Genomic DNA, 50,938 nt, shown 5'->3' with positions numbered 1-50,938 from the left:
ATGCAGCCAGTTACCGTAGCCCATTTCGGCTTCGATAGCATGGCCATAGGTGTGCCCCAGATTCAGTAAAGCACGTAAGCCTGTTTCGCGCTCGTCTGCGGCAACCACTTCTGCTTTCAGCTCACAACAACGGCGAATACAGTACGCCATCGCCTGACCATCCAGGCGCAATAAGGCGTCCATATTCTCTTCAAGCCAGCTAAAGAACTCGCCATCCAGAATAATGCCGTACTTGATCACTTCCGCCAGGCCAGATGCCAGCTCGCGCTTCGGCAGCGTTTGCAGGCAGTCGAGATCTACCACCACCGACGCGGGTTGATAGAACGCGCCAATCATGTTTTTGCCAAGCGGATGGTTTACGGCGGTTTTGCCGCCAACAGAAGAGTCAACCTGCGACAACAGCGTGGTCGGGATCTGAATAAAACGAACGCCACGCTGATAGCTTGCTGCCGCAAACCCGGTCAGATCGCCAACAACACCGCCGCCTAATGCCAGCAGTGTTGTGTCGCGACCGTGCGGTTTTTGCAGTAATGCGGTGAAGACGGTATCAAGTACCGTCAGGCTTTTATACTGCTCGCCATCAGGCAGAATCACACTGTCGACCTTCACGCCAGCCTGTTCAAGCAGCTGACGTACGCGGTCGAGATAAAGCGGAGCCAGCGTCTCATTGGTGACCAGCATTGCCTGATCACCCGCTTTCAGTGGTAAGAAGGAAGCTGGGTCGTTAAACAAACCAGCCGCGATAGTGATAGGGTAACTCCGTTCACCGAGAGTGACTGTAATCCTCTCCATAGCGCGACATCCACCTTAAATACTTTTTACCCGCAGGCGAGTATATATAAAGCCAGAATCAGTTGCTTTCCAGCATATGAATAATCTGGTTTGCGACCACTTTAGCGCTCTGATCGTCTGTGCGAATGGTGACGTCAGCAATCTCTTCGTACAGGGGATTGCGTTCATCTGCCAGCGCTTCCAGAACTTCACGTGGAGGCGTCTCAACCTGCAGCAACGGGCGTTTTTTATCACGCTGCGTACGCGCCAGTTGTTTTTCGATGGTCGTTTCGAGATAGACCACGACACCGCGGGCGGAGAGACGGTTGCGAGTTTCGCGAGATTTTACAGAGCCGCCGCCAGTAGCCAGCACAATGCCCTGTTTTTCCGTAAGTTCATTGATGACTTTTTCTTCTCGGTCACGGAAACCCTCTTCGCCTTCTACATCGAAGACCCAGCCCACATCAGCTCCGGTTCGTTTCTCAATCTCTTGATCAGAATCGTAAAATTCCATATTGAGTTGTTGAGCTAACTGGCGCCCAATAGTGCTTTTGCCGGCACCCATAGGCCCAACCAGAAAGATATTGCGTTTCTCTGCCATTTTTTCGGTACTACTAAGACTATTCGTTAATGGTAAACCCGCTTCGCCGATACCTGGCGTAACAGGACATGAACTGAAACCTCATATGCGATAGAGCGAGAGTCAGACTAAAAATTATCTCAATACTCCAGCTTGTTTGGCAACAGAATAAATCACCCTGCCTGCCGCTTAAGTTGTTAAGGTGTGAGATTGAGTAGGCTGATTCTCAAATCGGTACTCCTTGTATGCTAATTAATGCCCCACGTCAAACATCTGCAACAAACAGAATGCAAAATCAGGTGGGGCGTTACCGCTTATCAGGGTGTCGCAACCAGACGAGGGGTAATAAAAACCACTAATTCCCGGCGCTCGTTGTCTTTACCCTGATGGCGAAAAAACTGCCCCAGGATGGGGATACGGCTCAAGCCTGGCACATTTTCACTCCCGCTTTTATGTCTCTGAGAAAAAATTCCGCCTAAGGCCAGCGTTTCACCACTTTTGACCTCTACCTGGGTTTCGATCTCCTGTTTGTCTATCGTCATGGTTTCACTGTCGGCCTGCTTTAGCACCTGGCCCGGGCTGTTCTCGCTGATGCGCAGCTTCAGGCGTACACGTCCATTGGCCAGCACCACCGGGGTCACCTCCATGCCCAGCACCGCCTCTTTAAATTCCACCGACGTCGCGCCGCTCTCTCCGCTGGAGACCTGATAGGGAATTTCACTGCCCTGTTTAATGCTGGCAGGCTGCATGTGCGACGCCAGCAGACGCGGGCTGGCGATAATATCCACCTGCTGTTTTTGTTCCAGGGCGGAAAGCTCAATGTCCAGCAACCGGCCATTAATCCGGCCGATAGTGAAACCCACCTGCGTAGTGGCGTTGGTCACCGCAAGATCGCTGTTGAGTATCGTCAGCTCTCCGGGCTTACCAGGCTGCTGCGCCTGCGCCAGGCTCCACTTCACGCCCAGCTCCCGCAGGCTTTTTTCACTCATGCTGACAATGTGTGCCGCCAACTCGACCTGGGCTACCGGCAGATCCATCTGCTCCACCCAGTGCTGTAACGCATCCAGCGCAGCCCGGCTGTCGCGCACCAGCAGACGGTTAGTGCGTTTGTCCACCGCAAGGCTGCCTTTTGGGCTGAGGAGCTTTTCGGCAGCCTGCCTGAGATCGCCCGCATCCGCATAGGAGAGAGAAAAACTGCGCGCCTCCAGCGGCACACTGAGCTGACGCTTAGCGCGCTCCGCCTCTTTTCTGGCCTGCTGTTGCTGTTGCCAGGCGGCGCTGTGGATATAAAAGATGCCCTCCTGCTGGCGCATCACCAGCCCGGCGCTGGTCACCACCGTCTGTATCGCCTGTAACCAGGGCACCTTTTGCAGACGCAAAGAGACATTGCCGCTCACGTCTGGTGCGATAATCATATTGCGGTTCTCCTGCTCCGCCAGGGCCTGCAGAAGCTGGGCGACCGGCACATCATCCACGACCAGATTCACGGCCAACGGTTCCGCTGCCAGCGTCTGGCCGCCGATCAGCAGTAATGCCACCATCCCTCTTTTCATCCTGTTTCGTTCCTTGTCGTTGCCATCGCCATAACGGCGGTTCACACGCCTCAGACGTGTCGATGACCAACTCCTTTTCATTCAGCACCCTTACCTGCCAGCCCTGGGGCAGCGTGTCGCCGCGACGCACCCGCAACCAGCGGGACTTTTCATCCCTGACGATGCCTACCGGCACCGCGCCGGATACTAGCCCGGCATAACGCCACTGGCTCAGGGCTGCGTTGGGGCAGCGTGACACCGGCGCCTGAAACGGATCGCGCATGCCGAGAAGAAGCGGCAGCAGAAGCAGTACGCCACGGCTAACCCGCATTCTGGCGCTCCAGTTGCAGGGTGAGGCGCAGCTTTTGCTGTTCTGGCTGGAGCGTAAAACGCGTCACCGCCACATCGCGTTGGGCGAGAGTGGCAAACAGCCCGGGTATCTGCCCCCATACCGCCTCGACCACCAGTTCGCCTCCCGCATTGACAGGCTGCCAGCGCACCATGCGTAGCTCACCGGTATCGAACTCCAGCGGTGAAAAGGGGCGCAGCGCCACGGACGATGGCGCATCCTCAACGGGCGAGAGCTTACGCACCGCGGTCCATAAGCGGCCGTTGATCGCCGCGTCACGCGCATGCTGAGCCTGGCGCGTGGCGAGCTGTTGCTGCTGCATGCGTAGCTGCCCCCCGAGCACACAGAGCAGCATCAGCCCTGAGCTGAGGCCCCAGCACAGCCAGCGCCAGCGCGGGGACAACGCGTACCAGATGTCAGGAGGGATCCGCATCAGCCTCCTCCTTGCTGGTCAGCGCCCAGCTAAATTGCCAGCGCCCCTGTGCGTCCTGGCGCATCTCGCCGGGCGTGGTAGGGGTAAACCCCGGCAGCTGGCGTAGCGCCGTCTCCAGCGCCGCAAGCGCCGGTAACGTGGCGGCGTATCCACTCAGGGAGAGCGTGGAGTGCTGGAAACGAAGCTGCGCCAGCCATGCCTGCTCCGGCAGGGCGCGGGCCAGGGCGATGAGGATCGTCTGCCAGGCCGCCGTCTGCGCTTTTTTTTGCGCCCAAATCTGCTGTTGCTGGCGCTGAACAATACGCGCCGTCCACTGCTTTTGCCGCTGCGCCAGCGCCTGCCTCAGCGCCCCATCGCTGGCCTGTCGCTGCGCGAAAACCTGCGCTTGCAGCGGGGCGTCGGCCCGCCGGGCGGTCCAGAGCCCCAGCGTTACCAGCAGCGATCCGGTGAACAGCAAGCACCAGAAGCGCAGGCAGTGGCGTTTTTGTTGCTGACGCCACGGCAGCAGATTGGCCGCGCTCATCGCGCATAGCCTCCCGTCGCCAGCGCCAACGCCAGTGCGACGCTAAAATCCGCGCCATTCTCAGGCAGCGGCGGTTGCCGGTGGGACAACACGTTCCAGGGGTCGAAACTGCGCATATCGCAGCAGGCGATCTCCTCCACTCTTAGCGCCAGGAGGGCTGCAAGGCTTTCAACATCGGGCGCCTCCGCCAGCCCACGCCTGCCCCACTGGTGACGCATCGCCCATAGCCATTGATCCCGATCGCGCCAGGCAACGCACTGGGCAGGCGCGTCTACAAAAGGCAGAAAATGGGCCAGCGCCCCGGCATCGGGTGTGATCGCGGTCAGCCGCAGACGCAACACCCGGGCCAGCTCCAGCAGCGTGGCGATCTCTTTATTTTGTGCCGCGGTAACCTGATACCCCTGGCTGAACGTATCTTCCGCATAATCAAAACGCAGGGCATCGGGTGCCATCTCCAGCTCGCGGCTCAAGGCCGCGCCAATCCAGGCCGTCTCTTCGCTGTCGCGCAGGGTTATCGCCGGGCGCGGAAAGGTGCGTTGCAGGGTGCGGGCGGCCGGAAAGGCGAGAAGTACCTGATGCTGGTAAGGCAGCCACTGTCGCCACTCGCGCAGCGCTGCAGCCAGTTGTTCGGGCTGAAGAATTTGCCCGTCGCGGATAACACCCTCCGCCAGGGGGAGCTGCCACCAGCGGCGCAGCCCCCAGCCCGACTTTCTGCGTACCAGCGCGACGGCCAGCACCTTATCCTGTTGAATATGAACGCCTGTTCGCCATGTTTTAAATACCATGTTTCACGATCTCCTTATCGTCCGGGGGGATAACGGCTATATCAATGCTACAGGCTTGCCTTTATACTACCGCGCGATTGTTTAGAAACTGCCCAGTTCAAACTAAATGGGAAATCTCCAGTGAAGTTCGTAAAGTATTTATTGATCCTTGCAGTCTGTTGCATTCTGCTTGGAGCAGGCTCGATTTTTGGTTTGTACAAATATATTGAGCCGCAACTGCCTGATGTCGCTACGCTTCGTGACGTACGCCTTCAGATCCCGATGCAGGTTTATAGCGCCGATGGCGAGCTGATTGCCCAGTACGGCGAAAAGCGGCGTATCCCGCTGACGCTGAATCAAATTCCGCCAGAAATGGTGAAAGCCTTTATTGCCACAGAAGATAGCCGCTTTTATGAGCACCACGGCGTCGACCCGGTGGGGATTTTCCGTGCCGCAAGCGTGGCGCTCTTCTCCGGCCATGCTTCGCAGGGGGCGAGTACCATCACCCAGCAGCTGGCGCGTAACTTCTTCCTGAGTCCTGAAAAAACGCTGATGCGTAAGATTAAGGAAGTCTTCCTGGCGATCCGCATTGAGCAGCTGCTGAATAAAGATGAGATCCTTGAGCTTTACCTCAACAAGATCTATCTCGGCTACCGTGCCTATGGCGTGGGCGCGGCGGCGCAGGTCTATTTCGGTAAATCCATCGAACAGCTGACCCTGAGTGAAATGGCGACCATCGCCGGTTTGCCGAAGGCGCCTTCTACCTTCAACCCGCTCTACTCGCTGGATCGCGCGACAGCACGTCGCAATGTGGTGCTGTCGCGTATGCTGAGCGAGGGCTATATCAGCCAGACGCAGTACGATCAGGCGCGCAGTGAGGTGATTGATGCCAACTATCACGCGCCGGAGATTGCCTTCTCCGCCCCCTATCTCAGCGAGATGGTTCGCCAGGAGATGGTCTCCCGCTACGGCGAACAGGCCTACGAGGATGGCTACCGCGTCTACACCACCATCAGCCGCAACATCCAGCAGGGCGCGCAGCAGGCGGTGCGTAACAACGTCATAGATTACGATATGCGCCACGGCTACCGCGGCCCGTCAAACGTGCTGTGGAAGGTGGGTGAATCTGCCTGGAGCAGTAAAAAAATTACCGACACCCTGAAGCCGCTGCCGGGCTATGGGCCCTTCGTGGCGGCGGTGGTGACCCAGGCCAATCCGCAGGAAGCCACGGCGATGCTCGCCGACGACACCTCCGTGTCGCTGCGGATGGAAGGAGTACGCTGGGCACGTCCGTATCGCTCTGATACACAGCAGGGCGCGACGCCACGCAAAGTGACCGACGTAGTACAGGTGGGCCAGCAAATCTGGGTGCGCCAGGTTAATGACGCCTGGTGGCTGGGACAGATCCCGGACGTTAACTCGGCGCTGGTCTCTATCGACCCGCATAACGGTGCGGTTCTGGCGCTGGTGGGCGGCTTCGACTTCAATCAGAGCAAGTTTAACCGTGCCACTCAGGCGCTGCGTCAGGTCGGTTCCAATATCAAACCGTTCCTCTACACCGCGGCAATGGACAAGGGGCTGACCCTCGCCAGTATTCTCAATGACGTGCCAATCTCCCGCTGGGATGCCGGGGCCGGTTCCGACTGGCGGCCAAAAAACTCACCGGCAGAGTACGCCGGTCCGATTCGTCTGCGTCAGGGACTGGGGCAGTCGAAGAACGTGGTGATGGTGCGTGCCATGCGTGCCATGGGCGTCGATTATGCGGCGGAGTATCTGCAGCGCTTCGGCTTCCCGGCGCAGAATATCGTGCATACCGAGTCGCTGGCGCTGGGCTCCGCGTCGTTTACCCCGCTACAGGTGGCCCGCGGTTATGCGGTGATGGCCAACGGCGGCTTCCTGGTCGATCCGTTCTTCATCAGCAAAATTGAGAACGATCAGGGCGGCGTACTGTTTGAGGCCAAGCCGAAGATCGCCTGCGCCGAGTGTGATATTCCCGTCATCTATGGCGATACGCCTAAGTCAGACGCGCTGAACAACCAGGACATGGAAGATGTCGCGATCTCGCAGGAGCGGCAAAATGCGGCGGTGCCAATGCCGCAGCTCCAGCAGGCGAACCAGGCGCTGGTCGCCCAGACCGGCGCTCAGGAGTACGCCCCGCACGTGATTAACACTCCGCTGGCGTTCCTGATCAAGAGCGCGCTGAACAGCAACATCTTTGGTGAACCGGGCTGGCAGGGTACAGGCTGGCGTGCCGGTCGTGATTTGCAGCGCAAGGATATTGGCGGCAAAACCGGCACCACCAACAGCTCCAAAGATGCCTGGTTCTCGGGTTATGGCCCGGGTGCGGTCACGTCGGTGTGGATCGGCTTTGACGATCACCGTCGTGATTTAGGGCGTACCACGGCCTCCGGGGCGATTAAAGATCAGATCTCCGGTTACGAGGGCGGAGCCAAAAGCGCGCAGCCCGCGTGGGATGCCTTTATGAAGATCGTTCTTGATGGCGTACCGGAAGAACCACTTACGCCACCGCCGGGCATCGTAACGGTCAATATCGATCGCTACAGCGGTCAGCTCGCTAACGGTGGTAACAGTCGTGAGGAGTATTTCATCGAAGGTACGCAGCCAACGCATCAGGTGGTGCATGAGGTGGGTACAACGTTGATAGATAACGGCGAAACGCAAGAGCTCTTCTGATATGTCTCCCCCCTTCCCGGTGGAGGGGGGAATTTTCCGCTATAGTCTTCCCTGCCCTTTCAGCCACTCCCGCACCAGAAACAGTGCGCTTACGTTCCGGGCTTCGTTAAAATCGGGCTCTTCCAGCAGATCCATCAGATGCGCCAGCGGCCAGCGTACCTGCGGCAGCGGCTCAGGTTCATCACCTTCCAGCGATTCAGGATAGAGATCTTCCGCCAGCACAATATTCATTTTGCTGGAGAAATAGGAGGGGGCCATGCTGAGTTTTTTCAGGAAGGTAAGCTCCTTCGCACCAAAGCCCACCTCTTCTTTCAGTTCACGGTTGGCGGCTTCATAAACCGACTCGCCGGGATCGATAAGTCCCTTGGAGAAGCCCAGCTCGTAAGATTCCGTTCCCACCGCGTATTCACGGATCAGGATCAGATGCTCGTCGACAATAGGCACAATCATGACGGCTTCGCGTGTGGAGGGACGCATACGCTCGTAGACGCGGCGCACGCCGTTACTGAACTCCAGATCCACGCTCTCAACGTTAAACAGCCGCGATTTGGCGACAGTCTCAACATTCAGGATGGTGGGCTTTTGTAAGGGTTTGCTCATTTTGACGGGTCTTTGCTGGGTGAACAGACCTCATTGTGCGATATGCCGCACGGTTTCGGCAATGTCCTTCGCGGTTTATTTACATTTATGCAACCTAATCAGATTCATTACGCATTTCAACACAAAAGTCAATAGGTTGAAATTATTCTAGGAATTTGCTGATATTCCGCCACGGTTGCCTTTGCTATCATCAGCGAACACTGGGATGCGCTTCAAATTGCTCAAGTTCAACGCCTTACATGCCGATAGCCAACCACAGACACGCATTCACTGTTAAAGGTGCTACTGACTACACCTGTAAGAAAAGTAAGATGGGGAAAGCATGAGCACCATTTTAATAATTATCGCTGCTATGCTGGCCTGCGCATTAATTGCAGGGTGGTGGTTCAGACGTCGATCGCAGCGTCGATATCGCCTGCCTTATCTCAACGCCTTTACCGGGGCGAGCACACGCAAACTCACCGCAGAAGAGCGTAGCGCGATTGAGCAATATCTCGAGTCGTTTAACCGCATCCAGCAAATGCCTGCAACAGGCGCCAGCGCGGCTCCGGTCTCGTTAAGCCTGAATGCCGAGAGCAATACCGTGCTTTGCCTGACGCGCTCCATTACCCGCTATGGCATTACCACAGACGATCCCAATAAATGGCGCTACTACCTCGACTCCGTCGAAGTGCATCTGCCGCCGTTCTGGGAGCAGTACATCAATGACGAAAACAGCGTTGAGCTGATCCACACCGACGCTATCCCGCTGGTGATTGCCCTGAACGGCCACTCCATCGCCGAGTATGTCCAGGAAGCGCCGCATCTGGCACTGGAACACGTCAGCTCAACCCAGGCGTCAATTCGTGGCGAAGAGACAGAGCAGATCGAACTGCTGAACATTCGTCAGGAGACCCACGAAGAGTATGCCCTCAGCCGCCCGGATGGCATTCGTGAAGCGCTGCTGATTGTCGCCGCCTTCCTGCTGTTCTTCTTCTGCCTGCTGAGTCCGGATGTGTTTGTCCCCTGGCTTGCTGGTGGCGGCGTGCTGCTGCTGGCGGCGGGTTTATGGGGATTATTTGCCCCGCCAGCGAAAAACGCGCTGCGTGAGATCCACTGCCTGCGCGGGACGCCAAAGCGCTGGGGTCTCTTTGGCGAGAACGATCAGGATCACGTCAACAACATCTCAATGGGCATTATTGACCTGATCTACCCGCGCCACTGGCAGCCGTGGCTGGCCCAGGATTTAGGGCAAAAGACCGACGTTGATATCTATCTGGACAGGCATGTGGTGCGCCAGGGACGTTATTTATCCCTGCATGACGAGGTGAAAAACTTCCCGCTGCAGCACTGGTTGCGCAGCACGGTGATTGCCGGTGGCGCCGGGCTGGTGCTGGCAATGCTGATTTTCCTCGTACCGCTGGATATGCCGATCAAATTTACCCTGTCGTGGATCAAAGGCGCCCAGACCATCGAGGCCACCAGCGTTGGGGAGCTTGAAAACGCCGGGGTGCGCGTCGGCGATACGCTGAATCTGAAGGGAACGGGGATGTGTAATATCCACGCGCCGGGCAACTGGAACGCCCGCCAGAGCTCGCCTTTTGCCCCCTTTGACTGCTCGCAGCTGATCTGGAATGACGCAGCCCCGCTGCCGCTGCCGGAATCAGACATTGTTAACAAAGCCACGGCGCTGACCCAGGCCCTGAGCCGCCAGCTCCATCCAAAACCGGAAGATATAACGCGAGTCAGCCCGGCGTTGCGCTCCGCCATTCAGAAATCGGGCATGATCCTGCTGGATGATTTTGGCGATATCGTACTGAAGACCCAGGATCTGTGCGCAGAGGCGGATGAGTGCATCCGGCTGAAGAACGCGCTGGTGAACCTCGGCAACAGCAAAGACTGGGAAGCGCTGGTGAAACGTGCCACGAATGGCCGTCTTGATGGTGTTAACGTCCTGCTGCGTCCGGTGAGCGCCGAGTCGCTGGAAAACCTGGTCGCCACCTCTACCGCGCCATTCGTTATGCGCGAAACTTCACGTGCCGCGCAGGCGCTTAACAGCCCGGCACCCGGCGGCTTTGTGATTGTCAGCGATGAAGGCAGCGATCTGGTCGATCAGCCCTACCCGCCGGTAGCGCTGTATGACTACCCTGCGCAGGAGCAGTGGGAAGAGTTTCAACGACTGGCGCAGATGCTGATGCGTACGCCGTTCAGCGCCGAAGGGATTGTCACCGGCATCTTTACTGATGCCAATGGCACCCGTCATATCGAGCTGCACCGGATACCGGATAGCGCCGTTTTATGGCGCTACATTGCCACTTCGCTGCTGATGCTGGCGATGGTGGTCTGCATTATCTGGAACGGCGTGATGGCGTTACGCCGCTACCAGCGCTCGCGCACCCGCCTGGCGGAGATCCAGCAGTACTACGAAAATTGCCTCAATCCGAAGCTTGTTCCTACCCCTGAGAGCCTGATCGGATAACCTCTGTGCGCGAGCAGATATGCTACCCTGTCGCGCACGATTCTTCTGGCTGGAGTATTCCCTATGCATCTTGATATCGCCTGGCAGGACGTTGATACCGTTCTGCTGGATATGGACGGCACGCTGCTGGACCTCGCGTTTGATAACTACTTCTGGCAAAAACTGGTGCCGGAAACCTACGGCGAGCAGCAAGGGATCACCCCGCTGGAGGCGCAGGAATTCATACGCCAGCAATATACCGCCGTACAACATACGCTAAACTGGTACTGTCTGGACTACTGGAGCGAACGCCTTGGTCTGGATATTTGTGCCATGACCACTGCTCAGGGCCCGCGCGCCGTTTTGCGTGAAGATACCGTCCCCTTTCTGGAGGCACTCAAAGCCAGCGGCAAGCGGCGCATTTTGCTGACCAACGCGCACCCGCATAATCTGGCGGTGAAGCTGGAACATACCGGGCTGGGTTCACACCTTGATTTATTACTTTCCACCCACACATTTGGTTATCCGAAAGAGGATCAGCGATTGTGGCAGGCGGTGGCAGAAGAGACCGGCCTGCAGCCAGAAAGAACGTTGTTCATTGATGACAGCGAACCCATTCTGGATGCGGCGGCAAAATTTGGCATTCGTTATTGCCTTGGCGTGACCAATCCTGATTCTGGCCTGGCTGAAAAAAGCTATCTGCGACATCCGGGGATGAACGACTATCGCCGGATGATCCCCTCACTCACCGTGAAGGAGACGCCATGAAAGAGAAACCCTCTGAAGGGGTAAGACTGGATAAATGGTTATGGGCTGCCCGCTTTTACAAAACGCGCGCCCTCGCCCGCGAAATGATTGAAGGCGGCAAGGTGCATTACAACGGGCAGCGCAGCAAGCCGAGCAAGCTCGTAGAGCTGAACGCCACCCTGACCCTGCGTCAGGGCAACGACGAGCGGACGGTGATCGTGAAGAACGTGACCGAACAACGTCGCCCGGCAGTGGAAGCCAGCACCCTGTACGAAGAGACGGCAGAAAGCGTGGAGAAGCGCGAAAAGATGGCGCAGGCGCGAAAGCTGAATGCCCTGACCATGCCGCATCCCGACAGACGCCCTGACAAGAAAGAACGTCGCGATCTGATTAAATTTAAAAATGGCGAGAATGAGTGATTCTTGCTGAACGAGAGATGACTATGGCCCAACACGACCAATTACACCGCTATCTGTTTGAACAATTTGCCGTTCGCGGCGAGCTGGTTACCGTATCCGAAACCTGGAAACAGATCCTGGAAAACCACAACTACCCGCTGCCGGTGAAAACTGTGCTGGGCGAGCTGCTGGTCGCGACCAGCCTGCTGACTGCGACCCTGAAATTTGCCGGTGATATCACCGTGCAGCTGCAGGGTGATGGCCCGATGAGCCTGGCGGTGATCAACGGCAACAACCAGCAGCAGATGCGCGGCGTGGCGCGCGTACAGGGCGATATCCCTGAAAACGCAGAGCTGAAAACGCTGGTGGGCAATGGCTACCTGGTGATCACCATCTCCCCGGAAGAGGGCGAGCGCTATCAGGGGGTCGTCGGTCTGGAAGGCGATACGCTGGCAGCCTGCCTGGAAGACTACTTCCTGCGCTCCGAACAGCTGCCGACGCGCCTGTTTATCCGTACCGGCGAAGTCGACGGCCAGCCGTGTGCCGGCGGGATGCTGCTCCAGGTACTGCCAGCCCAGAACGCGCAGGCAGATGATTTCGATCACCTGGCCACCCTGACCGAAACCATCAAAGCCGAAGAGCTGTTCACCTTACCGGCGAACGAAGTACTGTGGCGCCTGTATCACGAAGAAGAGGTGACGCTCTACGATCCGCAGGATGTCGAGTTCAAGTGCACCTGTTCCCGTGAACGCTGCGCGGGTGCGCTGAAAACATTGCCGGATGAAGAGATTGACAGCATCCTGGCAGAAGATGGCGAAATCGACATGAACTGCGATTACTGCGGCTCTCACTACGTCTTTAACGCAATGGACATTGCCGAGATCCGCAACAACGCCTCCCCGGCCGATCCGCAGCTGCACTAAGTCCTGCCGTTAACTGCCCTCTTGAGGGGGCAGTTAACCTTTTCCCCTCCCCTACTCATTAATTTCATTCACTATTTACCCCAATCTGCTGAATCGTTATCAGTGATGTAAGACTTTCGTAATTTTCTTTCATGTATGCGCTTACATTCACATTCTCGCAGTTTAATTTATCGCTCATTAACCTTTTCGGAACATTTTCCCCAACCGAAAAGTGATTCCTGCCATAATCTGCACCGCAAAGTGACAGGAGTCACAGCGTTTTCCGTCATAAAGGGTTTTTGTCCAGATACGCAAATCTATGAGCCCGGTCGCGGTTAACATTCGAAGAAAACCCCTACAATTTCAGGCAGTATAAATTGGCTAAGGAGCAGTGATATGCGTGTTAATGGTTTAACCCCGCAAGATCTCAAGGCTTATGGTATCAACGACGCTCGCGATATCGTCTATAACCCTGATTACGATACGCTTTATCAGGAAGAGCTCAATCCAGCACTCGAAGGATACGAGCGCGGTATATTGACGACGACCGGCGCTATCGCTGTCGACACCGGTATCTTTACCGGCCGTTCGCCGAAAGATAAGTACATTGTTCGTGACGACACCACCCGCGACACCTTTTGGTGGGCGGATAAGGGCAAAGGGAAGAACGACAACAAAGCGATCTCCCCTGAAATCTGGCAGCATCTGAAATCCCTCGTCACCCAACAACTTTCCGGTAAACGTCTGTTCATTATCGACGCTTACTGCGGTGCCAACGCCGATACCCGCCTTTCCGTTCGTTTTATCACTGAAGTCGCCTGGCAGGCCCATTTCGTGAAGAACATGTTCATTCGCCCGACCGAGGAAGAGTTACAGAGCTTCGAGCCTGACTTTGTGGTGATGAACGGTGCGAAATGCACCAACCCACAGTGGAAAGAGCAGGGGCTGAACTCGGAAAACTTTGTCGCCTTTAACCTGACGGAGCGTATCCAGCTTATCGGCGGCACCTGGTACGGCGGCGAAATGAAGAAAGGGATGTTCTCGGTGATGAACTACCTGCTGCCGTTAAAAGGCATTGCCTCCATGCACTGCTCGGCGAACGTGGGCGAGAAAGGCGACGTGGCGGTCTTCTTTGGCCTCTCCGGCACCGGTAAAACTACCCTCTCCACCGATCCGAAACGCCGCCTGATTGGCGATGACGAGCACGGCTGGGATGACGACGGCGTGTTTAACTTCGAAGGCGGCTGTTACGCCAAGACCATTCGTCTGTCGGCTGAGGCGGAGCCGGATATCTTCCAGGCGATCCGCCGTGATGCGCTGCTGGAGAACGTGACGGTACGTGCTGACGGCACAGTCGATTTTGACGATGCGTCAAAAACGGAAAACACCCGCGTCAGCTACCCTATCTACCACATCGACAATATCGTTAAGCCGGTTTCAAAAGCGGGCCACGCGACCAAGGTGATCTTCCTCACCGCCGACGCGTTTGGTGTGCTGCCGCCGGTTTCACGCCTTACCGCCAGCCAGACGCAGTATCACTTCCTCTCCGGGTTTACCGCCAAGCTGGCCGGTACCGAACGGGGTGTGACTGAGCCGACGCCTACCTTCTCCGCCTGCTTTGGCGCAGCCTTCCTGTCGCTGCACCCGACGCAGTACGCCGAAGTGCTGGTAAAACGCATGCAGGCCTCGGGTGCCCAGGCGTATCTGGTCAACACCGGCTGGAACGGCACTGGCAAACGTATCTCCATCAAAGATACCCGCGCCATTATCGACGCCATTCTGAATGGTTCGCTGGATGATGCGGAAACCTTCACCCTGCCGATGTTCGATCTAGCAATCCCGACCGAACTGCCGGGCGTGGACAGCCATATCCTCGACCCACGCAACACCTACGCGTCGCCGGAGCAGTGGCAGGAAAAAGCCACCACGCTTGCGAAGCTGTTTGTGCAAAACTTTGAGAAGTACACCGATACGCCAGCGGGTGCGGCGTTGGTGAGTGCGGGACCGAAGCTGTAAAAATTGTGCCGGGTAGCGCTGCGCTTACCCGGCCTGCCCATAAAAAACGGTAACCTGCGGGTTACCGTTTTGCTGTTAACTCTCTTTCGCCTGCCCCGCGCGGAAACGGAACCGGCAGCCAGGCGCGGATACTCAACCCACCCCGTTCGCTGGTGCCAATCTCCAGCAGACCGTTATGGTTATCCACAATACGCTGCACAATCGCCAGACCTAAACCGGTGCCGCTGGTGCTGCGCGCGCTGTCGCCGCGCACAAACGGCTGGAACAGGTGTTTGCGCTGCTCCGGTTTGATCCCCGGACCGTCATCTTCCACCTGGAACCAGGCGCGGCTCAGCTCGGAGCCGCTGCTGACCTTGATCCAGCCGTTGCCGTACCGGGCGGCATTGACCACCATATTCGCCACGGCGCGCTTAATGGAGAGCGGGTGCATCCGCACGGTGATATCGCCCGGCTGCAGATCGGTTTCGATCTCACGCTCGTAGCCGCTTTCGGCCGCCACCACTTCACCCAGCACCGCGTTCAGATCCGCCATCTCCATCGGCATCTCCTGCCCGGTGCGCAGGTAGTCGATGAACTGCTCGATAATGGCGTTGCACTCTTCGATGTCCTTGTTGATGGACTCCGCCAGGTAGCCATCTTCCTCGCCCATCATTTCGGTCGCCAGACGGATACGCGTTAACGGGGTGCGCAGGTCATGGCTGACGCCAGCCATCAGCAGGGTACGGTCATCGGCCAGTTGTTTCACCCCCGCCGCCATATGGTTGAACGCGCGGGTAACGGAACGCACTTCCGACGCACCATATTCGCGCAGCGGAGGAGGAATAATCCCTTTACCGACCTGGAGCGCCGCATGCTCCAGGTCGACCAGAGGTCGGTTCTGGATGCGGATAAACAGCCACGCGCCGCCTATCGCCAGCAGCATGATCGCCAGGGTGTAGCGGAACAGCGGCGAGAAGTCGCCCTGATGGATTTCGGTGAGGGGCACGCGCACCCAGATGTTGGGTGAGAGCCAGGTTTTTAGCCAGACCACCGGCGAGCTTTTGTTGACCTCAACGCGTACTTCCGTTGGGCCGCCCAGCTGCTGCGCCATCTGCTGGCTTAAAAATTCATAATGTTGTGCCCAGCGCAGACCTGCGTCTTCCGCCGCTTCGTTAGAGTAGAGCGATATCCCCAGCTCACGGTAGATTTCACGGCGAAACGCAGGGGGAACCACCAGCTGCGTGCCATCTTCCAGCTGCAGTTTATCGGTCATCAGCATACGTACTTCGTAGGCCAGGACCTTATTAAACTGCTGAAGGCTCGGTAGGATCGCAAAGTTCAGCACCACCAGATAGGTCGTCACCAGGCTGACAAACAGCAGGGTGACGATCAGTAACAGGGTGCGGGCAAACGAGCTACGCGGCGAAAAACGCATTCGCCTCATGCTTTAGAGCCGTCCGGGACAAACACGTAGCCCAGACCCCAGACGGTCTGGATATAGCGCGGATGCGCCGGGTCCTCTTCCACCATGCGGCGCAGGCGGGAGATCTGTACGTCGATGGAACGCTCCATCGCGGAGTACTCACGGCCACGGGCCAGGTTCATCAGCTTATCGCGCGACAGCGGCTCGCGCGGGTGGCTGACCAGCGCTTTCAGCACCGCGAACTCACCGCTGGTGAGCGGCATCGGCTCATCTTCGCGGAACATCTCGCGGGTGCCCAGATTCAGCTTGAACTTACCGAAGGCGATTACCGCCTCTTCCTGCGACGGTGCGCCAGGCAGTTCGTTCGCCTGACGGCGCAGTACGGCACGGATACGCGCCAGCAGCTCACGCGGGTTAAACGGTTTTGGAATGTAGTCGTCGGCGCCAATTTCCAACCCCACGATACGGTCAACCTCTTCCCCTTTCGCCGTCACCATAATGATCGGCATTGGGTTGCTTTGGCTGCGCAGACGACGGCAGATAGAGAGGCCATCTTCGCCCGGCAGCATCAGATCCAGCACCATCAGGTGGAAGGATTCGCGGGTCAGCAGGCGATCCATCTGTTCGGCGTTAGCCACGCTACGAACCTGGAAGCCCTGCTCGGTCAGATAACGCTCAAGGAGCGCACGCAGGCGCATGTCGTCATCCACCACCAGAATCTTATAATTCTCTTGCATTGTCAGTACTCCCAAAGGTTCGGATAATCTTGCAGATGCGTATTCTAAAAAAGTGCGCGTCTACGACCAGCTAATTCTGGTATAAATTCTAGTCGAAATTGTTACAAAGCATATTTAACAGCAGCTTATATATACATTCCATCACATAACTCATTATTAATCCTGTCTGTTAAGATAAGTGATACGTAATGTGCGCAAGGTAAGCAACCTCGTCGTAAGGCAAAAGAATGAAAACGCCCCTGATCACCCGCGAAGGGTATGAAAACCTGAAAAAAGAGCTGGACACCCTGTGGCGGGAAGAGCGCCCGGAAGTGACGAAAAAAGTGACCTGGGCAGCAAGTCTCGGCGACCGCAGTGAGAATGCCGACTACCAGTACAACAAAAAGCGGCTGCGCGAAATCGACCGCCGGGTGCGTTATCTGACCAAATGCCTTGAGAACCTGAAAATCGTCGACTATTCCCCGCAGCAGGAGGGCAAAGTCTTCTTCGGCGCATGGGTCGAAATTGAAAACGACGATGGCGATCTCAAGCGCTTTCGTATCGTCGGTTACGATGAAATTTTTGGTCGTAAGGATTACATTTCTATCGATTCGCCAATGGCCCGCGCGCTGCTGAAAAAAGAGGTGGGCGATCTGGCTATCGTCCAGACCCCGGCGGGAGAAGCCAGCTGGTATGTAAATGAAATTGAGTACGTAAAATAGTCCTGGAGCGCCCCCCGCGACTGGCATTTTGCTGTGCCAGTCCGTATAACTATCCCCTGATTTTTTGACCCACAAGATGAAATAGCCATGATGAAAGATTCGCTCTGCCGCATTATTGCGGGTGAACTTCAGGCAAGGGCTGAACAGGTAGAAGCTGCCGTTCGCCTGCTTGATGAAGGGAACACCGTGCCGTTTATTGCACGTTATCGTAAGGAAGTCACCGGCGGTCTGGATGATACGCAGCTGCGTAACCTGGAGACCCGCCTTGGCTATCTCCGTGAGCTGGAAGAGAGGCGCCAGGCGATTCTGAAATCCATCGGCGAACAGGGCAAGCTGACCAGCGATCTGGAAAAAGCCATTAATGGCACCCTGAGCAAAACCGAGCTGGAAGACCTCTATCTTCCCTATAAACCCAAGCGCCGTACCCGCGGGCAGATTGCCATCGAAGCCGGCCTGGAGCCGCTGGCCGATCTGCTGTGGAACGAACCCGCACACGACCCGGAAACCGAAGCCGCGAAATTTATCGATGCCGATAAAGGCGTGGCCGATACCAAAGCCGCCCTTGATGGCGCTCGCTACATCCTGATGGAGCGCTTCGCCGAAGATGCAGCCCTGCTGGCAAAAGTGCGTGATTACCTGTGGAAGAATGCCCATATCGTCTCCACCGTGGTCAGCGGCAAAGAGGAAGAAGGGGCGAAGTTCCGCGACTACTTCGATCACCATGAACCGATTTCAACCGTGCCCTCTCACCGTGCGCTGGCGATGTTCCGCGGTCGCAACGAGGGCATTTTGCAGCTCTCCCTGAACGCCGACCCGCAGTTCGACGAGCCGCCGAAAGAGAGCCACGGCGAGCAGATCATCACCGATCATCTCGGTCTGCGCCTGAACAACGCCCCGGCAGACAGCTGGCGCAAAGGGGTGGTGAGCTGGACCTGGCGTATCAAGGTGCTGATGCATCTCGAAACCGAACTGATGGGCACCGTGCGCGAGCGCGCCGAGGACGAAGCGATCAACGTCTTTGCCCGTAACCTGCACGACCTGCTGATGGCGGCCCCTGCCGGCCTGCGCGCCACCATGGGCCTCGATCCGGGTCTGCGTACCGGCGTGAAGGTCGCCGTGGTGGATGGCACCGGCAAGCTGGTTGCCACTGATACCATTTATCCGCATACCGGCCAGGCGGCAAAAGCTGCGGTCGCGGTTGCGGCGCTGTGCGAAAAGCACAACGTCGAGCTGGTGGCGATCGGTAACGGCACCGCCTCCCGCGAAACCGAGCGTTTCTTCCTCGATCTGCAAAAGCAGTTCCCGAAAGTGACCGCCCAGAAGGTGATTGTCAGCGAAGCGGGGGCCTCGGTCTACTCGGCGTCCGAACTGGCTGCGCAGGAGTTCCCGGATCTCGATGTTTCCCTGCGCGGCGCGGTCTCTATCGCCCGCCGCCTGCAGGATCCGCTGGCGGAGCTGGTGAAGATCGACCCGAAATCCATCGGCGTGGGCCAGTACCAGCATGACGTCAGCCAGACCCAACTGGCGCGTAAGCTGGACGCGGTGGTGGAAGACTGCGTGAACGCCGTGGGCGTTGACCTGAATACCGCCTCCGTTCCCCTGCTGACCCGCGTGGCGGGCTTAACCCGCATGATGGCGCAGAACATCGTCGCCTGGCGTGATGAGAACGGTCAGTTCCAGAACCGCCAGCAGCTGCTGAAGGTAAGCCGTCTCGGGCCGAAAGCGTTTGAGCAGTGCGCGGGCTTCCTGCGCATCAACCACGGCGATAACCCGCTGGACGCCTCCACCGTTCACCCGGAAGCCTACCCGGTGGTCGAGCGCATTCTGGCCGCTACCCAGCAGGCGCTGAAGACGCTGATGGGCAACAGCAGCGAGCTGCGTAACCTGAAAGCCGTTGACTTCACCGACGAGAAATTCGGTGTGCCGACCGTGACCGACATCATCAAAGAGCTGGAAAAACCTGGCCGCGACCCGCGTCCGGAGTTCAAAACCGCGCAGTTTGCGGAAGGCGTCGAGACGATGAACGACCTGCTGCCGGGTATGGTGCTGGAAGGCGCGGTCACTAACGTCACCAACTTTGGCGCGTTTGTGGATATCGGCGTGCATCAGGATGGCCTGGTGCATATCTCCTCTCTGGCCGACAAGTTCGTGGAAGATCCGCATACCGTGGTGAAAGCTGGCGACATCGTAAAAGTGAAAGTGCTGGAGGTGGATCTGCAGCGCAAGCGTATCGCCCTCACCATGCGTCTGGACGAGCAGCCTGGCGAGACCAACGCCCGTCGTGGCGGTGGTAACAGCGAGGCACGTCAGCAGCGTCCGGCGGCGAAACCGCGCGGGCGTGAAGCACAACCCGCCGGCAACAGCGCGATGATGGATGCGCTGGCGGCGGCGATGGGTAAGAAACGCTAGCTTACGTAATGCCCGGTGGCGCTTCGCTTACCGGGCCTACGGTTTTGTCGCCCAACGCACGAATTACATTAAAATGTACTCACTCATTTCTTTATCAATATGTAACCTATTGCACATCCATATTTAAACCGATAATTATCACTCCGTTAACAATAAATCTTTTTATCTCTTCACTTCAGCGCCGTAAATATTGAGCAAGGTCAACCAGGCTGCAAATTAATAGCGCCATGCACATTCCGTCACATATTTAATATTGATGATAGAAACCATTCTCATTACCATTGTGTCTGTTGATTATTTAACCTTCCGTTAAGTAGGCACTATGCAATTTACTCCAGACAGCGCGTGGAAGATCACCGGCTTCACCCGCGAAATCAGCCCGGCCTATCGCCAGAAGCTGCTCTCTTTAGGGATGCTTCCCGGCTCCTCATTCCACGTTGTACGTGTGGCCCCGCTGGGCGATCCGGTCCATATCGAAACCCGACGTGTGAATCTGGTTCTGCGTAAGAAAGATCTCGCCTTAATAGAAGTTGAAGCTCTGTCACAATAAAACGCCAGCTCTCGTAGCGAGTCTGAAAAAATGAAAAAATTAACCATTGGCTTAATTGGCAACCCCAATTCCGGCAAGACAACGTTATTTAACCAGCTTACCGGCGCCCGTCAGCGCGTCGGTAACTGGGCGGGCGTCACGGTCGAGCGTAAAGAGGGCCAGTTTACGACCACCGACAATCAGGTCACCCTCGTCGATCTGCCCGGCACCTACTCGTTAACCACCATCTCCTCCCAGACCTCGCTCGATGAGCAGATCGCCTGCCACTATATTCTGAGCGGCGACGCCGACCTGCTGATCAATGTGGTGGACGCCTCAAACCTCGAGCGAAACCTCTACCTCACGTTGCAGCTTCTGGAGCTGGGTATCCCCTGCGTGGTGGCGCTGAACATGCTCGATATTGCGGAAAAACAGCAGATCCGCATCGATGTCGACGCGCTTTCCGCCCGTCTCGGTTGCCCGGTGGTGCCGCTGGTCTCAACCCGCGCCCGCGGTATCGACGCCCTGAAGCTTGCCATTGACCGCCACAGCCGCAATGCTGAGGTGGAGCTGGTGCACTATGCCCAGCCCCTGCTGCGTGAAGCCGGGATCCTCGCAAAGGCAATGGCGCACAGCATGCCGTTCAGACAGCGCCACTGGCTCGGCCTGCAAATGCTGGAAGGCGATATCTACAGTCGTGCCTATGCCGGTGATGCCGCCCACCAGCTGGATGCCTCCCTTGCGCGACTGAATGACGAGCTGGACGACCCTGCCCTGCACATTGCCGATGCCCGCTATCAAAGCATCGCTGCCATTTGCGACGTGGTCAGCAATGCCCTTACCGCCGAGCCGAGCCGTTTTACCCAGGCGATGGACACGGTGATCCTCAACCGTTTCCTCGGTCTGCCGGTCTTTCTGCTGGTGATGTACGTGATGTTCCTGCTGGCCATCAACATTGGCGGCGCGCTACAGCCGCTGTTTGACGTCGGCTCTGTCGCCCTCTTTATTCACGGCATTCAGTGGCTGGGTTATACGCTGCATCTGCCGGAATGGCTGACTATCTTCCTCGCCCAGGGGCTGGGCGGCGGGATCAACACCGTCCTGCCGCTGGTGCCGCAGATCGGCATGATGTATCTGTTCCTCTCTTTCCTGGAGGACTCCGGCTACATGGCCCGCGCCGCCTTCGTGATGGATCGTCTGATGCAGGCCCTCGGCCTGCCGGGCAAATCGTTCGTGCCGCTGATTGTCGGCTTCGGCTGCAACGTGCCGTCGGTGATGGGGGCGCGGACGCTGGATGCGCCCCGCGAGCGCCTGATGACCATCATGATGGCGCCGTTTATGTCCTGCGGCGCACGGCTGGCGATCTTCGCGGTGTTTGCCGCCGCCTTCTTTGGCCAGGAGGGGGCCCTGGCGGTCTTCTCGCTCTACGTGCTGGGGATCGTGATGGCGATCCTTACCGGTCTGATGCTCAAGCACACCATCATGCGTGGTGAGGCGACCCCGTTTGTGATGGAGCTGCCGGTCTACCACGTTCCACACCTGAAAAGCCTGCTGATCCAGACCTGGCAGCGGCTTAAAGGCTTTGTGCTGCGGGCGGGTAAAGTGATTGTGGTGGTCAGCATCTTCCTCAGCGCGCTCAACAGCTTCTCCCTGAACGGCAAGGCGGTAGACAACATTGACGACTCCGCCCTGGCCTCCGTCAGCCGCGTTATCACCCCGCTGTTCAAACCCATTGGCGTGCATGAAGACAACTGGCAGGCTACCGTCGGGCTGTTCACCGGCGCAATGGCGAAAGAGGTGGTGGTGGGTACGCTTAACACCCTCTATACCGCCGAGAATATTCAGGAAGCCGCGTTTAACCCGGCCGATTTCCACCTCGGCGACGAGCTGGTCAGCGCCGTGGATGAAACCTGGCAGAGCCTGAAAGCGACCTTCAGCCTGAGCGTTCTTGCAAACCCGATTGAAGCCAGCAAAGGCGACGGCGAGATGGCGACGGGCGCCATGGGCGTGATGAGCGAGAAGTTTGGCAGCGCCTCAGCGGCCTACAGCTACCTGATCTTCGTTCTGCTCTACATTCCCTGCATCTCGGTCATGGGAGCCATCGCCCGCGAATCGAGCCGCGGCTGGATGGGCTTTTCGGTGCTGTGGGGGCTGAACATCGCCTACTCGCTGGCGACGGTCTACTACCAGACGGTCAATTTTACTCAGCATCCGCAGTACAGCCTGGTCTGCATCCTGGCAGTGGTACTGTTTAACGTGGTGGTGATCGGGCTGTTACGCCGGGCCCGCAGCCGTGTGGACGTTAATCTGCTGGCGAAAGGCAGAACCGCGGCGGCCTGCTGTGAAAGTCCGGTAAGCGACTGTCATTAGGAGGCGGCATGGCATCGTTAATTGAAGTACGTGATTTACTGGCGCTACAGGGAAGAATGGAGGCCACCCAGCTTAGCCAGATGCTGCATACCCCGCAGGCGATGATCGAGGCCATGCTGCAACGTCTTGAGGCGATGGGCAAAGCGAAGCGAATTCAGGAAGATGCCGACGGCTGCTTAACCGGCAGCTGTAAAAGCTGCCCCGAAGGAAAAGCCTGCCTCAGGGAGTGGTGGGCGCTGCGTTAAGTGTGAATAAAGCCGGGCAACTCTGCCCGGCTTTGTGCAATTATTTGTAGACTTCTGCGGTCGCGCGGATGTCTTTCGAATCTTTGTTGGCGCTGGTGACGACAAAGTACTTACCGCCCATCTCATCAGCTTTCTGTGAAAGCTCTTTTCGCGCATCCATTGGCGCGGTGGTGTCAGACGTAGAGATATGGCCAACTTTCGTCAAATTCATCTCTTTCACTTTGTCTTTCTGGATCTCTTCCGCCGCCATAACACCGAAAGAGAGTGATCCAATAACCAGAGAAGCAACAATACCTGTGACAAGTTTCATAGTCATGACTCCCAAAGATGATTGTAATTTTGATTATCGAACGCGGGATAACCGCAACGATATATTGAGTATTGTTGCGGTACGTCACTTTTTCCAGCTGAAATGAAAAATAATCAGTTTAAACGACGACTTAAGGCGATCAACGCCGCGCAAAATTCGTCGGAGTGAGAGATAAAGGGCGCATGCGCCGCTTTAGCGATGATCAGGGCTTCGCTCTGCGGCCATTGCTCATCCAGCAGCGGCACGATTTTGCGCGGCACCAGCCCGTCGAGATAGCCATAAATTCGCAGGTGCGGCAGCGAAAGCGTCGCCAGCGGCGCGCGGAGATCGGCCGTTTTCAGGATCTCCAGCCCGCCATTCAGCACCGCCACCTCCGGCATCGGCAATGACAGCACCGTGGTTTTCAGCGTGCGGGCATCCTGGCGCGCCGTTTCTGTGCCCATGGTTTGCAGGGCGAGGAAGCGCTCCACCGTGCGCTGGAAGTCATTGCTCAGCTGCTGCTGGAAACCGGCCAGCACCTCAGGTTTGATCCCCGGCCACTCCTCCTGGGCGCTAAAACAGGGGGAAGAGGCGACGGTCACCAGAGCATGCACCCGCTCAGGGTGCGTCAGGGCAACCTGGCTCGCCACCAGCCCGCCCAGGCTCCAGCCCACCCAGATCGCCCGATCCGGAGCCTGAGCCAGCACCTGCTCCGCCATCTCCTCAAGCGTCATTGCGCCAAAATCCCGGCTGCGGCCAAAGCCCGGCAGATCCACCAGGTGCAGCGTAAAATGCGAGGCCAGTTCCTCACTGACGCAACGCCATACTTCGGCATTCAGCCCCCATCCGTGCAGCAGCACAAGATGACAATTTCCTGTCCCGACGGTCTGCCACCAAAGGTTGTTCATCGATTACTGTTCTCTTTTTTCACAAGGAGGTTGTCTATGCTAACAGTGCCCGGCTTGTGCTGGCTATGCCGGATGCCGCTGACCCTCGGCCATTGGGGAGTCTGTTCCGTATGTGAAAGGGGAATTGCCCCTCGGGGGAGCCATTGCCCCCGGTGCGGCTTGCCGGCCATTCACCCTCACCTGCCCTGTGGGCGCTGCCTCTGTAAACCGCCGCCGTGGCAGGCACTGGTGGCGGTGTGCGGTTACAGGCCGCCGGTGAGCCTGCTTGTCCATCAGCTAAAATTTTCCCGCCGCAGCCAGCTGGCCCAGCCGCTGGCGAGGCTGTTACTGTTGGCGCTGTTGCGGGCCAGGCGCAGCCACGGTTTACCGCGTGTCGATATGATGGTCAGCGTGCCGCTCTGGTCCCGGCGGCACTGGCGGCGCGGTTTTAACCAGAGTGACCTGCTCTGTCGCCCGCTGGCCCGCTGGTTAAACTGCCGCTATGTTCCCGACGCGCTTCGCCGCATCCGCGCGACCCCGGCCCAGCATCGGCTCAGCGCGCGACTGCGTAAACGCAACCTGCGGCACGCCTTTGCGCTTGAATTTCCGGTGGCAGGGCGCCATATCGCTCTGGTGGATGATGTCGTGACAACAGGTGCTACCGTTGCGGAGCTCTCCCGCCTGCTTTTGCGAAGCGGCGCGGCGTCGGTTCAGGTATGGTGTCTGTGTCGAACCTTGTAGCGCCCTCAGGTTGGGCGTATTATACCCAGGTAATTTAGTCAACTATTAGGCCAATTCTATGATCCGTATTTCCGATGCTGCACAAGCGCACTTTGCCAAACTGCTGGCAAATCAGGAAGAAGGGACCCAGATCCGCGTTTTCGTGATCAACCCTGGCACCCCGAATGCAGAATGCGGCGTCTCTTATTGCCCACCGGATGCTGTGGAAGCAACTGACACCGCCCTGAAATTTGAGCAGCTCACTGCCTATGTCGATGAGCTGAGCGCCCCGTATCTGGAAGATGCGGAAATCGATTTTGTCACCGACCAGCTGGGCTCGCAGTTAACGCTGAAAGCGCCAAACGCCAAAATGCGTAAAGTAGGCGATGACGCTCCGCTGATGGAGCGCGTGGAGTATCTGCTGCAGTCCCAGATCAACCCGCAGCTGGCGGGCCACGGCGGTCGTGTTTCCCTGATGGAGATCACCGACGAAGGCTTCGCCATTCTGCAGTTTGGCGGCGGCTGTAACGGCTGTTCAATGGTCGACGTCACCCTGAAAGAGGGGATCGAGAAGCAGCTGCTGAACGAGTTCCCGGAGCTGAAAGGCGTACGCGATCTTACCGAACACCAGCGCGGCGAACACTCTTACTACTGATTGCCCGTTTGCTTGCCCGGTGGCGCTACGCTTACCGGGCCTACAAACGCACATCCCCTCTTCCCTTGCCTCATAACATGACCTGCGTCTCAGAATTCACATTTTGACCGCGGGGGTCATTCTCAAGCCGCACATGTTACCCGTATCATTCTCACGGGCACTAAAACAGCTTTACGCCGACCGACTAAACTAAAGATTTAGAAGGCAGCCTCTCTGTGTGCCATCAGTTAGCCGTTCCCAGTTGGGGCAACATTAGTATGTCGTTGAAATAATGACGTTACCCATAACAATTTTTAAGGCCAGATAATCATGCCATTAGTCATTGTCGCTATCGGTGTAATCCTGTTACTGCTCTTGATGATCCGTTTCAAAATGAACGGTTTTATCGCCCTTGTTCTGGTGGCACTTGCTGTCGGCCTGATGCAGGGTATGCCGCTGGTAAAAGTTATCAGCTCCATTAAAGCTGGCGTGGGCGGTACGCTCGGTAGCCTGGCGCTGATCATGGGCTTCGGTGCCATGCTCGGTAAAATGCTGGCTGACTGCGGTGGCGCACAGCGCATCGCAACCACGCTGATTGCTAAATTCGGCAAAAACAACATTCAGTGGGCGGTGGTTTTAACCGGCTTCACCGTTGGTTTCGCGCTGTTCTACGAAGTGGGCTTCGTGCTGATGCTGCCGCTGGTGTTCACCATCGCCGCTTCTGCCAGCATCCCGCTGCTCTATGTCGGTGTGCCGATGGCTGCTGCACTGTCAGTGACACACGGCTTCCTGCCGCCGCACCCGGGCCCGACCGCTATCGCCACCATTTTCCATGCGGACATGGGTAAAACCCTGCTGTTCGGTACTATCCTTGCGATCCCGACCGTTATCCTGGCAGGCCCGGTATTTGCCCGCTGCCTGAAAGGAATCGACAAGCCGATCCCGGAAGGATTGTATAACGCCAAAACCTTTACTGAAGCCGAAATGCCAAGCTTTGCCGTCAGCGTCTGGACCTCTCTGGTACCGGTTGTGCTGATGGCCCTGCGCGCCGTCTGTGAAATGGTGCTGCCGAAAGGCCATCCGGTTCTGGGCGTGGCGGAGTTTCTGGGCGACCCGGTAATGGCGACGCTGATCGCGGTTCTGATTGCGCTCTTCACCTTTGGTCTGAACCGTGGCCGCTCCATGGATCAGATTAACGACACCCTGGGCTCCTCGATCAAAATCATCGCCATGATGCTGCTGATCATCGGTGGTGGCGGTGCGTTCAAACAGGTTCTGGTGGATAGCGGCGTGGACAAGTACATCGCCTCCATGATGCATGAAACCAACATCTCTCCTATCCTGATGGCCTGGTCTATCGCGGCGGTTCTGCGTATCGCGCTGGGTTCTGCCACCGTGGCCGCTATCACTGCGGGCGGTATCGTGGCGCCACTGATTGCGACTACGGGCGTCAGCCCTGAGCTGATGGTTATCGCGGTGGGTTCCGGTAGCGTGATCTTCTCTCACGTCAACGATCCGGGCTTCTGGCTGTTCAAGGAGTACTTCAACCTGACCATCGGTGAGACCATCAAGTCCTGGTCGATGCTGGAGACCATCATCTCCGTCTGCGGCCTGATTGGGTGTCTGCTGCTGGGTATGGTGGTGTGATGTGATAGTGCCGGGTGGCGGCTGCGCCTTACCCGGCCTACATAAACAGAACATGCACATTCCGTAGGCCCGGATCGCTACGCGTCACCGGGCAATAAAAAACCCGCCATCCGGCGGGTTTTTTTATCACTTCTTCGCAGCCGCTTTTCGCCGCTTATCCAAATCCTTAATCAGCTTGTTCACGCCGTCATCGGCAAACATCGCCTCAAGGGAGGTGGAGAGCTTGCGACGCCAGTTCTTGTACTGGTAGCTGGTGCCCGGGATGTTAACCGGCTCCGCCATACCCAGCCAGTCTTCCGGCTGCAATCCCAGCAGCGCACTGTTGCTGTCGGCAATGTAGCGCTGCAAACCGCGGTTGAGCGTGGCGGTCATCGACATCAACGACGCCTTATGCCCGGTGCGTTTTGGCAGGCAGCCGTGCTCATGCAACGCATCCAGCAGCCCCTGCTTCGACAGCTCACGATCCTGATAGAGCCCGCGGAGCATCACTTCGTCAGGGTAGAGACCCAGCGTCTTGCCCAGGGTAAGGTCGCCGCTGTCCCACCAGCCACGAAGCGTAGGAAGGTCATGCGTCGTCGCGACTGCCATTGATTGTTCTGGATACGCCTCCGGCGCGCGGAAGTTCTTTTCAAGGTCGTTTTCAAAATAGAGCACCTTGTAGGAGTACACGCCGCTGTCACGCAGCTTGCTGACAATTTCTACCGGTACGGTACCGAGATCTTCGCCGATCACCATACAGTTATGGCGCTTACTCTCCAGCGCAAGGATAGAGAGCAGATCGTCCACCGGATAGTGAACGTAGGCGCCGTGGTCGGCGGTTTCGCCGTAGGGGATCCACCACAGACGCAACACCGACATCACATGGTCGATACGCAGCGCACCGCAGTTCTGCATGTTGGCGCGCAATAGTTCGATAAAGGGCTCATAGGCGCGAGCCGCAATCACGTGCGGGTCCATCGGCGGCAGACCCCAGTTCTGACCGAGCGGGCCCAGAATATCCGGTGGCGCGCCGACAGAGGCTTTCAGGCAGTAGAGCTCGCGATCGCACCAGGTTTCCGCCCCGCCTTCAGCCACGCCAACCGCCAGGTCACGGTAGAGACCAATCGGCATGTCGTAACCCTGGCTCTCCTGCCAGCAGGCTGCGAACTGGCTGTAGGCCAGCCACTGCAGCCAGAGGTAAAAATCGACCTCGTCGGCATGGTCGTCGCAAAACGCTTTCACCGCCGGGGAGTCGACGGACTGATACTGCTCAGGCCAGACCGGCCAGCCCCAGCGCATTTCATCCTCTTGCACCTGATGCGCATGCAGGGCGTCGAACGCCGCCTGCCAGTAGAGGCTCTCCCCTTCGCGGGCAACAAACGCCCGGAAGGCCGCCATCTGGTCGTCGTCACGCTGCGCAAAGCCTTTCCACGCCATACGCAGCGCGGCCATCTTCAGCGCGGTGACGGAGGCATAATCGACCCACTCGGCATCGCGGGCGCGTTCCAGCGTCTGCCGGGTAGTCTCCATCTTCCACCACGCCTGCGCCTCGTCGCTGTTGCGAAAATCCTCCACGGCGTTCACGTCGATATAAATCACGTTCAGCCAGCGACGGGACGACGGGCTGTACGGGCTGGCGCTCTCCGGGTTGGCCGGATAGAGCGCATGGATCGGGTTAAGGCCGATAAAGGCCCCGCCGCGCTTGCCGACATCCGCCAGCATCTTTTTCAGATCGCCAAAATCGCCGATCCCCCAGTTAGTCTCCGAGCGCAGCGTGTAGAGCTGCACACAGGCGCCCCACAGCTTTTTGCCCTCTTTCAGCGCCTGCGGCTCGTAGCAGCGTTTTGGCGCCACAATCACCCGGCAGTGCCAGCGCTGGCCGTCCTGGGTGAGCGTCAGCGTGTGGTAGCCCTCCGGCAGTTTTGCCGGAAGGTTGAGGTTTTTGCCGCCCGTGGCGTGGCCCTTGTGCTGATGTCCCTCTTCGGTGGTCAGCAGCCAGCTAAAGTCGCCGCTGCCTTCGATCGTCAGCGGCATCTTTTTCCCGGCGGTGTAGACCATCACGTTCGGGACGGGGGTGACCGCCGCTTTCGCGACGGGTTTGGCTTTATGCATGGCATCCAGCAAACGCCTCTTGGTTTCAGCACCAATAGACTGCGGTTTACCATGAGCATTGATGTAGCTGGGGCTGATGCCCGCCGCCAGGGCGGCATTATCGAGACGTTTACTTTCCATCGCGCTTCCTTAGCGTTTTGCCTGCCAGATGCGGGCCTGGTAGTCGCGGATTGAACGGTCAGAGCTGAACATGCCACAGCGCGCGGTGTTCAGAATGCACGCCCGGGTCCAGGCTTCCTGGTCGCGGTACAGAACATCGACCTGTTTCTGCGCCTCAACGTAGCCGGCAAAGTCCGCCATCAGCAGGTACGGGTCGCCGCCCTCTTTGCCGATGCTGTGCAACATCTGGTCGAACGCATGCTTGTCGCCATCGCTGTATTTGCCGCTCTCCAGCTCTTTCAGTACCGCATCCAGCAGTTTGTCTTTTTTACGCCATTTCACCGGGTCGTAACCTTTGGCTTTAATGGCTTTCACCTCTTCCACAGTATGGCCGAAGATAAAGATGTTCTCGTCGCCCACCTGCTCGGCAATCTCAACGTTCGCCCCGTCCAGAGTACCCACCGTCAGCGCGCCGTTCAGGGCCAGCTTCATGTTGCCGGTGCCGGAGGCCTCTTTACCGGCGGTAGAAATCTGCTCAGAAACGTCCGCCGCCGGGATTAACAGCTCGGCCGCCGAGACGCAGTAATCCGGCAGGAAGACCACCTTCAGCTTGTCGCCCACTTTCGGATCGTTGTTCACCGCGTCGGCCACTTTATTGATAGCGAAGATGATGTTTTTTGCCAGGTAGTAGCCCGGCGCCGCTTTCGCGCCAAACAGGAACACGCGCGGCACGCGATCGGCCTGCGGGTTCTCGCGGATCTCTTTGTACAGCGCCAGAATGTGCAGCAGGTTCAGGTGCTGACGCTTGTACTCGTGCAGACGTTTAATCTGAATATCAAACAGCGCGTTCGGGTTGATCTCAATCCCGGTACGGGCTTTGACGTACGCCGCCAGGCGCACTTTGTTGTCCTGCTTGATGGTGCGGTAAGACTCGCGGAATGCCGCATCGTCGGCATATTTCTCTAGGTTGATCAGCTGATCGAGATCGTTGGCCCACTCTTTATCCAGCGAAGAATCCAGCAGCGCGGAGAGTGCCGGGTTGCACTGCTTGATCCAGCGACGCGGGGTGATGCCGTTGGTCACGTTGTGGAACTTGTTCGGCCACAGCTGGTGATATTCCGGGAACAGATCTTTCACCACCAGGTCGGAGTGCAGCGCAGCCACGCCGTTTACCGCAAAACCGCTTACCACGCAGAGGTTAGCCATGCGCACCTGTTTGTCGAACACCACTGCCAGCTTCGCCCATACCGCTTTATCGCCCGGCCAGGTTTTCTCGACCTGCTTTTTGAAGCGGTTGTTGATCTCGGTGATGATCTGCATATGACGAGGCAGCAGAGTTTTAATCAGCTTTTCGTCCCAGCACTCCAGCGCCTCTGGCATCAGGGTGTGGTTGGTGTAGGCGAAGGTCTTACTGGTGATCGCCCATGCGTCATCCCAGCTCAGCTGATGCTCGTCGATCAGCACGCGCAGCAGTTCCGGAATGGCAATGGTTGGGTGGGTGTCGTTCAGCTGGATCACTTCGTAATCCGCCAGCTCCGCCAGCTTGCGGCCCGCCAGGTGGTGGCGACGCAGAATGTCGGCCACGGAGCAGGCGCACTGGAAGTACTGCTGCATCAGGCGCAGCTTTTTGCCCGCCAGATGGTTGTCGTTCGGGTAAAGAACCTTGGTCAGCTTGTCGGCGTCGATCCCCTGCTGCTCAGCACGCAGGAAATCACCGTCGTTGAATTTGGTCAGGTTGAACGGATGGGCATGGGTCGCCTGCCACAGACGTAGCGGCTGCGCCACGCCGTTACGGTAGCCCAGCACCGGCAGATCCCAGGCCTGGCCGGTGATGGTGAAGCCTGGCTCCCACTGACCCGCTTTGGTCACTTTACCGCCAATGCCCACCTGCACATCCAGCGCTTCGTTGTGGCGGAACCACGGGTAGCTGCCACGATGCCAGTCATCCGGGGCTTCCATCTGCTGGCCGTCGGCAAAGGACTGACGGAACAGGCCGTACTGATAGTTCAGACCATAGCCGATCGCCGACTGGCCTACCGTCGCCATGGAGTCCAGGAAGCAGGCCGCCAGACGCCCCAGGCCGCCGTTGCCGAGCGCCGGGTCGATCTCCTCTTCCAGCAGGTCGGTCAGGTTAACGTTGTGCGCGTTCAGCACATCGCTCACCTCCTGATACCAGCCCAGGTTCAGCAGATTGTTGCCGGTCAGACGGCCAATCAGGAATTCCATTGAGATGTAGTTAACGTGGCGCTGATCTTTCGCCGGTTCTACTGCGGGTTGGGCGCTCAGTAACTCGGCGAGCGCTCCACTGACGGCCTGCCACCACTGGCGGGAGGTCATCTCTTCAGCGGCATGTAAACCAAAACGCTGCCACTGACGCGTCAGGGCAGCCTGGAATTGAGCTTTGTTGAAAGTAGGCTGTGACATAGGGAATCTGCATCCTGTAGAGAGAAAATAAAACGTTGGCGCTAGTGTGCCTGGCTACTTATGGCTCTTCCTCCTCCTGCCAGGGATTAGGCGGGGAGGAGTAGCAGGGATGAGCGATAAAGTGTGATCGCGGCCACTTTCCGCAGCCAAAGTGTGGGGCATTGCAGACGAGATTACCGGGAAGAGTGTCAAAAAATGAAACAGGTTTTCAGAAGGAATATATGAGCGCAGTAATAATTACTTACCTGAAATAATAACTGTAGGATTTTACTGCATCGCAGAGGGTTATTTTACCAGGGTAACCATCCCAGGACTTTATTAACTTTTCACAGCCTTTACGATTCTATATTCCTTTTTATGCTTAACGTTCCGCATACGCGCCAAACCAGTATCCATGCGCTTTCGAGGCCCATCGGAAAAGTTCCCGCACCCCAGCATATATTTTTGTGACCGAGTGCAAATTAAGGGATATAAAACCCGGACATAACTTGCAATAAAGAGGTTTCTGACCGACCTTATATGCATTAATTACGAAGCGCAAAAAAAATCAAAAATCTCGATTTCCACACAGTGAAGTGAAAACTATGTTGATTCCGTCAAAATTAAGTCGCCCGGTTCGTCTTGACCATACTGTGGTCCGCGAACGCTTGCTGGCGAAACTTTCCGGCGCGAACAATTTTCGACTGGCGCTGGTAACGAGCCCTGCCGGGTACGGCAAAACCACGCTCATTTCGCAGTGGGCATCCGGCAAGACCGATCTTGGCTGGTACTCCCTTGATGAGGGCGATAACCAGCAGGAGCGTTTCGCCAGTTATCTTATCGCCGCCATTCAGCAGGCGACCAACGGACACTGCGTAACCAGCGAAAGCATGGTGCAAAAGCGGCAGTACGCCAGCCTCTCTTCACTGTTTTCCCAACTCTTTATCGAGCTGGCCGAATGGCATCGCCCGCTCTATCTGGTCATTGACGATTATCATCTGATCACCAACCCGGTGATCCATGAGTCGATGCGCTTCTTCCTGCGTCATCAGCCGGAAAACCTGACCCTGGTGGTGCTGTCGCGCAACCTGCCGCAGCTGGGCATTGCCAACCTGCGCGTGCGCGATCAGCTGCTGGAAATCGGCAGCCAGCAGCTCTCCTTTACCCATCAGGAGGCGAAGCAGTTCTTTGACTGCCGCCTGAAATCCCCTATCGAGGTGGCGGAAAGCAGCCGCCTGTGCGACGACGTGGCAGGCTGGGCGACCGCCCTGCAGTTGATTGCCCTGTCGGCGCGGCATAACAACAGCCCGACGCAGCAGTCCGCCCGTCGTCTGTCGGGGATCAATGCCAGCCACCTCTCCGATTACCTGGTGGATGAGGTGCTCAACAGCGTCGATCAATCCACCCGTCAGTTCCTGCTGAAAAGCTCCCTGCTGCGCTCAATGAACGATGCGCTGATTGTGCGCGTCACCGGCGAAGACAACGGCCAGATGCGCCTGGAAGAGATTGAGCGTCAGGGGTTGTTCCTGCAGCGCATGGACGACTCCGGGGAGTGGTTCAGCTACCACCCGCTGTTTGGCAGCTTCCTGCGCCAGCGCTGTCAGTGGGAGCTGGCAACCGAATTACCGGAAATCCACCGCGCCGCGGCAGAAAGCTGGATGGCGCAGGGCTTCCCGAGCGAGGCGATTCATCACGCGCTGGCAGCGGGCGATGCCCATATGCTGCGCGATATCCTGCTCAACCACGCCTGGAGCCTGTTTAATCACAGCGAGCTGGCCCTGCTGGAAGAGTCGCTGCGCGCCCTGCCGTGGGAGAGCCTGCTGGAAAATCCACGCCTGGTGCTGCTCCAGGCCTGGCTGATGCAGAGTCAGCATCGCTACAGCGAAGTGAACACCCTGCTGGCCCGCGCCGAGCAGGAGATGAAGGGCGAGATGGATGCCGCCCTGCACGGCGAGTTTAACGCCCTGCGCGCGCAGGTGGCGATCAATGACGGCGACCAGGAAGAGGCCCAGCGCCTGTCGATGGTCGCGCTGGAAGAGCTGCCCCTGGCGAACTTCTACAGCCGTATCGTTGCCACCTCGGTGCATGGGGAAGTGCTGCACTGTAAAGGCGATCTCACCCGTTCCCTGTCGCTGATGCAGCAGACCGAACAGATGGCGCGCCGTCACGATGTCTGGCACTACGCGCTGTGGAGCCTGATCCAGCAGAGCGAAATTTTGTTTGCCCAGGGCTTCCTGCAGGCCGCCTGGGAGACGCAGGAAAAAGCGTTCAATCTGATCCGCGATCAGCATCTGGAACAGCTGCCAATGCACGAGTTCCTGCTGCGCATTCGCGCCCAGCTTCTGTGGGCGTGGGCACGTCTGGACGAAGCCGAAAGCACCGCCCGTCTTGGGGTCAATGTGCTCTCCACCTATCAGCCGCAGCAGCAGTTGCAGTGTCTGGGCCTGCTGGTGCAGTGCTCGCTGGCGCGCGGCGATTTGGATAACGCCCGTAACCATCTCAACCGCCTGGAAAACCTGCTCGGCAACGGTCAGTACCACAGCGACTGGGTATCGAACGCCGATAAGGTGCGGGTGATCTACTGGCAGATGACCGGCGACAAGAAATCGGCGGCCAACTGGCTGCGCCAGACGCCGAAGCCGGCGTTCGCCAATAACCACTTCCTGCAGAGCCAGTGGCGCAACATTGCCCGGGCGCAGATCCTGTTAGGCGAATTTGAACCGGCCGAGATGGTGCTGGAAGAGCTGAACGAAAATGCCCGCAGCCTGCGTCTGATGAGCGATCTCAACCGCAACCTGCTGCTGCAAAACCAGCTTTACTGGCAGTCAGGCCGTAAGAATGACGCCCAGCGCGTGCTGCTGGAAGCGTTGCAGCTGGCGAACCGCACCGGCTTTATCAGCCACTTTGTGATTGAAGGCGAGACTATGGCGCAGCAGCTGCGCCAGTTGATTCAGCTCAACACGCTGCCGGAGCTGGATCAGCACCGTGCCCAGCGCATTCTGCGTGAGATTAACCAGCATCATCGCCACAAGTTTGCCCACTTCGACGAGACCTTTGTGGAGCGTCTGCTGAATCACCCGGAAGTGCCGGAGCTGATCCGCACCAGTCCGCTGACCCAGCGCGAGTGGCAGGTTCTGGGGCTGATTTACTCAGGCTACAGCAACGAGCAGATTGCCGGTGAGCTGGCGGTGGCGGCCACCACCATTAAAACGCATATCCGTAACCTGTATCAGAAGCTGGGCGTCGCCCACCGTCAGGATGCGGTGCAGCATGCGCAGCAGCTGTTGAAGATGATGGGGTACGGCGTGTAGGGCATTGCCCGGCGGCGCTGCGCTTGCGCGGGCCTACGGTTTTGTTGCCATTTATTGCCCGGCGGCGCTACGCTTGCCGGGCCTACGGTTTTGTAGGCCGGGTAAGGCGAAGCCGCCACCCGGCACAAACTCAGCACAGTTCTAACTGCAACTTATGATCGCGAATCACTTTTAACACCCCTTCCGGCGGCATCACATCCGTATAGACCGCATTCACCATACTTATGCTGCCCATATTCACCATCGCGTTACGGCCAAACTTGGAGTGATCCACCACCAGCATGACATGGCGCGAGTTCTCAATAATCGCCCGCTTGGTGCGCACTTCGTGGTAGTCAAACTCCAGCAGCGAGCCGTCGGTATCAATGCCGCTGATGCCGAGAATGCCAAAGTCGAGGCGGAACTGGGAGATAAAGTCGAGGGTCGCCTCGCCAATAATGCCGCCGTCACGGCTGCGCAGCTCGCCGCCCGCCAGAATGATGCGAAAGTCCTCTTTCTGCATCAGGGTGGTGGCGACGTTGAGGTTGTTGGTCACGATACGCAAATTTTCATGGCCGAGCAGGGCATGCGCCACCGCCTCCGGCGTGGTGCCGATGTCGATAAACAGCGTCGCCCCGTTGGGGATCTGACTGGCGACCTTACGGGCGATACGCTCCTTTTCCGAGGTCTGCGTCGCTTTGCGGTCGTGCCAGGGGGTGTTGACCGAACTGGAGGGCAGCGCCGCGCCGCCGTGGTGGCGCAGGATACGGTTCTGATCGGCCAGGTCGTTGAGGTCGCGGCGGATGGTCTGCGGGCTGACGGCAAACTGCTCCACCAGCTCTTCGGTACTGACGTATCCCTGCTTTTTCACCAGGTCAATAATGGCATCATGACGTTGTGTTTGTTTCATCGGAGTTCCCTGCCAGATTTATGTTCGTTTTCGCGCATTGAGCGTATCGGCAAACGCCATCGCCAGCCCGACCGCCAGCCCGGCGACGTGAGCACCGTTGGCAATCGCCATACCAAACAGATCAAACCATCCGGCAATAATCCAGATTAACGCGAAAGTCATCAACCCGCGCTGCAGGTAGATACCGCTCTCTGGATCGCGCTCGCCACGCAGCCAGACATAGCCCATCAGCGCGTAGACCACGCCGGAAAGGCCGCCAAACCACGGGCCGCCGAACTTATGCTGGATAAAGCCGCTGAGCAGCGCGCTGATAAGGGTGAGCACGATGAGCTTGCCGCTGCCGAGCCGTTTCTCCACCGCCCCGCCGAGATACCACCACCACAGCAGGTTAAAGAGAATATGCAGGAACGAGAAGTGCATCAGCGCGTGGGTGAAGTAGCGCCAGAATTCGAACTCTAACGAGGCGTCATAGGGCCAGGCCAGCAGCAGCATGATCTGCTGATCGCCCACCACGCTCATCATAATGAAGACCAGAATGCAGGCCGCCATTAACCCCAGGGTAAACGGCCCCGCGCGTTCGCGCAGGGTCGCAAGGAAAGGAAAGCGCTGATAACGCAGGCCGCTACCGGTATGGCCGGACTGCCAGCTCGCCGCCAGATAGCGCGCATCGCCGGGATTTTCCAGAAAACGCGCCAGCTCCGCCTCAACCCGGACGGCCTGGCTCTCATCCGCCAGCCAGACGTCGGTTTGCGTATGTTGTTGAATGGTAAGAATGACACCCTGCGTCGCCATGTAGTCGACAAACGCCTGGGCGACGCGCGGGTTGTTAAAAGAGGTGATCAGTAGCATCGGCGGCAGTCGCTTATTCCACACAAAAGGGGACAGTATATACCCTAAATGCCCGCGTGCTCGACTTCTGCCGGGAAATGACGGTGCCAGGCATCGAAGCCGCCGTCCACGCTGTAAACCGAGTCATAGCCCTGTTGCAGCAGATATTGCGCCGCTCCCTTACTGCTGTTGCCGTGATAGCACATCACCATCACCGGGGTGTCGAAATCGTTGTCACGCATAAACTCGGCGAGCGAGGCATTGGTCAGATGGAATGCGCCCGGGGTGTGGCCCATCGCAAAACTCTGCGGATCGCGAATATCCACCAGCACTGCGGTGCCCTGGTGCATCTTCTGATGGGCTTCTTCTACGTTAATACATTCAAATTGTTCCATGGTGCTCTCTGTTGTCTGTTCACGTGCCGTGCGGCCTGGGACCGCACTATTTTAACGGTTAGTGTACGTCGTGGCGGCGGGTAAACGCCATTATGTTAGCTCTATCACTCAAAAATGTTTTTTTGATGTTACTAAAATCCATTTCCTTTGCTAATATGAGCGATATCGAACATTTTTGAGCTTTAACGAAAGTGCGTGAGGATGCAATGGAAACTAAAGATCTGATTGTAATAGGTGGCGGTATCAACGGTGCAGGTATTGCGGCTGATGCGGCCGGGCGCGGGTTATCTGTCCTGATGCTGGAAGCGCAGGATCTCGCCTGTGCCACCTCCTCCGCCAGCTCCAAACTGATCCACGGTGGCCTGCGTTACCTGGAACACTATGAGTTCCGCCTGGTGAGTGAAGCGCTGGCGGAACGTGAAGTGCTGCTGAAAATGGCGCCCCATATCGCCACGCCGATGCGTTTTCGTCTGCCGCACCGCCCGCATCTGCGCCCGGCATGGATGATCCGCATTGGTCTGTTTATGTACGACCACCTGGGTAAACGCACCAGCCTGCCCGCCTCTGCCGGTGTGCGTTTTGGCGCAGACTCGGTGCTGAAGCCTGAAATCGTGCGCGGATTCGAATATTCCGACTGCTGGGTGGACGATGCCCGTCTGGTGCTGGCCAACGCGCAAATGGTTGAACGCAAAGGCGGTGAGGTGAAAACCCGCACCCGCGCGGTCTCGGCGCGCCGGGAAAAGGGGCTGTGGATTGTCGAAGCGGAAGATATCGATACCGGCGAGCGTTTCAGCTGGCAGGCACGCGGGCTGGTGAACGCAACCGGCCCATGGGTGAAGCAGTTCTTTGACCAGGGGATGCAGCTGCCGTCGCCGTATGGCATCCGCCTGATCAAAGGCAGCCACATTGTGGTGCCGCGGGTGCATACCCAGAAGCAGGCCTATATTCTGCAAAACGAAGACAAGCGCATCGTGTTTGTGATCCCGTGGATGGATGAGTTCTCCATCATCGGCACCACCGACGTGGAGTACAAAGGCGATCCGAAAAACGTCGAGATCGACGAGAGCGAAGTCAGCTATCTGCTGAAGGTCTATAACGCGCACTTTAAGAAATCGCTGACGCGTGACGACGTGGTCTGGAGCTACTCCGGGGTGCGTCCGCTGTGCGACGACGAATCCGATTCACCGCAGGCCATCACCCGCGACTACACGCTTGATATTCACGACGATCACGGCAAAGCGCCGCTGCTGTCGGTGTTTGGCGGCAAGCTCACCACCTACCGTAAGCTGGCGGAACATGCGATGGAAAAACTGGCGCCCTACTACCAGGGTATTGGCCCGGCATGGACCAAAGGCGCGGTGCTGCCTGGCGGTGATATCGGCGGCAACCGCGATGACTACGCGGCAAAACTGCGCCGTCGCTATCCGTTTATCAGCGAATCCATGGCCCGCCACTTTGCCCGCACCTACGGCAGCAACAGCGAGCTGATCCTGAGCGGGGCGAAGGATCTGACCGATCTGGGCGAACATTTTGGCCACGAGTTCTACGAGGCGGAGTTACGTTATTTAGCCGACCACGAGTGGGTACGCCGCGCAGACGATGCGCTCTGGCGTCGCACTAAAGAGGGGATGTGGCTCAATGCGGAGCAACAGTCGCGCGTGGCGCTGTGGCTTGCGCAGCGTATGGGAAAGCGTGAGCTGTCGTTAGCATCATAAAAAATGCCCGGTGGCACTAACGCTTACCGGGCCTACAGGTTTCGTGCGGGCTTCGTGCCCGGTGGCGCTGGCGCTTACCGGGCCTACAAAAGACAAAAGTACGTAGGCCGGGTAAGGCGCAGCCGCCACCCGGCATTTTTTACAACCGCACCGGTTTGATATGCCAGATGTTCTCGGCATACTCCTGGATGGTGCGATCCGACGAGAAGTAGCCCATATTGGCGATGTTGTGCATCGCTTTGGTGGCCCACTCTTCCGGCTTGCGGTACAGTTCGTCGACCCGGTCCTGACAATCCACATAGCTGCGGTAGTCCGCCAGCACCTGGTAGTGGTCACCGAAGTTAATCAGCGAATCCACCAGGTCGCGGTAGCGGCCAGGCTCGTCCGGGTTAAATACCCCGGTGCCGATCTGGGTCAGCACCTGACGCAACTCTTCATCCTGCTCGTAATAATCACGCGGCGAGTAGCCCTTAGCACGCAGCGCCTCCACCTCTTCCGTGGTGTTACCGAAGATAAAGATGTTCTCTTCACCCACGTGCTCCAGCATCTCAACATTGGCGCCATCCAGCGTGCCGATGGTCAGCGCGCCGTTGAGGGCAAACTTCATGTTACTGGTGCCAGAGGCTTCGGTGCCTGCGGTCGAGATCTGCTCCGAGAGATCGGCGGCCGGAATGATCAGCTGGGCCAGACTCACGCTGTAGTTCGGGATAAAGACGACCTTCAGCTTGTCGCCAATCTGCGGATCGTTATTGATCACCTTCGCCACGTCGTTGATCAGATGAATAATGTGCTTCGCCATGTAATATGCCGAGGCGGCTTTACCGGCGAAGATGTTCACGCGTGGCACCCAGTCCGCATCCGGGTCGGCCTTGATGCGGTTGTAGCGGGTTATCACGTGCAGCACGTTCATCAGCTGACGCTTGTACTCGTGGATACGTTTGATCTGCACGTCGAACAGCGCTTTCGGGTTAGCCACCACGTTAAGATGCAGCGCCATCCACACCGCCAGCCGCTTTTTATTCAGCAGCTTGGCATCACGCACCGCTTTATTCACCGTCGGGAAGTCAGCATGCTGCTCGAGCTCGCTCAGCTGGCTTAAATCGGTCCGCCAGGTGCGGCCAATGTTCTCGTCGAGCACATCAGAGAGCGGCTGGTTCGCCAGCGCCAGCCAGCGGCGCGGCGTCACCCCGTTGGTGACGTTGCAGAAACGCATCGGGAAGATTTTCGCAAAGTCTGCGAACAGCGACTGCACCATCAGGTTCGAGTGCAGCTCAGACACGCCGTTGACCTTGTGGCTGATCACCACCGCCAGCCACGCCATGCGCACCCGGCGGCCATTGGATTCATCAATGATCGAGGTGCGGCTCAGCAGGCCGGTGTCGTGCGGATACTGCTCCTGCAACGTTTTCAGGAAGAAGTCGTTAATCTCGAAGATAATCTGCAGGTGGCGCGGCAGGATTTTGCCGAGCATGTCCACCGGCCAGGTTTCCAGCGCTTCGCTCATCAACGTATGGTTGGTGTAGGAGAAGACCTGGCAGGTCACCTCAAACGCCTCGTCCCAGCTGAACTTGTGCTCGTCAATCAGCAGGCGCATCAGCTCAGGGATCGACAGCACCGGATGGGTGTCATTCAGGTGAATTGCGATTTTATCGGCCAGATTGGCGTAGGTTTTGTGCAGCTGGTAATGACGGCTCAGGATATCCTGAATGGTCGCGGAGACCAGGAAGTACTCCTGACGCAGGCGCAGCTCGCGCCCGGAGTAGGTGGAATCATCCGGATAGAGCACACGGGAGACGTTCTCGGAGTGGTTTTTGTCTTCCACCGCCGCGAAGTAGTCGCCCTGGTTGAATTTACCGAGGTTAATCGCGCTACTGGCCTGGGCATTCCACAGGCGCAGCGTATTGGTCGCATCGGTGTCGTAGCCGGGAATGATCTGATCGTAAGCCACGGCCAGGATCTCTTCGGTTTCGACCCAGCGGCTCTTCTTGCCTTCCTGCTGAATACGGCCACCGAAGCGGACTTTATAGCGAGTATTGTGGCGCTTGAACTCCCACGGGTTGCCGTACTCCAGCCAGTAGTCCGGAGACTCTTTCTGCCGGCCATCGACAATGTTCTGTTTGAACATGCCGTAATCGTAGCGGATACCGTAGCCACGCCCTGGCAGGGCGAGGGTCGCCAGCGAATCGAGGAAGCAGGCCGCCAGACGGCCCAGACCACCGTTGCCGAGGCCAGGGTCGTTCTCTTCGTCAATCAGCTCTTCTAAATCTAACCCCATCTCTTCCAGCGCAGTTTTGACGTCGTCATAGATACCCAGCGACAACAGCGCGTTGGAAAGGGTGCGGCCAATCAAAAACTCCATCGACAGATAGTAAACCTGGCGAGTCTCCTGTGAGAGCTGGGCGCGGTTGGAGCGCAGCCAGCGCTCAACCAGCCGGTCACGCACCGCAAACAGGGTGGCGTTGAGCCATTCGTGTTTGTTGGCGATGACCGGGTCTTTGCCAATGGTGAACATCAGCTTGTAAGCAATGGAGTGCTTTAACGCCTCAATGCTTACCGTGGGAGACGCATAGGAAAAGGGTGCATTCATATCTCTGATTCCAGCATTGTTACATCAAGCGTTGATAAAGATCGCGGTAGGACTGCGCCGCAACTTGCCAGCTAAAATCCATGGCCATCGCCTGGCGTTGAACAAAACGCCATAAAGAAGGACGTGACCACAACACGAAAGCACGACGAATCGCGCGTAACAGCGACCAGGCATTACTGTCTTCAAAGACAAATCCGGTGGCGATCCCATCCGCCAGATTCTCCAGCGAGGTGTCGGATACGGTATCCGCCAGCCCGCCAGTACGCCGCACCAGTGGCAGCGTGCCGTACTTCAGACCATACAGCTGGGTTAAGCCGCAGGGCTCAAAACGGCTCGGCACCAGAATAACGTCTGCGCCCGCCATGATGCGGTGCGAAAACGCTTCGTGATAGCCAATCTGCACACCCACCTGTCCCGGATGTTCGGCGGCGGCAGCGAGGAAGCCCTCCTGCAGTACCGGATCGCCCGCACCCAGCAGCGCCAGTTGTCCGCCCTGCTCCAGCAGGCCCGGCAGCGCCTCGAGCACCAGATCGAGTCCTTTCTGGCTGGTCAGACGGCTTACCACCGCAAACAGCGGCACCTTGTCGTTGACCTTCAGTCCCATGGCAACTTGCAGCTGACGTTTGTTCTCGGCCTTATCTTCCACGGAGTCGCGGTTATAGCGCGCCCCCAGCAGCAGATCGGTTTCCGGACTCCAGATTTTTTCATCCACGCCGTTGAGAATGCCCGACAGCCGGCCTTCGCGATGGCGCTGGCTGAGCAGCCCCTCCATCCCATAACCAAACTGCGCTTCGGTGATCTCCCGCGCGTAGGTTGGACTGACGGCGGTGATGTGATCGGCGTAGTAAAGCCCGGCCTTGAGGAAGGAGATCTGCCCCTTGAACTCCAGCCCGTGCATATTAAAGAATGACCATGGCAAATCGATGTCATCCATATGTTTGGCGAGATACATGCCCTGGTACGCCAGGTTATGCACGGTAAAGACCGACTTCGCCGGATGGCCACGTGCCGCCAGATAGGCCGGCGCTAACCCGGCGTGCCAGTCGTGGGCATGCACCACGTCCGGACGCCAGAACGGATCCAGCCCACAGGCCATCTCCGCCCCTACCCAGCCGAGCAGCGCGAAACGCAGCACGTTATCGGTATAGGCAAACAGGTTAGTGTCGTGGTACGGACTCCCTGGGCGGTCATAAAGATGCGGCGCGTCAATCAGGTAGATACCCACGCCGTTGTAATGGCCAAACAGTAATGTGATGCGCCCGGCAAAGGTCTCGCGGCGGCTGACGATCTGCGCGTCAGGCACGCCGCGACGAATATCTGGAAAAGCGGGTAACAGCACGCGGGTATCAACCCCACCTGCAATTTGCGCCGCCGGTAACGCCCCTATCACATCCGCCAACCCGCCAGTTTTGAGCAACGGGAACATTTCAGAACAAACGTGTAAAACCTGCATCATCGCTCCTGTTTGATCTGCAGTTTACGCAGCATTTCCCGCGTAACCAGCACGATACCTTCTTCTGAGCGGTAGAAACGGCGCGCGTCCTCTTCCGCATTTTCTCCAATTACCATGCCTTCCGGAATGACGCAGGCACGGTCGATAACGCAACGACGCAGGCGGCACGAGCGGCCCACCCAGACGTCGGGTAACAGCACTGATGAATCAATATTGCAGAAGGAGTTCACCCGCACGCGCGGGAACAATACCGACTGCACCACCACCGAGCCGGAGATAATGCACCCGCCGGAAACCAGCGAGTTCAGCGTCATGCCGTGGCTGCCCGAACGGTCCTGGACAAATTTCGCCGGCGGCAGAGACTCCATATGGGTGCGGATCGGCCAGTTATGGTCGTACATATCCAGTTCCGGCGTAACAGAGGCCAGATCGAGGTTAGCCTTCCAGTACGCTTCCAGGGTTCCTACATCGCGCCAGTACGGTTCTGAATTCGGATCGGACTGCACGCAGGAGAGCGGGAAAGGATGTGCATAGGCCATGCCAGATTTGGTGATTTTCGGGATGATGTCTTTGCCGAAGTCGTGGCTGGATTGTTCATCCTTGTCGTCCTCTTCCAGCAGCTGGTAAAGGTAATCTGCATCAAAGACATAAATACCCATGCTGGCAAGCGCTTTAGTGTCATCGCCCGGCATTGAAGGTGGGTTCGCCGGTTTTTCCACGAAATCGATCACCTTGTCGTTTTCATCCACCGCCATGACGCCAAACGCCGTCGCCTCGGCAACGGGCACCGGCAAACAGGCTACGGTGCAGCGCGCCCCTTTTTCGACATGGTCGATAAGCATGCGCGAGTAGTCCTGCTTGTAGATATGGTCCCCGGCGAGGATCACCACGTACTCGGCGTTATAACGGCGAATGATATCGAGGTTCTGCGTAACCGCATCAGCGGTGCCGCGGTACCAGTTTTCGCCATGGACGCGCTGCTGGGCAGGCAACAGGTCGACAAACTCGTTCATCTCCTCACTGAAGAACGACCAGCCGCGCTGAATGTGCTGCACCAGAGTGTGTGACTGATACTGGGTAATGACGCCAATACGGCGAATGCCTGAGTTGAGGCAATTGGACAGAGCAAAATCGATAATACGGAATTTACCGCCGAAGTGGACGGCGGGTTTGGCGCGCTTGATCGTTAAATCTTTTAATCGGGTACCGCGGCCGCCAGCAAGAATCAGGGCAACAGACTTCAATGGCAGCTGACGCGCCAACATTAGAGGGTCGTTCTTATCTAACCTAACCATGATCAACTCCTTTTATTATCATCTCTGGAATACACATACACCGTGCGCAGGCCCATGCCAGACAGTCATAACGACCGGATTATCCTCTCCGGCAAATGGGGGGATAGCCCGCCACTCCCCTTCAGGTAAAATAATTTCTGCGACCTCATCTGTGGCATTGAGGGTGATGAGCCAGCAATCCGAAAGCAGGATTTGCAGGCGCGGCACCCCGTTCTGCCACTCGTGCGCACCTAACGGTTGCGCCATTTTATTTAACCAGCGAACGTTGCCGTCGCCCTCTTCCCACCACCGATCCTCGGTGAGCGCCGGGATCTGCTTACGCAGATGGACCAACGCGGCAGTAAAGGCGACGAGTCCCTCGTTTGCCTGCTGCCAGTCAAGCCAGGTTAACGCGTTATCCTGGCAATAAGCATTGTTGTTGCCGTGCTGACTGTGGCCATGTTCATCGCCTGCCAGCAGCATCGGCGTACCCTGTGACAGTAAAAGCGTCGTCAGCAGCGCATGCACGCTGGCGCGGCGCCGTTCGATCACATCCAGATTGCCACTTAACCCTTCAATACCATGATTAAAACTGTGGTTATTGGAGGTGCCGTCACGGTTTTCTTCGCCGTTTGCTTCATTGTGTTTCTGATTGAAACAAACGCAGTCACGCAGGGTGAAACCGTCGTGCGCCGTCAACAGGTTGATCGACGCGGAAGGCAAACGCCCGTTGCGTTTAAATACATCGCTGGAAGCGGCGAAACGTCCGGCAAATGTTCCTAAAGAGAGATCGCGCGTCAGCCAGAAGCGGCGCGCCGCATCACGATAGTGATCGTTCCATTCCGCGAACGGCGGCGGGAAATTTCCCACCTGGTAGCCGCCCGGGCCGATATCCCAGGGCTCTGCAATCAGCTTCACACCTGAGAGCAGCGGGCAGTTTTTTATCGCCTCAAACAGCGGCGACTGCTGGCTGAATTCCGGCGTGCGTCCAATCACCGACGCAAGATCAAAACGAAAACCGTCGATATGGAAGGTTTCAACCCAGTACTTCAGGCAGGCATACGCATAGTCTGTCACTGCCGGATGGCTGAGATTGAGAGTGTTACCGCAACCGGTCCAGTTGTGATAATCACCATCCTCTCTTAACCAATAATAGCTAGGGTTATCAATTCCGCGCAGGGAGAACGTCGGCCCCTCAAGATCCAGCTCGGCGCTGTGGTTGAGGACGATATCCAGAATGACCTCGATACCCGCTTCGTGCAGCGCCTTCACCGCGTCACGAAACTCATCTCTTGCCCGGTCGGGATGCGAGGCATAGCGCGGCTCAAGGGCAAACATCGCCATCGGGTTATAGCCCCAGTAGTTACTGAGGCCGAGGCGTTGCAGGCGCGGCTCGCTGGCAAAATGGGCCACCGGTAATAATTCCAGGGTGGTGATACCGAGGTGCTTAAAATAAGCAATCATCACCGGGTGGCTGAGCGCTTTGTAGGTGCCGCGGATATCTTCCGGGATGTCAGGGTGCAGCCAGGTCAGCCCTTTGACGTGGGCTTCATAGATGACCGTTTTGCCCCACGGTATATTGGGCGGGGCGTCCTCTTCCCAGTCGTAATGATCGCTGACTACGACGCTTTTTGGCGCCACAGCCGCGCTGTCACGGTGATCCGGAGTATCTGTGCCGCTGTGCAGCAGGGGATCATCATTCAGCGTGCCTTCAACCTGATACGCGCACGGGTCAAGCAGCAGTTTTGCCGGGTTAAAGCGCAGCCCCTTTGCGGGATCCCACGGGCCATATACCCGAAAGCCATAGCGCATGCCGGGGCGGGCATGTTCCAGATAGCCATGCCAGATATCGCCGCTGCGCGCCACCATATCGTACCGATGTTCAATGCCTTTGCCGTCAAACACGCAGAGTTCAACCCGATCCGCGTGGGCGGAAAAGAGAGTGAAATTCACCCCTTTTCCGTCATAGCATGCGCCGAGCGGAGCGGGTTTACCTGCGGCGAGTTGCGTCATTCCCCCTCCCGGACCAGCCAGATAGTGGCTAACGGCGGCAACGTAATGCTCAGGGATTGTGGGCGGCCATGGCTCTCCTGTTCATCGCTCTGTACCAGCCCCCCGTTACCCGCGTTGCTGCCGTGATAGTGCATGGAGTCGGTATTCAGCACTTCACGCCATTTGCCTGGCTGATTGATGCCGAAACGGTAGTGATGGCGCGTCACCGGGGTGAAGTTACTGGCGACGATAATTTCGTTACCCGCCTTGTCGCGACGGACAAAGATCAGTACCGAGCGCTCGTGGTCATCCACCACCAGCCACTCAAAGCCGTAATCATCAAAGTCGAGCTCGTGCAGGGCTTTGTGGTGACGGTAGGTATGGTTGAGATCGCGAACCAGGCGCTGAACGCCGTGGTGCCAGTTGTCGCCCCCTTCCAGCAGATGCCAGTCAAGACTGGTGTCGTGGTTCCACTCGCGTCCCTGGGCGAACTCGTTACCCATAAACAGCAGCTTTTTGCCCGGGAAGGCGAACATCCATCCGTAGTAAGCGCGCAGGTTGGCAAATTTCTGCCACGCGTCTCCTGGCATGCGGTCGAGAATCGATTTTTTGCCGTGCACCACTTCATCGTGGGAGAGCGGCAGGACAAAGTTCTCGGTGCTGTTATAGAGCATGCCGAAGGTCAGTTTGTCGTGATGATACTGACGATGCACCGGATCCAGCTTCATGTAATCCAGGGTGTCGTGCATCCAGCCCAGGTTCCACTTGTACCAGAAGCCCAGCCCGCCCATTGACGGCGGGCGGGAGACGCCCGGGAAGTCGGTGGACTCTTCAGCCATCGTGACCGCCCCAGGCGCTTGTTCGCCAAGAATGCGGTTGGTGCTGCGCAGAAACTCAATCGCTTCCAGGTTTTCACGTCCGCCGAACTCGTTCGGGATCCACTCACCCTCTTTGCGGCTGTAGTCGCGGTAGATCATTGAGGCGACGGCGTCCACGCGCAGGGCATCAATGCCGAAACGCTCGATCCAGTAGAGGGCGTTGCCCACCAGGTAGTTGGTCACTTCCCGACGGCCATAGTTATAGATCAGGGTATTCCAGTCCTGGTGATAGCCTTCCCGCGGGTCGCTGTGTTCATACAGGCTGGTGCCGTCAAATTGCGCGAGGCCAAAGTCATCGGACGGGAAGTGGCCCGGCACCCAGTCGAGGATCACGTTCAGTCCGGCGGCGTGCGCGGCGTTGATAAAATAGCGGAAGTCGTCGCGGGTGCCGAAACGGCGGGTCGGGGCATACATTCCGGTAGGCTGGTAGCCCCAGCTGCCGTCAAACGGATGCTCGTTAATGGGCAGCAGCTCCAGATGGGTAAAGCCCATCCACTTCACATAGGGGATCAGCTGGTCGGCCAGCTCCCGGTAGCTGAGCCAGAAGTTGTTGTCGGTATGACGACGCCAGGAGCCAAGATGGACTTCATAAATAGAGATCGGCATATCGAACTGGTTCGCCCGAATACGCTCTTCGCTCTGGGCGACTTTATCCGGCAGGCCGCAAATGAGTGACGCCGTTTCCGGGCGCATCTGCGCTTCGAAGGCATAGGGGTCGGCTTTGATACGCAGATTACCCTGCGCATCGATCATCTCATATTTGTAGAGCTGGCCGTTCAGTGCGCCAGGGATAAACAGCTCCCAGATGCCGGTTTCACGCCGCAGACGCATCGGATGGCGACGGCCATCCCAGTAGTTGAACTGCCCCACCACGGAGACACGCTGGGCATTTGGCGCCCAGACGGTAAAACGGGTGCCGGTGACGCCATCCATAGTGTCGGCATGAGCGCCAAGCGTCTCATAAGGACGCAGGTGCGTACCTTCAGACAGTAGCCAGGCATCCATCTCCTGCAACAGCGGACCAAAGCGATAGGGATCGTCGATCAGATTCTGTTGTCCATGCCAGATCACAGCGAGCTGGTAGCGGAAGAAGTTTTTACGGCGGGCCATCACGCCAGCGAAAAAGCCGCGTGAATCGAGACATTCGAGTTTCCCGACCTTGCGGCCGGTTTTAGGTTCAATCACCCACACTTCCGTTGCGTCAGGTAACAGTGCACGGACTTCCAGGCCGGCATCAGTGCGGTGCATGCCAAGTACAGAAAACGGATCCGCAAAGTGACCCGTAATAAGCGCATTAATCACGTCTCTATCAATACGAACGGACATGGTATTCATCCTGTTTTTTTAGTTGCCGCCCCTTTCGCGCGCCGGGTACGACCTTGATGTGACCTGAACGGAACCGCACATTGTGCATCCTCTCTGTTCCGTTCAACCTCCAGGCGGAATATGTGACATCCCGCATAAAGCATAGCCAACGCTTTATATGACTCCTGAAAAATTATGGACCATTTGGCGTTTACTCCATGTAGTACGCAAAAAAAGGGGTGATAAATCACCCCTTAGTATTAAGTATTTATTACGCCAGCTGGCGCAGCATTCTGCGCAGCGGTTCGGCGGCACCCCACAACAGCTGGTCGCCGACGGTAAAGGCGGAAAGGTATTCCGGACCCATATTTAGTTTACGCAGACGGCCTACCGGGGTAGATAATGTGCCGGTGACCGCAGCTGGGGTCAGTTCGCGCATGGTGATGTCGCGGTCGTTTGGCACCACTTTCGCCCACGCATTGTGTGAAGCGAGCAGTTCTTCCACGGTCGGAATAGACACATCTTTTTTCAGTTTAATGGTGAATGCCTGGCTGTGGCAGCGCAGCGCGCCGATGCGCACGCACAGGCCATCAACCGGGATCACGGAAGCGGTGCGCAGGATTTTGTTGGTCTCTGCCTGGCCTTTCCACTCTTCGCGGGTCTGGCCGTTATCCAGCTGTTTATCGATCCACGGGATCAGGCCACCGGCCAGCGGTACGCCGAAGTTATCCACCGGCAGTTCACCGCTGCGGGTCAGCTGAGTCACTTTGCGTTCGATATCGAGAATAGCGGACGCCGGGTTTGCCAGTTCATCAGCAACACTGTGGTGCAGTTGGCCCATCTGGGTCAGCAGTTCGCGCATATGGCGCGCGCCGCCGCCGGAGGCCGCCTGGTAGGTTGCCACAGAGACCCACTCCACCAGATCCTGAGCAAACAGGCCGCCCAGCGACATCAGCATCAGGCTAACGGTACAGTTGCCGCCCACGAAGGTCTTCACGCCCTTGTTCAGGCCGTCGGTGATGACATCCTGGTTAACCGGGTCAAGAATAATGATGGCGTCGTCTTTCATGCGCAGCGAAGAGGCCGCGTCAATCCAGTAGCCCTGCCAGCCGCTTTCACGAAGCTTTGGATAAATTTCGTTGGTATAATCGCCGCCCTGGCAGGTGACAATAATATCCAGCGCCTTCAACGCTTCCAGATCGTAAGCATCCTGCAACGTGCCTGTGGTACCCCCAAAGGACGGTGCAGCCTGGCCGAGCTGGGAAGTGGAGAAGAAGACCGGACGGATAGCGTCGAAATCGCGCTCTTCAACCATGCGTTGCATGAGTACAGAGCCGACCATACCGCGCCAGCCGATAAAACCAACGTTTTTCATAGCATTTTTTTCCTGCAGAGGGTGTGTGCTGTTTGTGCAAGCCAGTATTGAACTGGGATATGCTTCACATTACAAAATGCTGCCAAAGTCGCAAGCGAAATTAATCGATGATTGCCCGCCGATCAGAAAAAGAGCTAATCATCGGGGAAACCATACAAGTATCAGGGATAATGTACGATGAGTGAAATCATTTCCGCAGCTGTTTTATTGATCCTAATTATGGATCCACTCGGAAACCTGCCTATTTTCATGTCGGTGTTGAAGCACACCGAGCCGAAGCGTCGTCGGGCCATCATGATCCGCGAGCTGCTCATCGCTCTGCTGGTGATGTTTATTTTCCTGTTTGCCGGCGAGAAAATCCTCGCGTTCCTGAACTTACGCGCTGAAACGGTCTCCATTTCCGGCGGGATTATTCTGTTCCTGATTGCCATCAAAATGATTTTCCCGAGCACCGAAGGCAACAGCAGCGGCCTGCCGGCGGGTGAAGAGCCGTTTATTGTGCCGCTGGCGATCCCGCTGGTCGCTGGGCCGACCATTCTGGCGACGCTGATGCTGCTGTCGCATCAGTATCCGAACCAGATGAGCCACCTGGTGATTGCCCTGCTGATTGCCTGGGGCGGGACGTTCATCATTCTGCTGCAGTCGTCGCTGTTTTTGCGCCTGCTGGGGGAGAAAGGGGTAAATGCGCTGGAGCGGCTGATGGGGCTGATTCTGGTGATGATGGCGACACAGATGTTCCTGGATGGGATTCGGGCGTGGATGAAGGGGTGAGGGTCTATGGGGTGATGGGGTGAGAATATGCGGCGGGGGTGGTAGTTCCGTTCACTTTACTGCCAGTGCTTCTCTGTTACACCCGCGCCGGTGAACGTGCCAGGGTGGCTCAGTAGCCACCACCCTGGCAACCCGGGCTACCGGCAAGAAAATCGCCGCTTCGCGGATTGTTCGCCCCATCCCTGGGGCTCACCCCTTCGGGGCCAGCGCAAGCGCTGTCCAAAATTGCTCCCGGCAATTTTGTCTTCGTCTTTTT

General features: G+C 57.5%; 40 protein-coding genes. 17 read left to right on the top strand and 23 right to left on the bottom strand.

Features of this window, described 5'->3' with window-relative positions:
* The 7 genes from aroB to WFM46_RS08270 form a co-directional block, all read right to left on the bottom strand.
* A partial coding sequence (gene aroB / locus WFM46_RS08300) for a 3-dehydroquinate synthase (RefSeq protein WP_336997431.1) occupies positions 1-792 on the bottom strand: 792 nt, incomplete at its 3' end.
* Between the two features lie 58 nt (positions 793-850).
* Positions 851-1,372: a shikimate kinase AroK gene (aroK, locus tag WFM46_RS08295; RefSeq protein WP_003861630.1), complete on the bottom strand. Its 522-nt coding sequence runs from the start codon at positions 1,370-1,372 to the stop codon at positions 851-853.
* Positions 1,373-1,668: 296 nt separating this feature from the next.
* Positions 1,669-2,904: a DNA uptake porin HofQ gene (hofQ, locus tag WFM46_RS08290; protein ID WP_336997430.1), complete on the bottom strand. Its 1,236-nt coding sequence runs from the start codon at positions 2,902-2,904 to the stop codon at positions 1,669-1,671.
* Complete coding sequence (locus tag WFM46_RS08285; protein WP_301564917.1) at positions 2,819-3,214, bottom strand: HofP DNA utilization family protein; 396 nt, start codon at positions 3,212-3,214, stop codon at positions 2,819-2,821. Before WFM46_RS08285 ends, hofQ begins: the two co-directional genes overlap by 86 nt.
* On the bottom strand, positions 3,204-3,665 hold the full coding sequence (locus WFM46_RS08280; protein WP_336997429.1) for a HofO family protein: 462 nt from the start codon (positions 3,663-3,665) through the stop codon (positions 3,204-3,206). Before WFM46_RS08280 ends, WFM46_RS08285 begins: the two co-directional genes overlap by 11 nt.
* On the bottom strand, positions 3,649-4,188 hold the full coding sequence (locus WFM46_RS08275) for a PilN domain-containing protein (RefSeq protein ID WP_336997428.1): 540 nt from the start codon (positions 4,186-4,188) through the stop codon (positions 3,649-3,651). The genes WFM46_RS08280 and WFM46_RS08275 overlap by 17 nt, the downstream gene beginning before the upstream one ends.
* Positions 4,185-4,973, bottom strand: coding sequence for a DNA utilization protein HofM (locus tag WFM46_RS08270; protein WP_180209769.1), 789 nt, complete (start codon positions 4,971-4,973; stop codon positions 4,185-4,187). The genes WFM46_RS08275 and WFM46_RS08270 overlap by 4 nt, the downstream gene beginning before the upstream one ends.
* A gap of 120 nt (positions 4,974-5,093) precedes the next feature.
* Here WFM46_RS08270 and mrcA point away from each other — a divergent pair, with 120 nt between their 5' ends.
* Positions 5,094-7,646, top strand: a complete 2,553-nt coding sequence (gene mrcA, locus WFM46_RS08265) for a peptidoglycan glycosyltransferase/peptidoglycan DD-transpeptidase MrcA (RefSeq protein WP_336997427.1) — start codon at positions 5,094-5,096, stop codon at positions 7,644-7,646.
* Positions 7,647-7,685: 39 nt separating this feature from the next.
* Here the strand turns inward: mrcA and nudE are convergent, their stop codons facing one another.
* Positions 7,686-8,246: an ADP compounds hydrolase NudE gene (nudE, locus tag WFM46_RS08260; protein ID WP_039031517.1), complete on the bottom strand. Its 561-nt coding sequence runs from the start codon at positions 8,244-8,246 to the stop codon at positions 7,686-7,688.
* A 322-nt stretch (positions 8,247-8,568) separates the two neighbouring features.
* On the opposite strand from nudE, the gene WFM46_RS08255 reads away from it, so the two are divergent.
* The 5 genes from WFM46_RS08255 to pckA all read left to right on the top strand — a co-directional run bounded on the left by WFM46_RS08255 (position 8,569) and on the right by pckA (position 14,746).
* Positions 8,569-10,704 carry an intracellular growth attenuator family protein gene (locus tag WFM46_RS08255; protein ID WP_336997426.1) on the top strand — a complete coding sequence of 712 codons (2,136 nt, stop codon included), beginning with the start codon at positions 8,569-8,571 and terminating at the stop codon, positions 10,702-10,704.
* Between the two features lie 63 nt (positions 10,705-10,767).
* Positions 10,768-11,451 (top strand): GMP/IMP nucleotidase, encoded by a 684-nt coding sequence (yrfG, locus tag WFM46_RS08250; RefSeq protein ID WP_103177310.1) that lies wholly within the window; start codon positions 10,768-10,770, stop codon positions 11,449-11,451.
* Positions 11,448-11,849: a ribosome-associated heat shock protein Hsp15 gene (hslR, locus tag WFM46_RS08245; protein ID WP_103177311.1), complete on the top strand. Its 402-nt coding sequence runs from the start codon at positions 11,448-11,450 to the stop codon at positions 11,847-11,849. Before yrfG ends, hslR begins: the two co-directional genes overlap by 4 nt.
* Before the next feature lie 23 nt (positions 11,850-11,872).
* Entirely contained in the window at positions 11,873-12,751 is an 879-nt protein-coding gene (hslO, locus tag WFM46_RS08240; RefSeq protein WP_336997425.1) for an Hsp33 family molecular chaperone HslO, read from the top strand.
* 375 nt (positions 12,752-13,126) lie between these two features.
* Complete coding sequence (pckA, locus tag WFM46_RS08235; protein WP_159340219.1) at positions 13,127-14,746, top strand: phosphoenolpyruvate carboxykinase (ATP); 1,620 nt, start codon at positions 13,127-13,129, stop codon at positions 14,744-14,746.
* A gap of 61 nt (positions 14,747-14,807) precedes the next feature.
* Here pckA and envZ read toward each other — a convergent pair whose 3' ends face one another.
* Together envZ and ompR are read right to left on the bottom strand one after the other, a co-directional pair.
* Positions 14,808-16,169 (bottom strand): two-component system sensor histidine kinase EnvZ, encoded by a 1,362-nt coding sequence (gene envZ / locus WFM46_RS08230; protein ID WP_103177314.1) that lies wholly within the window; start codon positions 16,167-16,169, stop codon positions 14,808-14,810.
* On the bottom strand, positions 16,166-16,885 hold the full coding sequence (gene ompR, locus WFM46_RS08225; RefSeq protein ID WP_001157751.1) for an osmolarity response regulator transcription factor OmpR: 720 nt from the start codon (positions 16,883-16,885) through the stop codon (positions 16,166-16,168). The genes envZ and ompR overlap by 4 nt, the downstream gene beginning before the upstream one ends.
* A gap of 227 nt (positions 16,886-17,112) precedes the next feature.
* On the opposite strand from ompR, the gene greB reads away from it, so the two are divergent.
* From greB to feoC, 5 genes are all read left to right on the top strand, one after another.
* Positions 17,113-17,586, top strand: a complete 474-nt coding sequence (gene greB, locus WFM46_RS08220; protein WP_103177315.1) for a transcription elongation factor GreB — start codon at positions 17,113-17,115, stop codon at positions 17,584-17,586.
* Between the two features lie 87 nt (positions 17,587-17,673).
* Positions 17,674-19,995 (top strand): Tex family protein, encoded by a 2,322-nt coding sequence (locus WFM46_RS08215; RefSeq protein ID WP_103177316.1) that lies wholly within the window; start codon positions 17,674-17,676, stop codon positions 19,993-19,995.
* A 322-nt stretch (positions 19,996-20,317) separates the two neighbouring features.
* Positions 20,318-20,545: a ferrous iron transporter A gene (gene feoA, locus WFM46_RS08210; RefSeq protein ID WP_103177317.1), complete on the top strand. Its 228-nt coding sequence runs from the start codon at positions 20,318-20,320 to the stop codon at positions 20,543-20,545.
* Positions 20,546-20,575: 30 nt separating this feature from the next.
* Positions 20,576-22,894, top strand: coding sequence for a Fe(2+) transporter permease subunit FeoB (gene feoB / locus WFM46_RS08205; RefSeq protein WP_156655306.1), 2,319 nt, complete (start codon positions 20,576-20,578; stop codon positions 22,892-22,894).
* Positions 22,895-22,902: 8 nt separating this feature from the next.
* Positions 22,903-23,139 carry a [Fe-S]-dependent transcriptional repressor FeoC gene (feoC, locus tag WFM46_RS08200; RefSeq protein ID WP_103177319.1) on the top strand — a complete coding sequence of 79 codons (237 nt, stop codon included), beginning with the start codon at positions 22,903-22,905 and terminating at the stop codon, positions 23,137-23,139.
* Between the two features lie 40 nt (positions 23,140-23,179).
* On the opposite strand, the gene WFM46_RS08195 is transcribed toward feoC, so the two are convergent.
* Together WFM46_RS08195 and bioH are read right to left on the bottom strand one after the other, a co-directional pair.
* Positions 23,180-23,449: a YdgH/BhsA/McbA-like domain containing protein gene (locus WFM46_RS08195; protein WP_103177320.1), complete on the bottom strand. Its 270-nt coding sequence runs from the start codon at positions 23,447-23,449 to the stop codon at positions 23,180-23,182.
* Between the two features lie 113 nt (positions 23,450-23,562).
* Entirely contained in the window at positions 23,563-24,336 is a 774-nt protein-coding gene (bioH, locus tag WFM46_RS08190; RefSeq protein WP_336997424.1) for a pimeloyl-ACP methyl ester esterase BioH, read from the bottom strand.
* Between the two features lie 36 nt (positions 24,337-24,372).
* On the opposite strand from bioH, the gene gntX reads away from it, so the two are divergent.
* From gntX to gntT, 3 genes are all read left to right on the top strand, one after another.
* Positions 24,373-25,056 (top strand): DNA utilization protein GntX, encoded by a 684-nt coding sequence (gene gntX, locus WFM46_RS08185; RefSeq protein ID WP_336997423.1) that lies wholly within the window; start codon positions 24,373-24,375, stop codon positions 25,054-25,056.
* 58 nt (positions 25,057-25,114) lie between these two features.
* Positions 25,115-25,690: a Fe-S biogenesis protein NfuA gene (gene nfuA / locus WFM46_RS08180; RefSeq protein WP_103177323.1), complete on the top strand. Its 576-nt coding sequence runs from the start codon at positions 25,115-25,117 to the stop codon at positions 25,688-25,690.
* A gap of 309 nt (positions 25,691-25,999) precedes the next feature.
* Entirely contained in the window at positions 26,000-27,316 is a 1,317-nt protein-coding gene (gntT, locus tag WFM46_RS08175) for a gluconate transporter (protein ID WP_103177324.1), read from the top strand.
* 126 nt (positions 27,317-27,442) lie between these two features.
* On the opposite strand, the gene malQ is transcribed toward gntT, so the two are convergent.
* Positions 27,443-29,527, bottom strand: a complete 2,085-nt coding sequence (gene malQ, locus WFM46_RS08170) for a 4-alpha-glucanotransferase (protein ID WP_336997422.1) — start codon at positions 29,525-29,527, stop codon at positions 27,443-27,445.
* Between the two features lie 9 nt (positions 29,528-29,536).
* Positions 29,537-31,930, bottom strand: coding sequence for a maltodextrin phosphorylase (malP, locus tag WFM46_RS08165; protein WP_336997421.1), 2,394 nt, complete (start codon positions 31,928-31,930; stop codon positions 29,537-29,539).
* A 584-nt stretch (positions 31,931-32,514) separates the two neighbouring features.
* On the opposite strand from malP, the gene malT reads away from it, so the two are divergent.
* On the top strand, positions 32,515-35,220 hold the full coding sequence (gene malT / locus WFM46_RS08160; protein ID WP_114316507.1) for an HTH-type transcriptional regulator MalT: 2,706 nt from the start codon (positions 32,515-32,517) through the stop codon (positions 35,218-35,220).
* Between the two features lie 130 nt (positions 35,221-35,350).
* Here malT and WFM46_RS08155 read toward each other — a convergent pair whose 3' ends face one another.
* Genes WFM46_RS08155 through glpE form a run of 3 tightly spaced genes read right to left on the bottom strand, consistent with a single transcriptional unit; the run spans position 35,351 to position 37,332 of the window.
* Complete coding sequence (locus tag WFM46_RS08155; protein ID WP_103177328.1) at positions 35,351-36,109, bottom strand: DeoR/GlpR family transcriptional regulator; 759 nt, start codon at positions 36,107-36,109, stop codon at positions 35,351-35,353.
* Positions 36,110-36,127: 18 nt separating this feature from the next.
* Positions 36,128-36,958 carry a rhomboid family intramembrane serine protease GlpG gene (glpG, locus tag WFM46_RS08150; RefSeq protein WP_336997420.1) on the bottom strand — a complete coding sequence of 277 codons (831 nt, stop codon included), beginning with the start codon at positions 36,956-36,958 and terminating at the stop codon, positions 36,128-36,130.
* A 44-nt stretch (positions 36,959-37,002) separates the two neighbouring features.
* On the bottom strand, positions 37,003-37,332 hold the full coding sequence (gene glpE / locus WFM46_RS08145; protein WP_103177330.1) for a thiosulfate sulfurtransferase GlpE: 330 nt from the start codon (positions 37,330-37,332) through the stop codon (positions 37,003-37,005).
* 206 nt (positions 37,333-37,538) lie between these two features.
* Here glpE and glpD point away from each other — a divergent pair, with 206 nt between their 5' ends.
* Positions 37,539-39,047, top strand: coding sequence for a glycerol-3-phosphate dehydrogenase (gene glpD, locus WFM46_RS08140; protein ID WP_336997419.1), 1,509 nt, complete (start codon positions 37,539-37,541; stop codon positions 39,045-39,047).
* A gap of 139 nt (positions 39,048-39,186) precedes the next feature.
* On the opposite strand, the gene glgP is transcribed toward glpD, so the two are convergent.
* The 6 genes from glgP to asd all read right to left on the bottom strand — a co-directional run bounded on the left by glgP (position 39,187) and on the right by asd (position 49,911).
* The gene (glgP, locus tag WFM46_RS08135; RefSeq protein ID WP_336997418.1) at positions 39,187-41,634 is read right to left on the bottom strand and encodes a glycogen phosphorylase; all 2,448 of its coding nucleotides are present in this window, start codon (positions 41,632-41,634) and stop codon (positions 39,187-39,189) included.
* Positions 41,635-41,653: 19 nt separating this feature from the next.
* Positions 41,654-43,087, bottom strand: a complete 1,434-nt coding sequence (glgA, locus tag WFM46_RS08130) for a glycogen synthase GlgA (protein WP_312348068.1) — start codon at positions 43,085-43,087, stop codon at positions 41,654-41,656.
* Positions 43,087-44,382, bottom strand: coding sequence for a glucose-1-phosphate adenylyltransferase (gene glgC, locus WFM46_RS08125; protein ID WP_156239898.1), 1,296 nt, complete (start codon positions 44,380-44,382; stop codon positions 43,087-43,089). Before glgC ends, glgA begins: the two co-directional genes overlap by 1 nt.
* Before the next feature lie 18 nt (positions 44,383-44,400).
* A complete protein-coding gene (gene glgX / locus WFM46_RS08120; protein WP_336997417.1) occupies positions 44,401-46,374 on the bottom strand; it encodes a glycogen debranching protein GlgX in 1,974 nt (657 codons plus the stop codon).
* The gene (gene glgB, locus WFM46_RS08115) at positions 46,371-48,557 is read right to left on the bottom strand and encodes a 1,4-alpha-glucan branching enzyme (protein ID WP_103824787.1); all 2,187 of its coding nucleotides are present in this window, start codon (positions 48,555-48,557) and stop codon (positions 46,371-46,373) included. Before glgB ends, glgX begins: the two co-directional genes overlap by 4 nt.
* Before the next feature lie 250 nt (positions 48,558-48,807).
* Positions 48,808-49,911, bottom strand: a complete 1,104-nt coding sequence (gene asd / locus WFM46_RS08110; RefSeq protein ID WP_103824786.1) for an aspartate-semialdehyde dehydrogenase — start codon at positions 49,909-49,911, stop codon at positions 48,808-48,810.
* 177 nt (positions 49,912-50,088) lie between these two features.
* Here asd and yhgN point away from each other — a divergent pair, with 177 nt between their 5' ends.
* Positions 50,089-50,682, top strand: a complete 594-nt coding sequence (gene yhgN, locus WFM46_RS08105; RefSeq protein WP_103177338.1) for an NAAT family transporter YhgN — start codon at positions 50,089-50,091, stop codon at positions 50,680-50,682.
* The last annotated feature ends 256 nt before the right edge of the window (positions 50,683-50,938 follow it).

The sequence above is a fragment of the Leclercia sp. M50 genome (assembly GCF_037150775.1).
Lineage (GTDB): Bacteria > Pseudomonadota > Gammaproteobacteria > Enterobacterales > Enterobacteriaceae > Enterobacter.
This window is presented reverse-complemented; position numbering and strand designations above follow the sequence as displayed.

Bases quoted from the DNA above. Each gene is read 5' to 3' on its own strand.
- WFM46_RS08155 (WP_103177328.1), bottom strand. From the start codon at position 36,109: ATGAAACAAACACAACGTCATGATGCCATTATTGACCTGGTGAAAAAG.
- glgC (WP_156239898.1), bottom strand. From the start codon at position 44,382: ATGGTTAGGTTAGATAAGAACGACCCTCTAATGTTGGCGCGTCAGCTG.
- malP (WP_336997421.1), bottom strand. From the start codon at position 31,930: ATGTCACAGCCTACTTTCAACAAAGCTCAATTCCAGGCTGCCCTGACG.
- greB (WP_103177315.1), top strand. From the start codon at position 17,113: ATGAAAACGCCCCTGATCACCCGCGAAGGGTATGAAAACCTGAAAAAA.
- yhgN (WP_103177338.1), top strand. From the start codon at position 50,089: ATGAGTGAAATCATTTCCGCAGCTGTTTTATTGATCCTAATTATGGAT.
- nudE (WP_039031517.1), bottom strand. From the start codon at position 8,246: ATGAGCAAACCCTTACAAAAGCCCACCATCCTGAATGTTGAGACTGTC.
- asd (WP_103824786.1), bottom strand. From the start codon at position 49,911: ATGAAAAACGTTGGTTTTATCGGCTGGCGCGGTATGGTCGGCTCTGTA.
- yrfG (WP_103177310.1), top strand. From the start codon at position 10,768: ATGCATCTTGATATCGCCTGGCAGGACGTTGATACCGTTCTGCTGGAT.
- hslO (WP_336997425.1), top strand. From the start codon at position 11,873: ATGGCCCAACACGACCAATTACACCGCTATCTGTTTGAACAATTTGCC.
- glgP (WP_336997418.1), bottom strand. From the start codon at position 41,634: ATGAATGCACCCTTTTCCTATGCGTCTCCCACGGTAAGCATTGAGGCG.
- gntX (WP_336997423.1), top strand. From the start codon at position 24,373: ATGCTAACAGTGCCCGGCTTGTGCTGGCTATGCCGGATGCCGCTGACC.
- pckA (WP_159340219.1), top strand. From the start codon at position 13,127: ATGCGTGTTAATGGTTTAACCCCGCAAGATCTCAAGGCTTATGGTATC.
- bioH (WP_336997424.1), bottom strand. From the start codon at position 24,336: ATGAACAACCTTTGGTGGCAGACCGTCGGGACAGGAAATTGTCATCTT.
- glgX (WP_336997417.1), bottom strand. From the start codon at position 46,374: ATGACGCAACTCGCCGCAGGTAAACCCGCTCCGCTCGGCGCATGCTAT.
- glgB (WP_103824787.1), bottom strand. From the start codon at position 48,557: ATGTCCGTTCGTATTGATAGAGACGTGATTAATGCGCTTATTACGGGT.
- nfuA (WP_103177323.1), top strand. From the start codon at position 25,115: ATGATCCGTATTTCCGATGCTGCACAAGCGCACTTTGCCAAACTGCTG.
- WFM46_RS08215 (WP_103177316.1), top strand. From the start codon at position 17,674: ATGATGAAAGATTCGCTCTGCCGCATTATTGCGGGTGAACTTCAGGCA.
- WFM46_RS08195 (WP_103177320.1), bottom strand. From the start codon at position 23,449: ATGAAACTTGTCACAGGTATTGTTGCTTCTCTGGTTATTGGATCACTC.
- aroK (WP_003861630.1), bottom strand. From the start codon at position 1,372: ATGGCAGAGAAACGCAATATCTTTCTGGTTGGGCCTATGGGTGCCGGC.
- glpE (WP_103177330.1), bottom strand. From the start codon at position 37,332: ATGGAACAATTTGAATGTATTAACGTAGAAGAAGCCCATCAGAAGATG.
- hofQ (WP_336997430.1), bottom strand. From the start codon at position 2,904: ATGAAAAGAGGGATGGTGGCATTACTGCTGATCGGCGGCCAGACGCTG.
- ompR (WP_001157751.1), bottom strand. From the start codon at position 16,885: ATGCAAGAGAATTATAAGATTCTGGTGGTGGATGACGACATGCGCCTG.
- hslR (WP_103177311.1), top strand. From the start codon at position 11,448: ATGAAAGAGAAACCCTCTGAAGGGGTAAGACTGGATAAATGGTTATGG.
- glgA (WP_312348068.1), bottom strand. From the start codon at position 43,087: ATGCAGGTTTTACACGTTTGTTCTGAAATGTTCCCGTTGCTCAAAACT.
- glpG (WP_336997420.1), bottom strand. From the start codon at position 36,958: ATGCTACTGATCACCTCTTTTAACAACCCGCGCGTCGCCCAGGCGTTT.
- feoB (WP_156655306.1), top strand. From the start codon at position 20,576: ATGAAAAAATTAACCATTGGCTTAATTGGCAACCCCAATTCCGGCAAG.
- malT (WP_114316507.1), top strand. From the start codon at position 32,515: ATGTTGATTCCGTCAAAATTAAGTCGCCCGGTTCGTCTTGACCATACT.
- WFM46_RS08270 (WP_180209769.1), bottom strand. From the start codon at position 4,973: ATGGTATTTAAAACATGGCGAACAGGCGTTCATATTCAACAGGATAAG.
- WFM46_RS08285 (WP_301564917.1), bottom strand. From the start codon at position 3,214: ATGCGGGTTAGCCGTGGCGTACTGCTTCTGCTGCCGCTTCTTCTCGGC.
- WFM46_RS08255 (WP_336997426.1), top strand. From the start codon at position 8,569: ATGAGCACCATTTTAATAATTATCGCTGCTATGCTGGCCTGCGCATTA.
- WFM46_RS08280 (WP_336997429.1), bottom strand. From the start codon at position 3,665: ATGCGGATCCCTCCTGACATCTGGTACGCGTTGTCCCCGCGCTGGCGC.
- feoA (WP_103177317.1), top strand. From the start codon at position 20,318: ATGCAATTTACTCCAGACAGCGCGTGGAAGATCACCGGCTTCACCCGC.
- WFM46_RS08275 (WP_336997428.1), bottom strand. From the start codon at position 4,188: ATGAGCGCGGCCAATCTGCTGCCGTGGCGTCAGCAACAAAAACGCCAC.
- glpD (WP_336997419.1), top strand. From the start codon at position 37,539: ATGGAAACTAAAGATCTGATTGTAATAGGTGGCGGTATCAACGGTGCA.
- feoC (WP_103177319.1), top strand. From the start codon at position 22,903: ATGGCATCGTTAATTGAAGTACGTGATTTACTGGCGCTACAGGGAAGA.
- gntT (WP_103177324.1), top strand. From the start codon at position 26,000: ATGCCATTAGTCATTGTCGCTATCGGTGTAATCCTGTTACTGCTCTTG.
- malQ (WP_336997422.1), bottom strand. From the start codon at position 29,527: ATGGAAAGTAAACGTCTCGATAATGCCGCCCTGGCGGCGGGCATCAGC.
- envZ (WP_103177314.1), bottom strand. From the start codon at position 16,169: ATGAGGCGAATGCGTTTTTCGCCGCGTAGCTCGTTTGCCCGCACCCTG.